At 59.6% G+C, this 55,460-nt stretch carries 58 protein-coding genes and 2 pseudogenes; 46 read left to right on the forward strand and 14 right to left on the reverse strand.

The window, feature by feature from the left end:
* The first annotated feature begins 115 nt into the window (after positions 1 to 115).
* The 21 genes from KH616_RS02105 (at position 116) to KH616_RS02205 (ending at position 23,737) form a co-directional block, all read left to right on the forward strand.
* Positions 116 to 436, forward strand: a complete 321-nt coding sequence (locus KH616_RS02105; RefSeq protein ID WP_042975973.1) for a VirB3 family type IV secretion system protein — start codon at positions 116 to 118, stop codon at positions 434 to 436.
* A complete protein-coding gene (locus KH616_RS02110; RefSeq protein ID WP_292234678.1) occupies positions 430 to 2,964 on the forward strand; it encodes a type IV secretion system protein VirB4 in 2,535 nt (844 codons plus the stop codon). Before KH616_RS02105 ends, KH616_RS02110 begins: the two co-directional genes overlap by 7 nt.
* A complete protein-coding gene (locus KH616_RS02115; protein WP_292234679.1) occupies positions 2,957 to 3,718 on the forward strand; it encodes a conjugal transfer protein in 762 nt (253 codons plus the stop codon). The genes KH616_RS02110 and KH616_RS02115 overlap by 8 nt, the downstream gene beginning before the upstream one ends.
* 27 nt (positions 3,719 to 3,745) lie before the next feature.
* Positions 3,746 to 4,531, forward strand: coding sequence for a conjugal transfer protein (locus KH616_RS02120; protein ID WP_046196825.1), 786 nt, complete (start codon positions 3,746 to 3,748; stop codon positions 4,529 to 4,531).
* A gap of 158 nt (positions 4,532 to 4,689) precedes the next feature.
* Positions 4,690 to 5,904: a type IV secretion system protein gene (locus KH616_RS02125; protein ID WP_080323294.1), complete on the forward strand. Its 1,215-nt coding sequence runs from the start codon at positions 4,690 to 4,692 to the stop codon at positions 5,902 to 5,904.
* A 37-nt stretch (positions 5,905 to 5,941) separates the two neighbouring features.
* Positions 5,942 to 6,232, forward strand: coding sequence for a hypothetical protein (locus KH616_RS02130; RefSeq protein ID WP_292234680.1), 291 nt, complete (start codon positions 5,942 to 5,944; stop codon positions 6,230 to 6,232).
* A gap of 64 nt (positions 6,233 to 6,296) precedes the next feature.
* Entirely contained in the window at positions 6,297 to 6,443 is a 147-nt protein-coding gene (locus KH616_RS02135) for a hypothetical protein (RefSeq protein WP_155836362.1), read from the forward strand.
* Positions 6,440 to 8,386 (forward strand): ATP-binding protein, encoded by a 1,947-nt coding sequence (locus tag KH616_RS02140; protein WP_292234683.1) that lies wholly within the window; start codon positions 6,440 to 6,442, stop codon positions 8,384 to 8,386. The genes KH616_RS02135 and KH616_RS02140 overlap by 4 nt, the downstream gene beginning before the upstream one ends.
* 207 nt (positions 8,387 to 8,593) lie before the next feature.
* Positions 8,594 to 9,292 (forward strand): type IV secretion system protein, encoded by a 699-nt coding sequence (locus KH616_RS02145; RefSeq protein WP_292234686.1) that lies wholly within the window; start codon positions 8,594 to 8,596, stop codon positions 9,290 to 9,292.
* A complete protein-coding gene (locus KH616_RS02150) occupies positions 9,292 to 10,059 on the forward strand; it encodes a TrbG/VirB9 family P-type conjugative transfer protein (RefSeq protein ID WP_042975967.1) in 768 nt (255 codons plus the stop codon). Before KH616_RS02145 ends, KH616_RS02150 begins: the two co-directional genes overlap by 1 nt.
* Positions 10,056 to 11,384, forward strand: a complete 1,329-nt coding sequence (locus KH616_RS02155) for a TrbI/VirB10 family protein (protein ID WP_292234690.1) — start codon at positions 10,056 to 10,058, stop codon at positions 11,382 to 11,384. The genes KH616_RS02150 and KH616_RS02155 overlap by 4 nt, the downstream gene beginning before the upstream one ends.
* Before the next feature lie 4 nt (positions 11,385 to 11,388).
* Positions 11,389 to 12,900 carry a TrbG/VirB9 family P-type conjugative transfer protein gene (locus KH616_RS02160; protein WP_292234692.1) on the forward strand — a complete coding sequence of 504 codons (1,512 nt, stop codon included), beginning with the start codon at positions 11,389 to 11,391 and terminating at the stop codon, positions 12,898 to 12,900.
* The gene (locus KH616_RS02165; RefSeq protein ID WP_292234694.1) at positions 12,897 to 13,376 is read left to right on the forward strand and encodes a TcpQ domain-containing protein; all 480 of its coding nucleotides are present in this window, start codon (positions 12,897 to 12,899) and stop codon (positions 13,374 to 13,376) included. The genes KH616_RS02160 and KH616_RS02165 overlap by 4 nt, the downstream gene beginning before the upstream one ends.
* 483 nt (positions 13,377 to 13,859) lie before the next feature.
* Complete coding sequence (locus KH616_RS02170) at positions 13,860 to 15,449, forward strand: hypothetical protein (RefSeq protein ID WP_242610643.1); 1,590 nt, start codon at positions 13,860 to 13,862, stop codon at positions 15,447 to 15,449.
* Positions 15,446 to 16,747, forward strand: coding sequence for a hypothetical protein (locus KH616_RS02175; RefSeq protein WP_021161001.1), 1,302 nt, complete (start codon positions 15,446 to 15,448; stop codon positions 16,745 to 16,747). Before KH616_RS02170 ends, KH616_RS02175 begins: the two co-directional genes overlap by 4 nt.
* Before the next feature lie 4 nt (positions 16,748 to 16,751).
* Entirely contained in the window at positions 16,752 to 17,333 is a 582-nt protein-coding gene (locus tag KH616_RS02180; protein ID WP_292234702.1) for a hypothetical protein, read from the forward strand.
* Positions 17,333 to 19,255 carry an ATPase, T2SS/T4P/T4SS family gene (locus KH616_RS02185; RefSeq protein ID WP_292234705.1) on the forward strand — a complete coding sequence of 641 codons (1,923 nt, stop codon included), beginning with the start codon at positions 17,333 to 17,335 and terminating at the stop codon, positions 19,253 to 19,255. Before KH616_RS02180 ends, KH616_RS02185 begins: the two co-directional genes overlap by 1 nt.
* A gap of 26 nt (positions 19,256 to 19,281) precedes the next feature.
* Complete coding sequence (locus tag KH616_RS02190; RefSeq protein ID WP_292234708.1) at positions 19,282 to 20,433, forward strand: hypothetical protein; 1,152 nt, start codon at positions 19,282 to 19,284, stop codon at positions 20,431 to 20,433.
* A gap of 185 nt (positions 20,434 to 20,618) precedes the next feature.
* Positions 20,619 to 21,224: a type 4 pilus major pilin gene (locus tag KH616_RS02195; protein ID WP_292234710.1), complete on the forward strand. Its 606-nt coding sequence runs from the start codon at positions 20,619 to 20,621 to the stop codon at positions 21,222 to 21,224.
* A 208-nt stretch (positions 21,225 to 21,432) separates the two neighbouring features.
* Positions 21,433 to 23,103 carry a hypothetical protein gene (locus KH616_RS02200; RefSeq protein ID WP_292234715.1) on the forward strand — a complete coding sequence of 557 codons (1,671 nt, stop codon included), beginning with the start codon at positions 21,433 to 21,435 and terminating at the stop codon, positions 23,101 to 23,103.
* A gap of 343 nt (positions 23,104 to 23,446) precedes the next feature.
* On the forward strand, positions 23,447 to 23,737 hold the full coding sequence (locus KH616_RS02205) for a hypothetical protein (protein WP_292234718.1): 291 nt from the start codon (positions 23,447 to 23,449) through the stop codon (positions 23,735 to 23,737).
* Between the two features lie 538 nt (positions 23,738 to 24,275).
* Here the strand turns inward: KH616_RS02205 and KH616_RS02210 are convergent.
* The 4 genes from KH616_RS02210 to KH616_RS02225 form a co-directional block, all read right to left on the reverse strand.
* Complete coding sequence (locus tag KH616_RS02210) at positions 24,276 to 24,701, reverse strand: lytic transglycosylase domain-containing protein (protein ID WP_051392310.1); 426 nt, start codon at positions 24,699 to 24,701, stop codon at positions 24,276 to 24,278.
* Positions 24,701 to 25,114: a hypothetical protein gene (locus KH616_RS02215; protein WP_143262272.1), complete on the reverse strand. Its 414-nt coding sequence runs from the start codon at positions 25,112 to 25,114 to the stop codon at positions 24,701 to 24,703. The genes KH616_RS02210 and KH616_RS02215 overlap by 1 nt, the downstream gene beginning before the upstream one ends.
* Positions 25,115 to 25,184: 70 nt before the next feature.
* Positions 25,185 to 25,604, reverse strand: coding sequence for a hypothetical protein (locus KH616_RS02220; protein ID WP_292234725.1), 420 nt, complete (start codon positions 25,602 to 25,604; stop codon positions 25,185 to 25,187).
* An 11-nt stretch (positions 25,605 to 25,615) separates the two neighbouring features.
* Positions 25,616 to 26,671 carry a PRTRC system protein D gene (locus KH616_RS02225; protein ID WP_046196939.1) on the reverse strand — a complete coding sequence of 352 codons (1,056 nt, stop codon included), beginning with the start codon at positions 26,669 to 26,671 and terminating at the stop codon, positions 25,616 to 25,618.
* A gap of 1,523 nt (positions 26,672 to 28,194) precedes the next feature.
* Here KH616_RS02225 and KH616_RS02230 point away from each other — a divergent pair.
* The 3 genes from KH616_RS02230 to KH616_RS02240 all read left to right on the forward strand — a co-directional run bounded on the left by KH616_RS02230 (position 28,195) and on the right by KH616_RS02240 (position 31,320).
* Positions 28,195 to 29,679, forward strand: coding sequence for a phage integrase N-terminal domain-containing protein (locus tag KH616_RS02230; protein ID WP_080323261.1), 1,485 nt, complete (start codon positions 28,195 to 28,197; stop codon positions 29,677 to 29,679).
* Positions 29,660 to 30,454: a hypothetical protein gene (locus KH616_RS02235; protein WP_046196940.1), complete on the forward strand. Its 795-nt coding sequence runs from the start codon at positions 29,660 to 29,662 to the stop codon at positions 30,452 to 30,454. Before KH616_RS02230 ends, KH616_RS02235 begins: the two co-directional genes overlap by 20 nt.
* Positions 30,455 to 30,855: 401 nt before the next feature.
* Positions 30,856 to 31,320, forward strand: a complete 465-nt coding sequence (locus KH616_RS02240) for a hypothetical protein (RefSeq protein WP_292234731.1) — start codon at positions 30,856 to 30,858, stop codon at positions 31,318 to 31,320.
* A gap of 107 nt (positions 31,321 to 31,427) precedes the next feature.
* Here the strand turns inward: KH616_RS02240 and KH616_RS02245 are convergent, their stop codons facing one another.
* Entirely contained in the window at positions 31,428 to 32,417 is a 990-nt protein-coding gene (locus tag KH616_RS02245; RefSeq protein ID WP_292234734.1) for a hypothetical protein, read from the reverse strand.
* Between the two features lie 114 nt (positions 32,418 to 32,531).
* On the opposite strand from KH616_RS02245, the gene KH616_RS02250 reads away from it, so the two are divergent.
* Both KH616_RS02250 and KH616_RS02255 read left to right on the forward strand, forming a co-directional pair.
* Positions 32,532 to 33,101, forward strand: a complete 570-nt coding sequence (locus tag KH616_RS02250; protein WP_292234737.1) for a hypothetical protein — start codon at positions 32,532 to 32,534, stop codon at positions 33,099 to 33,101.
* Positions 33,102 to 33,192: 91 nt separating this feature from the next.
* Positions 33,193 to 33,894, forward strand: coding sequence for a hypothetical protein (locus KH616_RS02255; RefSeq protein ID WP_292234739.1), 702 nt, complete (start codon positions 33,193 to 33,195; stop codon positions 33,892 to 33,894).
* Between the two features lie 131 nt (positions 33,895 to 34,025).
* Here the strand turns inward: KH616_RS02255 and KH616_RS02260 are convergent, their stop codons facing one another.
* A complete protein-coding gene (locus tag KH616_RS02260) occupies positions 34,026 to 34,388 on the reverse strand; it encodes a hypothetical protein (RefSeq protein WP_205814635.1) in 363 nt (120 codons plus the stop codon).
* Between the two features lie 14 nt (positions 34,389 to 34,402).
* Complete coding sequence (locus tag KH616_RS02265; RefSeq protein ID WP_292234747.1) at positions 34,403 to 34,621, reverse strand: hypothetical protein; 219 nt, start codon at positions 34,619 to 34,621, stop codon at positions 34,403 to 34,405.
* A 239-nt stretch (positions 34,622 to 34,860) separates the two neighbouring features.
* Between KH616_RS02265 and KH616_RS02270 the strand changes: the two genes are divergently transcribed.
* From KH616_RS02270 to KH616_RS02335, 14 genes and pseudogenes are all read left to right on the forward strand, one after another.
* Positions 34,861 to 35,445 (forward strand): hypothetical protein, encoded by a 585-nt coding sequence (locus KH616_RS02270; RefSeq protein ID WP_292234748.1) that lies wholly within the window; start codon positions 34,861 to 34,863, stop codon positions 35,443 to 35,445.
* Positions 35,446 to 35,558: 113 nt separating this feature from the next.
* Entirely contained in the window at positions 35,559 to 36,836 is a 1,278-nt protein-coding gene (locus KH616_RS02275; RefSeq protein WP_292234749.1) for a hypothetical protein, read from the forward strand.
* Positions 36,837 to 37,070: 234 nt separating this feature from the next.
* Positions 37,071 to 38,081: a hypothetical protein gene (locus KH616_RS02280; protein WP_292234751.1), complete on the forward strand. Its 1,011-nt coding sequence runs from the start codon at positions 37,071 to 37,073 to the stop codon at positions 38,079 to 38,081.
* A 5-nt stretch (positions 38,082 to 38,086) separates the two neighbouring features.
* Complete coding sequence (gene flhC, locus KH616_RS02285) at positions 38,087 to 38,659, forward strand: flagellar transcriptional regulator FlhC (RefSeq protein ID WP_292234856.1); 573 nt, start codon at positions 38,087 to 38,089, stop codon at positions 38,657 to 38,659.
* Positions 38,660 to 38,690: 31 nt separating this feature from the next.
* A complete protein-coding gene (locus KH616_RS02290; RefSeq protein ID WP_292234753.1) occupies positions 38,691 to 40,112 on the forward strand; it encodes an N-6 DNA methylase in 1,422 nt (473 codons plus the stop codon).
* 430 nt (positions 40,113 to 40,542) lie between these two features.
* The gene (locus tag KH616_RS02295) at positions 40,543 to 40,713 is read left to right on the forward strand and encodes a hypothetical protein (RefSeq protein WP_179148670.1); all 171 of its coding nucleotides are present in this window, start codon (positions 40,543 to 40,545) and stop codon (positions 40,711 to 40,713) included.
* A gap of 63 nt (positions 40,714 to 40,776) precedes the next feature.
* Complete coding sequence (locus tag KH616_RS02300; RefSeq protein ID WP_046196950.1) at positions 40,777 to 41,067, forward strand: hypothetical protein; 291 nt, start codon at positions 40,777 to 40,779, stop codon at positions 41,065 to 41,067.
* A 290-nt stretch (positions 41,068 to 41,357) separates the two neighbouring features.
* On the forward strand, positions 41,358 to 41,624 hold the full coding sequence (locus KH616_RS02305) for a hypothetical protein (protein ID WP_046196951.1): 267 nt from the start codon (positions 41,358 to 41,360) through the stop codon (positions 41,622 to 41,624).
* Between the two features lie 13 nt (positions 41,625 to 41,637).
* On the forward strand, positions 41,638 to 41,850 hold the full coding sequence (locus KH616_RS02310) for a hypothetical protein (protein WP_285518504.1): 213 nt from the start codon (positions 41,638 to 41,640) through the stop codon (positions 41,848 to 41,850).
* Positions 41,851 to 41,864: 14 nt separating this feature from the next.
* Positions 41,865 to 42,368 (forward strand): hypothetical protein, encoded by a 504-nt coding sequence (locus tag KH616_RS02315; RefSeq protein WP_292234759.1) that lies wholly within the window; start codon positions 41,865 to 41,867, stop codon positions 42,366 to 42,368.
* A 44-nt stretch (positions 42,369 to 42,412) separates the two neighbouring features.
* The gene (locus tag KH616_RS02320; RefSeq protein ID WP_080323268.1) at positions 42,413 to 42,676 is read left to right on the forward strand and encodes a hypothetical protein; all 264 of its coding nucleotides are present in this window, start codon (positions 42,413 to 42,415) and stop codon (positions 42,674 to 42,676) included.
* Between the two features lie 170 nt (positions 42,677 to 42,846).
* A pseudogene (locus KH616_RS02325) lies at positions 42,847 to 43,365 on the forward strand (transposase); the annotation flags it as partial.
* Positions 43,307 to 44,575: an IS256 family transposase gene (locus KH616_RS02330; RefSeq protein WP_080484188.1), complete on the forward strand. Its 1,269-nt coding sequence runs from the start codon at positions 43,307 to 43,309 to the stop codon at positions 44,573 to 44,575. The pseudogene KH616_RS02325 and the gene KH616_RS02330, both read left to right, overlap by 59 nt.
* A 43-nt stretch (positions 44,576 to 44,618) precedes the next feature.
* Positions 44,619 to 44,744 (forward strand): annotated as a pseudogene (locus KH616_RS02335) (transposase domain-containing protein); the annotation flags it as partial.
* A gap of 25 nt (positions 44,745 to 44,769) precedes the next feature.
* Here KH616_RS02335 and KH616_RS02340 read toward each other — a convergent pair.
* Positions 44,770 to 44,958, reverse strand: a complete 189-nt coding sequence (locus KH616_RS02340; protein ID WP_223997754.1) for a hypothetical protein — start codon at positions 44,956 to 44,958, stop codon at positions 44,770 to 44,772.
* 475 nt (positions 44,959 to 45,433) lie between these two features.
* Between KH616_RS02340 and KH616_RS02345 the strand changes: the two genes are divergently transcribed.
* Together KH616_RS02345 and KH616_RS02350 are read left to right on the forward strand one after the other, a co-directional pair.
* Positions 45,434 to 47,116, forward strand: coding sequence for a helix-turn-helix domain-containing protein (locus KH616_RS02345; RefSeq protein WP_080323269.1), 1,683 nt, complete (start codon positions 45,434 to 45,436; stop codon positions 47,114 to 47,116).
* Between the two features lie 104 nt (positions 47,117 to 47,220).
* Positions 47,221 to 47,664 (forward strand): hypothetical protein, encoded by a 444-nt coding sequence (locus KH616_RS02350; RefSeq protein WP_046196957.1) that lies wholly within the window; start codon positions 47,221 to 47,223, stop codon positions 47,662 to 47,664.
* A gap of 21 nt (positions 47,665 to 47,685) precedes the next feature.
* Here KH616_RS02350 and KH616_RS02355 read toward each other — a convergent pair whose 3' ends face one another.
* The 3 genes from KH616_RS02355 to KH616_RS02365 form a co-directional block, all read right to left on the reverse strand.
* Positions 47,686 to 48,069, reverse strand: coding sequence for a hypothetical protein (locus KH616_RS02355; protein WP_080323270.1), 384 nt, complete (start codon positions 48,067 to 48,069; stop codon positions 47,686 to 47,688).
* Positions 48,066 to 48,356, reverse strand: a complete 291-nt coding sequence (locus tag KH616_RS02360; RefSeq protein WP_046196959.1) for a hypothetical protein — start codon at positions 48,354 to 48,356, stop codon at positions 48,066 to 48,068. Before KH616_RS02360 ends, KH616_RS02355 begins: the two co-directional genes overlap by 4 nt.
* Before the next feature lie 87 nt (positions 48,357 to 48,443).
* Positions 48,444 to 48,620, reverse strand: coding sequence for a hypothetical protein (locus tag KH616_RS02365; RefSeq protein ID WP_285518508.1), 177 nt, complete (start codon positions 48,618 to 48,620; stop codon positions 48,444 to 48,446).
* A 269-nt stretch (positions 48,621 to 48,889) separates the two neighbouring features.
* On the opposite strand from KH616_RS02365, the gene KH616_RS02370 reads away from it, so the two are divergent.
* From KH616_RS02370 to KH616_RS02385, 4 genes are read left to right on the forward strand one after another with little or no spacing between them, the layout of a single operon-like run.
* Positions 48,890 to 50,011: a site-specific integrase gene (locus tag KH616_RS02370; RefSeq protein WP_226189267.1), complete on the forward strand. Its 1,122-nt coding sequence runs from the start codon at positions 48,890 to 48,892 to the stop codon at positions 50,009 to 50,011.
* Positions 50,012 to 50,019: 8 nt separating this feature from the next.
* On the forward strand, positions 50,020 to 51,921 hold the full coding sequence (locus KH616_RS02375) for a hypothetical protein (RefSeq protein ID WP_009692941.1): 1,902 nt from the start codon (positions 50,020 to 50,022) through the stop codon (positions 51,919 to 51,921).
* Entirely contained in the window at positions 51,918 to 53,870 is a 1,953-nt protein-coding gene (locus KH616_RS02380; protein WP_009692942.1) for a hypothetical protein, read from the forward strand. Before KH616_RS02375 ends, KH616_RS02380 begins: the two co-directional genes overlap by 4 nt.
* Positions 53,867 to 54,304 carry a TetR family transcriptional regulator gene (locus KH616_RS02385; protein WP_009692943.1) on the forward strand — a complete coding sequence of 146 codons (438 nt, stop codon included), beginning with the start codon at positions 53,867 to 53,869 and terminating at the stop codon, positions 54,302 to 54,304. Before KH616_RS02380 ends, KH616_RS02385 begins: the two co-directional genes overlap by 4 nt.
* Before the next feature lie 66 nt (positions 54,305 to 54,370).
* Here KH616_RS02385 and KH616_RS02390 read toward each other — a convergent pair whose 3' ends face one another.
* The 3 genes from KH616_RS02390 to KH616_RS02400 are packed head-to-tail and all read right to left on the reverse strand — an operon-like array spanning position 54,371 to position 55,457.
* Entirely contained in the window at positions 54,371 to 54,679 is a 309-nt protein-coding gene (locus KH616_RS02390) for a P-II family nitrogen regulator (RefSeq protein WP_009692944.1), read from the reverse strand.
* A 36-nt stretch (positions 54,680 to 54,715) separates the two neighbouring features.
* Positions 54,716 to 55,273, reverse strand: coding sequence for a PCYCGC motif-containing (lipo)protein (locus tag KH616_RS02395; RefSeq protein WP_012211070.1), 558 nt, complete (start codon positions 55,271 to 55,273; stop codon positions 54,716 to 54,718).
* Between the two features lie 22 nt (positions 55,274 to 55,295).
* On the reverse strand, positions 55,296 to 55,457 hold the full coding sequence (locus KH616_RS02400; protein ID WP_009692946.1) for a hypothetical protein: 162 nt from the start codon (positions 55,455 to 55,457) through the stop codon (positions 55,296 to 55,298).
* Positions 55,458 to 55,460 lie beyond the last annotated feature (3 nt).

Below are 55,460 nucleotides of genomic sequence, written 5' to 3' on the forward strand. Positions count from 1 at the left end.
CTTGCCGTGATCGTCGGCATCTCGATCGCGCTGCAGGCGGCAACGTGGCTCGGCGCGATCCAGACGGACGGCGGCGGTACGGGCAGCGGCTGCTCGGGCGCGTAAAGGGGATGAGATGGATTACGAACCTCGAACCACGGTAATCCACTCGTCCCTGATGCGTATCAAGACGATCGCCGGAGTGGAAGAGCGTCTCGCAAAAGTCCACCTGGCGATCGCGATCGCAATGTTGGGAGTGTGGCGGATCTGGCTGTACTTCCCGTTTTGCGTAGCAGTGCACCTTTTCCTGGTGTGGCTGACGAAGCGTGACGAGAACATCTTCCTGATCTACACGCAGTACAGCCGACAGTCCGACGTCTATGACCCCTGGGTCAGGATCGATCGGAAATCGAAAGTCAAACGGCCGCATGGCTTTGGGCGTGACATCTTATGTTGAGTATCAAGGCAGTCCTCGGCTCATATCTGAAATCGGTAAAGAGTTTCTCGGAACTCGTACCGTGGATGGGTATGAACGCCGCAGATATGGTGTTCAACCTCGACGGATCGATGATGGTGGTGTACGAGGTCGCGGGTATTGATGCCGAGGGCCGTCTCCCTATCGAAACGGATGGGTTCGTCGAAAACTTTGAGCGAGCTCTCAAGGGATTTGATGAACATATCCTGGTTTGGTCCATCATGGACCGCCGTCGGACGGAATACTATCCGGACGCAGATTTCCCGACGGCGATCGGCAAGTTCTTGGATCTGTCGTGGAAACAACACCTGTTCGGCCAGCGTCAGTACGAGAATCGTCACTACTTTGCAGTGGTCTACCGCAATCTCGGTGGCTCGGGCGGTTTTTTCGACAAGCTGACGAATCACATGGATCGGCACAAGGTTGGGATGTTCAAAGCCTTGAGTGCGATCCTGTTCTCGGCGACTTCGGCGAAGAAGAACGCGGCGCTTGCATTCGAGCAGTTTGACGCACACGAAACTCACTTTCGCCAGATCCTCGAAGAGTTCGAGACGACGGTGAACTCGCTTGGCTTTCGCCGACTGCAGAGCAACGAGTTGATGACCTTCATGCACCAGCGTGTGAGTCCGCCGAACGATCACCACCGTGTGGCAATCCCGGATATCCCGGTGTACCTCAATACGTACTTGCCGGACTCGACGCTTCGACGGAAGAAGAAGCACCTTGAATTCGAGGGTGACGTCACGCGCTACGTGGGCGCCATGAGCGTGAAGAACTGGCCGAACATCATCGCGCCAGGCGTGACTGATCCGCTACTGCAAATCGACGGTGAAATTACCGTCAGCCAGTGCTTCGAGTTCTGGGGCAACGAACGGGCGAAGAAGTACATCCAGGCCACGCAGGACCATTTCATGGCCAGCACCAAGCGTTGGACGACGCATTTGGTGGAACAGATGACGAAAACGGAGTCGGACAAGATCGATGCCGGCAAACTCGCGTTGGCTGAAGACGCGTCATCTGCGCTGGAAGATCTGACGGCGCTCGACCGTGCCTACGGGCACTACAACATGACCATTCTCTGCCACGGTGATACCGAAGAAGAGATGGAGCAGACGCTAAAAGACGTCGGAAGCACGATGCGCACCGCTGTCGGTGCGAAGGTGGTTCGCGAACGAATGTACGCGCTCTCGGCGTTCACGGCGACATTGCCGGGCCAATGGGCAAACATCGTCCGCTGGGGCTTCATCAACGTGGGGAATCTTGCAGATCTGGCACAACTCCGAGCGATTCGGACCGGCGAACGTCGAAATTCGCACCTGTCAGGGCAGCTGCAGCGCCCGATTCCGGCTTTGGCACTTTTGCCGACCGAGCACAACGTTCCATTCAACTACAACTTCCACCAAGGGGACTTGCCTCACTTCTTCGTGGTGGGCCCGTCGCGTTCGGGTAAGACGACGCTGCTCAATTTCCTGATTTCGCAGTTCTTCAAGTATCACCCGTGCAATGTCCTGATCTTCGATAAGGACTATTCGTGCTATGTCGCCTCGGGTCTTCAGGGTGCGAAGCATATCGACATGAACCCCAGCACGGGCAAGGCACCTCGCATGAATCCTCTGCGCGTCGTAAATGATCCGACGAAGCGGGGATGGCTGATGCGGTGGCTGCAGCTGATCGTGACTCTTCGGCAATACGAGTGGAAGACCGAAGACGAGCTCGACATGAACAAGGCGCTCAACATGCTGGCTGATCAGCCGCCGGAAAACTGGCGACTGTCGCGCCTCGCAGACTTCATGAAGGCGATTTCGAACGATCTGTACAAGGAGTTGCAGCCCTGGCTTGAGGACGGTGGCACGTACCCGCATTTCGATAGCTCGGAGGATGATTTCAAGTTGTCGTCGTTCACCGACGTTGAGATGGGAGGGTTACTCGAGGATGAGATCCTGGCCCCTGTCTTTATCGACTACGCGTTCTTCTGCATCGACGAGATGCTGGTTCTTGATCCGGAGCAAGGGATCAAGCCGACGCTGATCTACCTTGAGGAGGTTTGGTATCTCTTCAAGAACAAAAAGCTGCGTGAGCGCTTCGACAACTGGCTACGCACACTCGCTAAGAAAAACGCGATCGTCGGGATGACTACACAGTCGCTAAAAGAAATTGCTGACAGCGACATCTTCACCACGATCATCGACAACATTCAGAACCGGATCTTCCTGCCGAATCCTAGCGTGATGGCGCACTTGGACCTGTATCGCAACAAGTTCCAACTCAACGACGAGCAGATCGAGCGCATCCGGACAGCGACACGGAAGGTGCAGTATTACTTTGTGAATCCGGAGGGTATGTCGCGCATGGCAAACGTCCGTTTTCCGCCGGAGATGCTGGCCTGCCTTCGGTCGGATCAGCTCGCGATTCAGAAATACAAGGAATTCCGCGCCAAGCTGGTTCCGGATTGGGAAGAGCAGTACATCGAGGAAATGGTCCGTTTGGGAGAGGTCGCAAAAAATGAATAAAGTCGTTGCAGCTTTCCTGGCCATCCTGTGTTCGGGTTCGTGCTACGCCGGCGGTATGCCGGTGTTCACGTGCGGTTTGGTGTTCGATCCGACCAACTTCTCGCAGAACGTCATCAAAGCCGCGCAGACCGCCCAGAAAGTGATCTTGCAAGGGCAACAGTATGCGTTGCAAATGCAGCAGTACGAGATGCAAGTCAAGCAGTTGGCGGCGATCAATCCGCAGCAGCTTGCTGCGTTAGGTGGGGCCACCGTTGCCGATCTGCTGGGTGTGAACAGTTACGTGTCCAGCTTGCAGAACGTCGTTGGCGACTTGAAGAATGTGTCTGCTGCGTTGAACAACCGCTTCACGGAAGCGCAACTGTCCGGACAGACGTGGCCTCAGTATCTGGCATCTCAGCAAGCTGCGATCAAGGCCCGGCTCCAGTCGGCTCAAATTCGTGCTCAGAACGAAGCCGCGATGCTCCAAGCAGTGCAGAACGACTACGCGATGGCTGCGCAGTGGCAGGCGCGAATTCCGGCCACGATGGGAACGAATGAGGATGTACAGTTGCTGAATACCCAGATGAACCGAGTGCTCATGCAGAACTCGCAAATCATCAAGATGCTCGTCGACAAGAATGGCGCACTTAAGGCTACTAGCGAGGCCGATGAACTTGGTAGAAGGAATCAGGACGCTGCGGCACGGACGATTTTCAATGGCGCCATTCAGCAGGACAACCAGAATAGTCAGTCGTTGATCAACGGCCTGCAGTAGTTCTCACACGATTCGAAAGGAAAAGCCATGAAAAAGATTTTTGGTGCCGTGCTGTTGATGTTTGCTTCGACGTCGTCGTTTGCCCAGTACATTGTTTTCGATCCGTCGAACTACGCGCAGAACCTGATCACGGCGGCACAAACGGTCCAGTCTGTTCTCAAGACAGCACAGCAGTACTCGACGCAGATCCTGCAGTATGAGAATGAGGTAAAGCAACTCGCATCGATTGGGCCGGAGGCATTGAACACGCTGAAGAGCGTGGGCAACCTCAATCTGACGAATATCAACGGCTACATCAATTCGCTGAATTCGCTGTACGGCAACCTGTCCGGAATGTCGAACCAGATCGCTACTCAGTTCTCGGCCGCCCAGCTGAGCAACATGACGTGGGATCAGTTTATGGCGAAGCAAAAGCAGGATATCCAGAACGGCATTGGCGCTGCGCAGATTCGTGCGCAGAATGAGGTCAATACGCTTAACGCCATCCAGCAGGACTATGCGATGGCGCAGCAGTGGCAATCGCAGATCCCGACAACGTCGGGCATCCACGAGTCGATGCAGTTGATGAACCAGCAGATGAACCGGGTCGTCATGCAGAACGCGCAACTGATGCAACAGCTCCAGTCGACCAACGGTAGCGCGAAAGCGGTGGAAGAAATGAATAAGGCGATCGCAAAGCAGCGCAACAACGATGCACTTCAGTCTATCGACCAGACCATCAGCACCGACAACGGAAACATGAGCTCGCTGGTCAACGGATTGAGGAACGGTTCGCCTATCTACCGAACCTCCGGCAGCGGAGCGACGAACTGAAGGGGCCCGCCCGACGCATGGGCGGGTAAGTGGCGGTTAGGCGAATAGTTTCTAAGGAAGCCGGTATGTTCAGTGTGAGTGTGCAAATGTCATCGAAAAGATCGTCGGACGGAGCGGGGATATCTGGGCTGCTATCGGTCGTGGCGTTTATCGCGTGCATGCTATTCTCGCTCTCGGCTTTCGCGCAGAACTCTGGCTCGTCGGGGATCTCGATTTCCGCGGCGGACTCGGGTTTCGTCTCTCAGGTGACGAATGATCTGAATCAACTGGAAAGCACGATTCAGTCAAATTTCAGCAATATGAGCGGTACCCTGGCTGCAGACGGTGCCGAACTGGAGTGGGTGCTCTTCAGCGTGATGTTCGTCTGGACAGCGATCACCGGAATGCTAAAGGGCGAGTCTTTGGGCGAGGTCTTCGCGCAGATCATCATCCAGATCCTAATGCTCGGCATTGTGATGGCGTGCCTGAACTCGAGCTCGCAGAACGCTCTTACACAGACTTTCTCCCAAATTTCGAACCAGTTTGGCGCTGGTACGAATTTGTCCGGTGGCTTCAAGAGTTTTTTCACCGCGATCTCCAGTCTTTGGGCAAGTGCGGACGGAAGCTCGACGTCGTCGGGGTCGAGTGGGAGCAACTGGTTTTCGTCGCTCTTCCATACGATCGGTGATTTCGATCTCGGATCGATTCTCGCCGGTCTCGCAATTGTGATTCTGAAGTTGGCGACGACCGTGATTGTGGCCGGAGCCGCGGCGTTGTGGGCAGGGAATTACATCCTCTCGCAGATGAAGGTATATATCGGCTTGGCAGTTGCGCCCGTGATGGTGCCTTGGCTTCTGATGCCGTACACCACTTTCCTTTTCGATGGGTGGTTGAAGTACATGATTGGCGCCGGCATGATGCAGATCGTCGGCGCAATCATGATCAAAATGACCAACACCTTGATGACCACCATGACAACCGTTGCGCAGGGGGCGACGGCCACGAACGTCATTCTGTATGTGGTCCTGGTCGTACTCGCCTTGGTGATCGCCTACATGATGTCGGAGATCAACGGCATTGCGATGGGGCTGCTCCAAGGTGGTTCTCGGGTTGGTATGGGCTTTAGCGCCTGGAGTAGCGTGAAGAACTGGGGGCCGCATAGGGGCCTTGGTTCGGCCGCCCAACGCTCGGGCCAGCTCGCGGGTAAGGGTGCTCGCGCAGCCGGCCAAGGCCTGAAGTCGGCCGGCCAGGCCGCGCTCAACCGGATTCGGGGTGGCGGTGGCGGGGTCCGTGGCGGCGGTGGGAGTAGCGGGTCCAGAAACACTATGTCCTCGAGCGGAGGTGTTCGGGCAACCATGGCGCAAGCACGCGGTGGCAGTACGTCCAAGCGCTAATTTTTCGACCTGTTGATAGGCATATGAAAGGAATGGCATGAGCACCAGCGAGGCACAAGGCGACGAACGCCAGACGAAGAGGTCTTTCCGGGAAGCATTTGTGGAAACGCTTCATATGCTTCGCGCGGGGCCGGATACCGAAGAGGAATGGGATGCGAGGGAAAACCAGTTGCACGCAATGATTCGGGAGTCCGTCCCAAGTGCGATTGGTGTGACACTGGCGCGGACGCTTATTGAGCAGCCCGTCGTCTTTCTCGTGGGGATCGGTGGGCTCATCTTGTGGACAGTCCTGGAAGCGATCCCCTTCATCTACCGCCTTCTCTTCTAGTCACTCGTGGGGGCTTGTTTCCGTACCGCCTTCACGTACATTAGGGGGTAAGGAGATCGGAAACATGACCACCCTCTACCGAACCATTCTGTTTGCTGCGCTTGCCTGCTATGGCTGGTACTACAACACCAGCCTGAACGTGGACCATTCGTCACGCAGCGCCCAAGTTCACTTCGATTCGGCTCGTTCGCCGGCCCATGGAGGCGAATGATGAACGGCCGTTATCGTCAATCGAACCCTCTCGATACGCTTCTCGGCCTGGCGGTCATCGCACTTCTTGCGTTCGCGGTCCTGTCAGCGGTTGCATGGGCCTGGGAGACGTGGCAGCTGCTCACGTCGAACCAATCGACGCATGACGTGGTTCTTTACGGCCGAGTCGCGTCGGTCGTTATTGTGGTCCTCGGTCTTGCGGCCATTCGATTCTGGGCTATCGCTTACGTGGCAATTACTGTCTTTGCGTTTAGCTGGATCGCGCTGCTTTCGGGTCATGCGGATGCTGGTGAGTTCTGGGGGTTCGCAGGTTTTCTGCCGATTCTTTCGGTCTACCCGTGGCTTGCCCGGAAGTTCCCTGAGGCTGCTGATGAACGCGAGCGCGCCATGGTCGTGAACAATCCGCAGGAAACAGGCTCTACGCCGCTGCCGCATCTTCCGGTTGCGACTCCGCGAAAGACCCTTGATTCGCTCGTGGGGATGGAGGAGCTGAAGGATCGCCTCCGCGGCGCCGTGTCGGATATTTTGGCGAAGCGCTCGGAGGGCGAGGATCCGCGCAACGGTATCCTCCTACACGGTGAGCCGGGGAATGGCAAAACGGAATTTGCGGAGTGCTTGGCCGGGGAATTCAAGCTTCCGCTGATCAAGCTGCGAAACAGCGACGTGGCCAGCCGTTGGAAGAACCAGACGACGGAAAGCATCGTTCAGGCGTTTGCGGACGCGAAGGCGCACGCTCCGTGCATGCTCTTCATCGACGAAGCCGACAGTCTGCTCGTCGACCGGGCTGGGATGGCAGAGTCCGGCGGTGAGGAAGGGAAGATCACGAACGCACTGCTGACGGAGCTGGTGGACATCCGTGCGCATCGTGTCGTCGTGGTTGCTGCAACGAACTACCTCGACAAGCTCGATGCGGCCGGGATGCGGGAAGGACGCTTCGATTTCAAAATCGAAGTTCCGACGCCGGATGAACCTGCCCGTCTCGCACTTCTCGATGCCTCGCTCAAACGTTATGTGCCGTATGTGGAAATTCCGCAAGCAGCAGTGGAACGAGCAGCCAAGCGTTGGGTCGGCTATTCCAGCAAGCGCATCCAGTCGGTTGGTGAGCAAATTCGGGAAGTCAAGCGGAAGACCAATCGGAATAGCTTTGACTTCGACGATTTGATGGCTGCGATGCGAGCTCTGCAAGGTCGCGCAGGCAAGATCCCGGAGAATACGAAAGGGCTGGACGAGATCATCCTATCTGTCCCGTCGAGCAAGCGTCTGAAGGCGATCGCAACCCGTATGTCCAAAATCAGCCAGATCGAGGAAATGGGCGGCAAAGCGCCGACAGGAATCGTGTTCTATGGTCCTCCGGGAACGGGAAAGACCGAAGCGGCACGTGCTCTGGCAAAGGCTACGGGATGGGCGTTCTTGCAGACCACAGGCAGTACGCTGATGGCTGATCCCTCATCGTGGGACAAACTGATCCGCGAGGCGAAGGACATTCGTCCGGTGATCGTGTTCTTGGATGAGGCCGACGATATTCTCCGGAACCGCCAGATGTCCAACGTCTCGGCCCTGACCAACAAAGTCCTGGTCTCGATGGACGGCGCGGCTGGCAAAACACCGGATATCGTTTTCGTCGCGGCCACGAACTTCGTGGACGATATCGATGAGGCTGCAATGCGTGGCGGCCGCTTTACCGAGAAGGTACGCTTCGAGCTGCCTGATGAAGTGGGTATCGAGACATTCGTCTCCGGCTGGCTGGAAAAACGAGGCATCGAGCCGTTGAACAGTTTCGTGGCTCGTGTGGTGGATGCCCTGAAAGGAGAGTCGATTGCAAACGTCGACGCAATCCTTCAAGAAGCTGTGAACCAGTGTGCCGTGAGGATGCTGGATGGCGAGGAAGCTAGTCTCACGGTCGACGATATCGTGGAGGCCCGAGAAACGATCTCTCGCAACTGATCTGAGTCCTTTCACGATCGGGGCAGGCCCTGTTTCCACGGGCCTGCCTTTTCTTTTGGGGTTAGTCGAGGAGCAGTGTTACGGTCGCCATCAGGTATCGGAGCAGTCCACCCGGGGAAAGAACCCCTTCTTAGGCGTTCTTTTAGAATGGTTGACCACTAAGCCCCCATGTTTTACTTCCTGCTAAGAAATCTCGGAGCGGGAAGCATGCTGTTCAATCGGAAAGAAAAACCAGTCGACGTACTGATGGCGGGAAATGCCGGGCCGGTCACGGCATACGACAAGGCCAAGCGCGAATTCTTCGAAATCATCGGTACAAGCCAGGCCAACTCGGCACGATGGTTCATCATCGCCGTGGTCATGGGTTTTGGCTTGGTTGTGATGGCCGCGGACTTCTATCGCCTCTTGCCACTCAAGACCATCGTTCCGTGGATGGTGCAACCGCAGGCCGATGGTGCAGTTGCCAACGGGGGCGCTGTCGCCGCTGTGCAATTCACGCCGAATCGCAACATGCGCTCCTATTTCCTCAGGCATTGGGCAGAGAAGGCGCTCACCATCGACCAGTACACATCGCAGAAAGATCTAAAGGCCGCGCAGGCGCTTTGCCGAGGCGCGGCCGTCGGCGAGTTTGCCCAAATGATGAGGGACGACAACCCCTTCGGCAAATTGGCGCTCAACGCGCAGTACACACGCGTCGTTCACGTCAAGAGTGTTGACCCAGGCGAGAACGGCGTCGGCTTCATCTTCTTGACGACCGTGGCCGGTGGCGGTACGGGAGATCCGGATACGAAGCAATATCGGATTACGGTCCACTACGCGATCTCCCCGCCGAAGAGCGAGGAGGAAATTGCGAGCAATCCCGTCGGCCTCTACATTACCCACTTCGCCCGCGTCGAGGACTTTTAATGATGTCGTTCATTGTGAGAATTCTCGCCGCGATTCTGTTCCTCGCGGGTCCGCTGAGCGCCCACGCAGTGTTGATTGCAACTCCGCTGCCGGGTGACACTCGACTCGTCCGTTTCGACTTCGATCCGAACAACACGTATCAGATCCTCACTCGCCCCAAGGCTGTTACGGATATCCAACTGGAAGCCGGAGAGGTTGTGAAGGGCGTTGCCCTCGGCGATTCTTTCTCCTGGGACTGCGAAACAGGCGTTGCGGGCCACATTTTTATTCGGCCGAAGTACGACGATGTTGTGACGTCGGGCACGGTCGTTACAGATCGTCGCACGTACCAACTCATGCTGCGCTCGACGGAAGCGGATGTGGGCAAGTGGTACCAACGGGTTACGTGGGGATATCCCGGCACGTCGATGTTGCAACCGATCGCGACGACTGCTGCTCCCCAGGCTTCTGGTGTGGGGCCGACGGCAAGCGACCCGCTGACGCGCGGCGTCGATGTTGAACAGTTGAACTTCGACTATCGGATCAGCGGCAATGCTCCGTTCAAACCGGTCCAGGTGATCGACAACGGCACGTTTACGTGGATCCAGATGCCCGCAAACATCCAGGATTGGCCGGCAGTTTTCTGGGTTACGCCGGATAACCGTTATGCGGCACTCGATCCTGTTGTCGATGGGAAATACCTGAAGGTCACGAAGGTCATGCACAAGTTCCTGCTGAAGATCGGCAAGGAAGAAGTCGAGATCACGAACAACAAGGTCGCTCAATGACCAACAAGTCGATCATCGATCCGGAAGCCAACGACGGAGGCTTGCCCAAGAAGAACATGCACTGGAAGATTGTGCTTCTTCTTGGCGCGGTCGTCCTCGTGGCGGCTTATATCAAGTTCGGCGGAAAGAGCGTGCATCGACACGATTTCAATCCGACTCCTCCTCATGCTACCGAACTCGGTCCAGCGGCGGACCCTTCATCCATTGATAAGGACAAGGCAGCTGCGGAACAGAATGTCCAACTCGAGAAAATTCAGGAAGGCAAGCAGAAGGCCGAGGCTCTGAAGAAGCAACAGGAGCTGCTAGCTGCTCAATCGGCGAATAGCGGACGGATGGGTGTGGCGCCGGCGCAAACGCCAGGAGCCGCATCTTCTACGGTGGGTTTGCCTCCTGCTGGCGCGTTGCCTCCGCTTCCACCGACGATGGCCGCGAATGGTGCGAGGGGCGGTCGGGGAGTGGCTGATCCAGACCGCGAGTCCATGATCAGAAACTCGCCCGTCTTGGTTAAATCGAATGCCGGTCAATCGGGTTCGGCTCAGGGGAATATGCCGCCGGGTTATGTCCCGCCTCAGATGAGCGACCTGCAGCGGAGTGAGCTCGCGAGTGCGTCGGACATGAGCAATATTCTGAAACACATGCCCGGAATGCAAAGCGGCAACAACCCGGGTGCGGGAGCGACGGCGAATTCGCAATGGCTGACGGATTACAACTCGAAGCTATCGGACCACTCGGCTGAAACGGCGTATGCCCCACCGGCCAGGTACTACGTGCGCAGCAATACCCTCATTCAAGCGGTTACGACGCGAAAGGTGGATAGCGACCTCTCTGGCCCTATCGAGATGCGCGTAGTCAGCGATGTCTACGACTCGGTTACTGGCACACAGGTCATGATTCCGGCGGGTTCGTCGATCAGTGGCGGGAACAATGGGGATATCCGTCTTGGCCAGTCGCGGATTGAGGTTGCGGTGGGTCGAATCTGCCGTCCGGATGGTATTTGCGTGGACACGCCGAATTCACAAGGCGCCGATTCGGGCGGCGCAACGGGTCTGTCTGGGGACGTGAACAACCACATCCTGCAGATTTTTGCGACAGCCATCATCCCTGCTGCGATCGCATATGCTACGACGCCGAAGAACAGTGGCAATAACAACGTTTATGCGGGTAGCAGTTCACCGCTCAATGCCGCTGGCCAGATTATGGTCCAGACGTCTCAGACGGTGTTGAACCGCTACAACAACATTCCGCCGACGATTACCGTTCCTCCGGGTTCCCCTGTGAGTATCGTCCTCGGGAAAGATCTTGTGCTGCCGCCATACCATAGGTGAGATCGTGAAACTCAGTTTGAAATCCGTCGCGCAACTGCGCTTCCTCGCTATCGTGGTTTCGGGGCTGGCCATGACGGGATGTGCTACGGCGCCGCTGCCTGCAGCATCGAATCAGAACTACGACTTCGCATATCGAACCACAGGCGGTTCAGGCGTTCGTCCGAGTCAGGTGTTCGATGATGGTTCGAAGACCTATTTTCAGTTCCCTGTCGGGAAGACGGCGCCGGTGATTCAGCTCGACGATGCTGGATCTCGCAAGCTGCTCGAGCCGAATCAGGAAGGCATCTACTACACCGTGCCGTTCGTCGCGAATCGCTTTGTATTCCAACGAGGCCAGGAGACCGGGGTCGTAGAGTACGACGGTGCCAAGCCGCACGTGGTCGACCTGTCACGGGTGAATGAGCCTGGGACGGTGCCGGCATCGCACGTCGACGTGGACGGCCTGTATGCCATTACGCAGCGCAGTCGCCCGGTGTACGTGCATCAGGCAATGCAGGCGAATAGCTATGCAACGCCAGTGATTGGGGACAATGCTTCGTGGGCTACGGAACTTCCGACAGAAGACAAGTTCGACGTCCAGTTCAAGCGCGGCAGTTCGAAGCTTCTGGTTCCGAAGCGATCTGCGACGTCGGAGATTTTGTCGGCGGCGAAGAAGGCGAGCCGCGTTGTCATTATGGGGCGCGACGACGACAGCATGATGGAAACTCTGGCGGAGAATCGCGCTGGCGCGGTGCGGGACTGGCTTGTCAAAAATGGCGTTCCGCCGAGCGTGATCAATGTGACGGCTGATACCTCCGGTGCTGACGGGCTCGACGCCGAGATTCGCGTCTACAGCAAGCCGGCGCAGGTTCCGGTGAACTACGCGTCGCCAGATTCGCCGGCGTTCAAGGCGGATGCAATCAAGGCGGATCTTCAAGCGGGTCTGATCTCTCGCGAGGAAGGGGCTCGACGTCTTGCATCGCTTGCCGGTTACGGGAATTCCAGCAATGGAGATAACTCGAGCGGAAGCGGCGGAATTTCCCTTCGCTCAACCTTGGCGGTATTCGCCGAGAAGGAGCACTACCAGCTCACCTGGGGCGTGGGTGTCGCGGACAAGAAGATCACCGTTCCGCCAGTTGATCGTGAGCCGGATTTTGATGCAAAGGTTGTCGATCTGGGTAAGGCGAGTGCGGCCGCATGCAATCTCGGGGTGGACAAGGAGGCCAAATTGATCTACGCGGAGCCGGATCTCAGCGGCCTGACGAAGATCAATTGGAAGGCCGGGATCGAGACGCTCAGCGAAGCCAATTCCGTCCTGACGGTGAAGCTGCGGACCTCGCCAAAAACGATGTACGCCGTGGATCGTGCCGATAACTCGGACATCTCCGTGAAGTGGACGGATCCGACCGCATTCACGATGCCCGTACGGGAAAAGATGGCGCTCACCCTGGACGGCAAGACACTGGATCTGACTCACGTGGGCGACAGCCGTTACGTGGTCGTGCTTCAACCCACTGCCGGGACTACTGCGAAATGAAGAAATCGACTTTACTGCAGCGTGGGGCCGCTGCCGCTCTTGCCCTCGTAGTGCCGTTCGCGGCGGCGCAGGGGCATAAGAATCAAGCGTTCGTCCCCGGGGCGGCTGCCGTGGCCGCTGCTCCAGCATCCGGAGCTGCCGTCACCGTTGCCAATAATTCATCCGTCGCGACGGTAGTGGCTGGCGGTGATGCCGGGATTCCCCAAACGACGCAGGAGTTCGCGGTCCGAGCGAGCGATGAAAATTTCCGGAAACTGATCGCCCGCTGGGGGCGCGAGGCTGGGTGGAATTCTGAGTGGGATGTCGATCGGGACATCGACATCACAGGCGAGTACACGTGGCGGAACATGTCTTTTGTTGATGCCGTTCGGGCTACTTTGAAAGCCACCGAGCGTGGCGACCTTGCCGTGCACGGCTGCTATTACGCGAATAACTGGGTCCAGGTGGTGCCTCTGACGACCCCGTGCAAAAGGTAGGAGTGTGCAGTTGCAGTTGTCGGACGAGGGCGCCGTTGGCGCCCTTTCGCATTTCTGGTCACCCGGTTGCCCGCAGTGATATCTCCAGTTGTGGACACGTCATTCCGGCTGGAAAGGTGCCCGCAATAGGCGCTGTTTCTGCGTAGTTCTACCATCTCGGGCGTGTTTTACTTTCTGCTAGGAAAAGGTAAAGGTCGGGCGTCGAACCGCCACTCCCTTGCAGGAGCATCGATACCGACGTGGCCTTAATGACGCCCTGGTCGACAAGACCGACGATACCAAGGTAGACCGATGAAACGTGAGATGAAATGCCTCGTGCTTGCGCCGCTTGTAGCCGCCCTGACTCTTTCGGGATGTGTGTCTCCCACTTTGGAGAGGGAGACGAAGGGAGCATCTGAGGACAACTCGAGGATCCAGGCGGAATCACGGCAGAAACTCTTCGATCAAATCGCGAACTCGGAACAAGTCCGTGTGCGAGACGAGATGATTGATACGCCATTTCTCGCTGGGAAGGCAGTCGCGTTGAGTCGCGATGTCGTGCTCCCGCGCGCACTGCAGAAGAATGTCAATACGGACATGATGTTCCCCGGCCGGCGTGTGTCGCTTCCGGTGGCCGCGGAGCGGATTACTTTGTCGACGGGTATCCCGGTCAAAATCGACAGCGACGTCTATCTGCCGGCGTCGGCCCTACTGCCGAGAGGCCAATCGAGTGAGGACCTCAAGACTGCCGGGGTCGGACAGGGCGCGGGCGTGGCGCCGGCTGCACCTCTGCCGACGGCGGCAAAGGGAGTGCTTCCGCCGATTCCCACGACGGGGGAGGGCTTGGGTGGGTTGCAAGGATACTCGGGGTCTGCATCGATCGATACGCCGATGGACGTACAGTTCGAACCGGGTGAGATGGCATTGTCGCGCACCCTCGACCTCATCGCGACCCGGCTCGGAATCAACTGGAAATACGACGACCAGAAAGGCGTGATCCGTTTCTACCGGATGGTCACGAAGACGTGGTTGCTGCCGATCAAACCCGGATCGATGTCCTATACGACGGCGTTCAACGGGTCGACACAACAGTCGAACAATACGAACGCGCTGAATACGCAGTCGCAGCAGCAGGACTCGCCGATCAAGAGTGAAGCGACAAACATCAGCGAGGTGAATTCGGTCAAGGCGTCGATCCAGACGATCATGACCCGCGCTGGCTCGATCTCGGCGGATCCTGCGATTGGCTCGATCACACTCACGGATACAAAAGAGGCGGTCGACAAAGCAGAAGAAATCATCAAATTCCAGACGCAAATTCTGTCGAAGATGGTGCTGGTGCGGCTCCAGATGATCCAGGTGCACACAACTGACACCGGTCAGGCAGCGGTAGACTGGAACGCCGTGATGACGAAGGCCCTGCAAAGCATTCCAGGATTCCAATTGTCGTCAATTTCACCCGTTTCGCTTATCGGTCAAAACGGCGTCAACAACGCGGGGCAGTTCGGACTGAGCATTACGAGTGGTGCGTTCAAGGGTACGACGGCCATCGTTCAGGCGCTTCAGGAAATCGGGCGGGTATCGACGTCCACCGAGATCCCGCTGTCGATTCAGAACCGGCATGGCATGTACTACAACGTACGCCAGACGTTCTCGTACGTGTCCGCGACGACGCCCGCAACGTCCACCGCCGGTGGAACGGGTGGGATCCCGGGTATCACGACATCGCAGGATCAGGTCGGATTCAAACTGATGCTGTATCCGAGCGTAACCGCCCATAACTCGATCAATTTGACGGTGTCGATCGACCAGTCGACGCTGCAGTCACTGCAGACCTTCACCTCGGGATCGGGATCAAATCAGCAGTCGGTCCAACTTCCGAACACAAGCGGCGAGGGCGCTACCGTCGACGCGATTGTACGCAACGGCGGAACGCTCATTTTGACGGGCTTCGAGCAAAAGACGAATCAGTTCGATCGACGCGGTCTCGCACCGAACGTTCCGTTGATCGCTGGTGGCTCCAAGACTGCAGATTCTGAACGTGTGACCACCATCATCATTCTGTCTGCCGCTGTTCAGGACGCTGACTCATGATTATTGACGTCAACGGGAAAAAGGTTGCATTCGGACTCGCGTGGAAGCGCCTGGTTGGCGGTGGTACACCCGAGTCGATGGCGATCTCGCGGGCCCGAGAACATAAGTCGGTGCTGATCTGGACTGACGACGAAGCCCTGCAAGTCGGATTGCTGCCCGCTGCGGACCTGACCGAGAAGGACGTTGGCGCGGTCAAGGTTCCGGTGTTCGCGGCGGCAAAGATCGTTTCGCGGATCCCGGGACTCAAGAAGAACGTGCTGCTTGCGTTGAACAATCCCAACAAGACCGGGACCTTCATCCTGGTTGGGATCTACAAAGGCAAGCCGCGTGACAAATTCGACCTCGCCGACATCTCGGGCGAAATCCTTGAGCAAAAGGTCGCCGAGTATCGGGATCTGCTGAAGAACGAACCGTTCGATCTGATCGGCGACGTTCGCGGGATTGAAGGAATCTATTCCACGCCGATTGGGGTATTGGCCGAGCACGCGGACGAAGGCAGTGCAATGCACCGCCCCAAGGCCCAGCTACCCGTTCGGAAGGTGGGAATCGCGGTTGGCATTGTGCTCGCGTGCTTTCTAATCGCCAAAGTGGCATCCCCGGTGATTATGAAGAAATGGCGGGATTATCACGACCCCAAGCAACCCAATCCGCAAAAGCTGTACGACGACGTTATCGCGCAAGCGCGTTTGACACCGAGTCTCAAAGCAACGGACCTTGGCCCTTGGTATCAATGGTTCCGCGAGCTTCCGTGGGATGTCGGCGGATGGCGTTTAGCTGGCACCTCGTGCTCGTTCACGCCGTCGGCGTTAATGGTTTGCGCTGTCGACTACAAGCGTGCGTTGACGCAAGGTACGTATAAGACATTTGTCGCGGCGTTGCCTGAACAGTGGAAGCACGCCTATAAGTTTGATCAGGACGTCGCACACGTGCAGGTTACGTCACCAATCGGACTTGTTGGAAAGGTTGGCCAGTTCCTCGATCAGGCGCCAACTGAAAACGCCGTGACGATGGATTTCGGTTCTCAGCTTCAGGGTTATCAGGTGGCGGGGAAGTTCACGATCACGCCATTCGGACTGTTCGGTGCAGATGGAATCGACGCGAGTTCGTTGCAGAACACATACAAAGTCGCAACTTGGACCATGGATGGACCGGTCCGCGATTTTGAACTGCTTGGACAGTTTCCACCGTATGCGTTGGTCTCGTCTATTTCTGTAGTGGTGCAGTCTGACCCGCAGTCGACGATTGACAACTCAATGTTCAAGGCAACTGTTAAGGGCCAAGTGCTGATCAGGGGATAGGAATATGAAGGTCGTGCGTGTTTTTGCGGGTTTGATTCTCTCTTTGGCATGGTCTGCTGGACATGCAGCCGGCCCTTCGGTCAACGATTTGATCGAGGCGGAGGCAACGAAGACACTAAAGTCGCTTACTGAGAGCGACAAGAGCACTCCGACGCCGCCCGCTCTTTTGCCGACGCAACAACAGTCGCCGGCACTGCCGGCGGCACCAATCCCTGCCACGTCTGACGCTGATGCAGGCAAGCCCAAGCATCGAGATGGACTGTTTGCTCGTTTCGGTGTTGTCCCGAATCTGTCCGGGTACTTGATGTGGAACGACGTCATCTATCAGGTCACGGTAGGCAAAAAGATTAAAGGTTATACGGTCGTCGCGATTGACGCAGATGGAGCTAATTTGCGATCGCCGAAGGGAAAGATCAAGCACTTCGAATCGTTGGTCGACGAAGGTTTCGACAACGGCAATGACAAGCCTTCGCAGCAACAAGCCCAAATGACCGGCAGTCCGGGTTTCGCAGCCTCGCCGTTGCCCCCCTCTATGCCCACCATGATGCCTGGTCCCCGAGTCGGCGGAGTCAACGGAGTTCGCTAATGCTTAGTCGCTTTCTGAACAACAAATCCGATTCGAACCTTTTGCAACGAGAGTCGTCGAGAGGCGAGGTGATTGACGTCGTCGAGAACGGTGGGGGTTGGGTTCCACCTTCCTCTAAACCGACCGGTGCCGTTGTGGTGGATATTGCTGGAGATCAGCACGCTGTCGGTAGGGATGCGCGGAGAGACGAGCCGGCGCCGGTGGGTGATACGGTCGAGATCATTACAACGGTTGACGCACTTCCGCTTTTTACGCGGAAAATGTACGACGATGACCTGGTACAGATGCCTCCCTCCATGCGGCAAAACATTTGCCCAGTGGAGGTGGTGCCTCCAAACTCGGAGGGCGGCAAGAAGCACGGCGAGTACGCGATCATCCTGACCAAAGAGATGCTCAACGATGACTACGTCGATGAGCTGGTAGCGCATCTGGCCGTCAAGTGGGATCTGGTGGCGGGGGGCTACTATGTTGCGTCTGACCAGGTGCTGATTGATCTTGCGCGTGACAAGGTGATGGAGAATCGCCGTCGCAAAACGCTCAGCGTGTCCTTGGAGCAGAAGAATGCAAGCACGCTCTATCGTCAGTTCGAGTTGATGGCTGAGTTCGCGATGGCGAATGAGGTCTCGGATCTTCATATCGACATGAACCGACGTCTCGCGAAGTCGCAGGTGTCGTTCCGCATTCACGGGAAGCTGGTACACCCCCCGGAGTTCCTGATTGATACGCACACGCTGTTGGACATGGTTGCGTATCTATACAACAACAAGTCCCAAAACGGGTCTCAGAACTCTTACAACGAGAATCTTCCTCAGCAGTGCCAATTGCAGTTGAGGGTAAGGGATCGCGACTTGCTGTTTCGTTGGGCTTCAGGACGTACAGCCTTGGGAAGTGTCGTTGTTCTGCGGATGCTTTACCAGGACGACATGCAGAGTATTAAAACGCTCGAGCAACTGGGGTATTTCGAACAACAAGTCTGGATGTGGCGCAACGCGATCAGCAGACACAAGGGGGGCATCTCGGTGGCTGGCATTGTGGGCTCGGGAAAGTCCACCACAATGCAAACCAACATGGCGAACCTCCCGGATACGATGGCGAAGTACACCGTAGAGGACCCAGTTGAGTATTTGATCCCAGGTGTGCGCCAGTTCAACGTGTCGCGGTCGCTTACTGACACTCAGGAAGACTCGTTCATTGCTTGGAAGCGACAGCTGAAGCGGATGGATCCGAGCGCGGTGCTCATCGGCGAGTGCCGAGATCTGGACAGCGCCTCGATGTTCAGAGACATCGTGGAATCCGGTCATTTGGGTTTCACGACTGTCCACGCGCCTTCTCACGTCGGCAGTATCGATCGCTTTTGCTCGAGCGAGCTGGGAATCCCTCGAGAGGTGATGGCAACTCCAGGATTTATGAACTTGCTCGTCTATCAAGCACTGGTGCCGATCAACTGCGAGTGTTGTCAGGACTTTCCGGCCCGGCAACATGCCGAGGCGTCGTATCTGAACAGAATCGAGCGGCTTTTCGACCTTGACGTCGACGGCATCTACCTGACAAACAAGTCTGGTTGCCCGAAGTGCAGCAAGCCTGGTTTGGCTGAGTTGAATGGTATCGCCGGACGGAAGGTCGTTGCGGAGATGCTCGAGTTGGACACGTACATGCTGGATATGATTCGAAATCACAAGAATATGGATCTCATCCAGTACGTGAACCAACTTCGTGTGGCGAAATTTTCGGAGGAGGATTCAAGCGGGAAGTCGGCGATGGAAGTTGCGATGTACCGGTGTGCCCGAGGCCAAGTTTCACCGTACGAAATCGAGGAGAAGTTTGGCACCTTTGAGCAGTACGAGAACGAGCAGCGACGCTTTGGGCTCGGCAAGTTTGCAACGGGTGGTGAGCGATTCGGGACCGCAGAGAAACCCCACTAATCCGATTTTTTTGAGGCCTCTTGTAAATGAATTCGATATTGGAGCGGTTGTCGTTCGGTCGGGCGAGAAGCAGCGACAACCCTACGGCAGGGCGCGGGCTCTTTCTCGCTATATATGAGTTCAAGCAACGGCGCGGGGAGTTTTACTCGGACCTTGCCGGGCTTATGGCGGCGCAACCGGGGAAAAACATTCGTGAACTTCTTGAGCCGTACGTTGAGCGGTACGGCTCTATGCCGGAAGGGAAGCTTGCGGCGTACTGGTTGCAACGGATGGACGAAGATGTCGCGACATTTTCTGAAGCGCTCGTCGGAACAGTCCCGTCGGAAGATCTGACCGTGCTGGCCTTTGCTGAGCGAGCGGGGGATCTCAAAGTCGGCCTCGAACAGTTGTCGGAGAACATCCGCGGTATGGAAGAGGCGAAGAAAGTTGCGCGGACCGTGCTCTTCACTGCGGTGGCCGCTGTCGTGATCTTCCACATTTTCCTTGCCGTTGAGGGATTCGTATTGATGCCTCGCACGCTCAAGTCTATTGGGGGAATGATCCCGCCGGAACACTGGGGCCCGGTCGGGAAAATGTTTTATGGACTCGGGGTAGTTGTCCGCGGGTGGGGTTGGGCGCTGATCCTGCTGGAGGTGTTCGTCTTCGGGTGGGTGAAGTGGTCCTTTCCGAACTATGTCGGGCGATTCCGGCCGTGGCTAGATCGGCACTTCCTCCCGTATCAGTTTTATCGCGACTTTCGAGGTGCGGCTTTCCTGTCGTCGCTGGGTGCCGGGACCGTCAGGGTTGGCACGCAGGTCCAGACGGTGCCGGATGTGCTGGAAAAGATGGAGGCTGAAGCCTATCCGTGGCTGAAATGGCATATCAAGCGAATCCTGAATAATTTTGAGCACGAGCCGAATTCAAAGGGCGAGGCGTTCAACACTGGAATCGTCAACGACCGGGCGTATTACCGGATCGTCGATATCGCGGAATATAGCGATATGTCCACAATGCTTTCGAAGGTCGGAGAGATCGTCAGAAAGGCTGCGCCGGCGGAGATGGAAAAGAAAGCAACCATCGTCCGGTACCTCGTCGTCATGATCGTCATCGTGATGATGCTGGGTATGTACTTCGGCACGTTCAAGATGTCGGACGAATTCAAGGCAATTATTCAGCTCAACATGATGATGCGCGGCTAGCGGGCTTGCGGTTTCGTTGGGCATGAAAGATCCCCTGGATAGCGGTTGTTTCGAAGTTTCGCCTTGTGTGGTGGGGTGTTGTAATCAGGTCAACGTCCAGTTTGGGCGCATGCCTTGCGTGGATGAGCGCCTATTGGGTAGTTCAGTCCTGGCAAGAGAGGGTGAATGGATACTTTTTGAGGAGCATGAGAATCGTGGAAATCCGGGAAATCAACATGGCGCAGGGCGATGCGGACACTTCGGTCTATGACCAGAAGGTGCGGAAGGATAGTCGGAGGGCCGAGGCGCAACGTGGGAGCGTGCTGATCGAGTATGGCCTTTACCTGCTCGTTGCGCTCATCGCAGTTGTCGGCCTGTACGCGTATTTCAACTCGAACAGTGTCGGCGAGCAGACCAACCAACTGGGCCAGGATCTGACGTCGCTTGCGGGTAAGGTGAAATCCTCGTATTCGGGCCAGTATGCGAACGTTACGAACGGCAACCTCGACACGGGTGGCTTCTTCAAGAACCTGGTCTCGATGTCGGATAACGCGGGGGTCGTGACCACGGCCCCCGGCGGCGGTCAACTTACCGTCACCTCCGGCACCCTGAACGTTGCAGGGGATTCGGTGCAGTACAAGGTCACGAACCTGCCGGATTCGGCCTGTCAGCCCATCTTGTCGGCAATTCAACGTGGGGCTGCGAAGATCACCATCAATGCGACGGTCATCAAGTCGCCGACGGTGACGTTCAACCCGGCGAACATGACGTGCACCGGGGATGCGAACACCCTTACTTTCCTGATGAGCTGATCTGTCCGTCTCGGGGAAGTATGGCAGGGCGCCTCGCGGCGCCTTTTTTTATGAGAGGTCTATTACTCTCGGTATTGAGAACTGCCAAGAGGTGCGACCTGAAATGTGATCGTTCCGCTAGCATCGTAGGCTATACTTCCTGATGGGAAATAACGCGGCGATCGCCGACGCCCGATAGCGTTAGGGCGGTCATTGTCAAGGGGCTTCCATGGACAAGATACTGAGTTTGAACAATTTCGACCGTACCGCGGCGGCGACGGGACGTCATGGTATGTCGTTGCGCCGGAGGAAACTCGGGCAACGCGGTTCGATGCTCATTGACACTGCGCTCGCACTTACGGTTGCGACAATTGCCCTCACGGGGCAGATGGCGCAGACATCGGAAGCGATCGACGAGTCGATTGCGAAAGCAACGGGGCAGTGGGCTGTCGAATACCAAGGTGGGCTTAATGGTTACTACAGCACAAACGGTCAGGCCATTATGGCCAACCAAGGTGTTGCCGGTGTGGCCAATCCGTATGCCCCGACAATTCCAGAGCTCGTCAATCTTGGTTACTTGCCGCAGGGCTTTGGATCGAAGGCGCCGAATGGCCAAGTATTCACCTCGAACGTTACCCAGGTTTGCCCCGGTGGGAACTGTACGCTGGCTGGGTATGTGTATTCAACGAGTCCATACAAGGACGGTACTGGGGCCGTACGAAACGACCTAGCCGGGATTGCCATGCAGGCAGCGGGGGCTGATGCAGGTATGACACCCCCGGGTCAGACAGGTCAGTTGGTTGGGACGGGCAACAGCTGGCAAACACCGATGGCAGGTGTTCAGGTTGGTACGTTGGCGATGCGCGTTGGTTCCTATTCGGCAACGGATGCGATATTGAGCCAGTTTTACATGCTCAACGGGTCACGCAAGCTGACCGGTGCGATGAACGCCAACGGGAACAATATCAACAGCGTCGGGAACCTGTCAGCTCAAGGGAAAATCGCGACGAACGGTCTTAACCCGAACGACCTACCGAGTGGATGGGGTGGTGGCATCCGGACGTGGGACGTGTACGCAGGAGGGACCGTCGGAGTCGGAGCCGGTGGCGGAGCTATGCCGGTTGCCTTTATGGACCAGACCGGTACAGTTCAGGGACAGAGTGTAAACTCTACCGGGAACGTAAACGCCTCTGGGACGTTGTGGTCGAACGGCGGCGTCGTTACCAACGGGAACATGACGTTGGCGACCAGCGGTTCACAGATCACGAATCCGGGGCGCATGCACATCAACGTTGGCGAAAATCTTTACCTGCAGCCGTGGTCCGGTGGCTCGACTATTGTCGGCGGCGGCGGCGGCAGCGGCAATCTGCAGGTGACCGGTACTACGTATATGTATGGCCCGACAGTCAACCAAGGCTATACGTACCTGAACGGTGGTGGCGTTGTGAATAGTTCGCTGTCGATGGCAGCAACGGCGTGGACAGGTTGGGGCTGTTCCGGTACCGGGATTACGACCGATCCAAACGGTGACTTGTTATCGTGCAAATCAGGCGTGTGGCAGCAGGTGGGATCGTCGGGTACCACCAACTACGTCTCGATGGACATCGGCAATGGCGGTTGGTTCGGGATACCCGCAAACTCGACGCGCGTTGATGGATATATAGTCGTTTCGTGGACTGGCAGCAACGCGGGTGTAGCTCAGTTCATCGTTAGGGATACAGCGGGGAACATCCAGAATTATTTCTATGCCGGTGACTACGGCTGGAACGACGGCGGAAGTGGTTCTAAATGGTGGATTCCTGTGTCGATTCCTGTCGTTTCGAATTCGGCGTCGATTCAGATGGTGCAAATCAACGGCAGCAATTCTCTTACCTGGCACGTCGCAAGCTACACCCAGTAATCCCTTTGCCCCGGGAGATCCCCGGGGCAAAGCGGCCAATAGTCTATCCTGACACCTTCCTCCCCCCAAAAAAACAGAGATCCGCTGAAGCGCGGAATCTTCGATTGTCTAAAGCGCACCGGCTAACCTGCTCACAGCGACTGAACCTGATTCTGCGCTCGTGCGTCGTTCGGACCTCTACTCCGATTGGGATAAATGGTATCCGGTTCACGCCGGTGATTTGGGCTAAACCTGCCCGTCTTCAATCAGCCCCCTGTTGATATCACCACGCGGTAGTTTTTCGGCTCGGCATGTTGATGCCGTGCGAGCACGCGGCGCCTTCGGTGGTTGGTTAATCACCAGCATGTACGCCAAGCCCATGTCAAGCGCGTCGTCCGGCAATCCACGCTTCAACAAGTCGTCCACCTTGCGGGGCTTGACCGCACCGCTCGAACGTCGGCCGGACGTTCGTCCGCCTGAGCGCGCCCGCGTCGAATATGACCTTCGGCTGCAGGGCTTCCAGGCTGTAGCCCAGCCAATCCGCTTCATCACCCCCGATCACATTATCCAGGCGCTCAGCGCAGGCGCTGGTCACCGGCTACTCGAAGCAAGGATCTACGGCTTCCCGTTTTGGAATGCCTTGATCAGGAGTTAGACGTGTCCTTGCAGGCCGTGCGAATGGACTTCAGCCAGCTTCCGAGGGCTTCGTAGGCCGCGACCTCCGTCGAGTTTTCGTAGGTCGCAGCACGAACAGTTCGCGCCGACTGAAGCCGACCGGACTGTCAACGGCAGCTGGGCGACTTCGACGTTGACGAAATAGTCGTGACCGTCGTGCTCGACCCAAGAACCTCGTAGACCGACATGTCGAACGGACGCCGGCACGATGTCGCATCCCGTTGCAAACCCAAATTTTGAATGACGTTTTCATTGGCACGGTCGCTGCGCAATCAGCGGTAGCAGCCTTGCGTCACCATTCAGCCAGCCCATTGCATGGGCGGGGGGCGATGGCTTTGAGAGCCGGTTGGAGTTGAAAGCTGTCGGTGATGAGCCCAAGGCGTGATCCCGGCTCGTGCATGTCTGGACTGCCGAGCGGGGATCGTGAGCTGCCATGCCACATGAATCGGAGTGACGCGCCTTTCTGGTGCGACGATCTCTGGCGGGGTTCAGGACTGAACCTGCAAGAAACTTCGAGTTCAGCGAGGGGAAACCAGTCCCCACGACGCCAGAATTCCTTGGATCGCGCGAGCATATTGGTCCCGCTGTCGTGGGGTCTCTGAATGATAAGAACCGATGGCGGCCCACGTATTGCCGTACTTGACCATTTTTTGCTTTAGATGCCAAGCGGCAACATAGATGTTGACGCACTGGTCCCTCAAGGACGACGGGCTTACACCATACGCCTCGAGCTCCGGGAAGTGAATTGAGTTGATCTGCAATTCACCCACGTCAATTGAGCCGTTGGAGTTGCGGTGGACGGCTGTGGGGTCGCCTTTGGACTCGTACCACGCGATTGCCCGAAGAATGTTCGGGTTCACCGATTGATAGGTACCGGCGTCATCAAAGCAATCTGCCAGGGCGGGTTGTGCTGCGGTCAGCAGCACGAGAGCCACCCCGGCCATCAGCCCCGTAAGCCGACGGCGGATGCGAAGGCTTGTGTGCAAAGCGAGCTCCTCGAGAGGGTGTTGGATCGAATACCGCGGCCGCGCGAGTTGTCGGAGTCCGACGGGTCGATGTCGTACTTCGAGGCAACCTTGGACAGCTTGGCGTTGAGGCTGTCGAGCGTGACCAGCAGGCGGTTGAGGCGAACCAGCAGCCACGCGAGCGCCGGCGTCAGGTTCGTGCCGGACATCGCGGCCGAGTAGGTGTCGACCACATCACCGTTTTGCTCGACCAGTCCGTTTTTCACGCCTTCCATACGGAGGAACAGGTCGTAAAGATCGGCCCGGCCGTCACCGGTGCCGCGCAGTTGGGCCGGGACGCTCCGGCGATCGAATTGCGCGTATTCGCACATGTATTGGTTGGTCACGCTCATGGTTATCTCCTTGATAGGTCTTACAGGAGTCAATGTACCGACGTGCGTTTCTGTTTCTAGCCCTGTTGTGTTAATCGGGTAGCCACGCGAGCGCGGCTTGGGATTCGTCCACCACAAGCCCCCCAGCCGTTTCGGATGGGGAGGGGACGGCCGATGGCGGATCGGGTTGCGGTGCAGCTGAGACTGGGACAGCGGTTTTCCGAGCATCAACGCTTTGGGGCGCGCTCTGTCGCTCAGCGGATGATTCCGGCGTTTGATCCGCCGGAATCGTCGCCACCGCGACTGCATTTCGCGAATGAACCAGCTTGACGATATCTGCAACCGATTTGATCGGCCCGTGCAGGTCCTCAAGGTGAGCGCCGAGCTCGGCCAGGCGAAGAAGCTCGATATTTGCATCCGAGCCTTCCTCAAGGCGTTCCATATGGCGGAGAACGGCGTGATGCGCGGGAACCGTGATCCGAAGTCGCATGGCGGAAGGAGGGCGTGCCATGGTCGAGTTCCTCAGGCTGCAGCTCGGTTGCTCGCGTCTCGCGCCGCCCAGAATTCGCCGGCGTATTGGAATCCGCGGACGTTGCTATAGACCGGATCGGCATCGGTGTGGATCTGGCTGTGCGACTTGCCCAGCTCCTTCTTTACATAGTCCGCGAAGAGATGCGCGCCGCCACCGGTGATCAGGATGTTGTCGATGTCGGAAATGTTCCCGATCGACAGCAGCATTTCGCTGATTGCGTCTTCGACGATCCGAGTCACGATCGGGCGCATCGGCGTGATATCCACCTGGCGGCCATTGATATACAGCGGGGCATTCATGCGAAGAGCGTTATCGATCCGCTGCATCGTCCGCGGGTTCAGCGTGAGATCCGGTGCAATGTGCTCGGCCACGGCACTGATGACGGCCCAGACAGACTTTGGAGTTGCGCTGCAACGGCCGGTCAGGGGGCGGGCGCCCTCGGTGACGAACCAGTCGAGGGTACCGAATCCAGGGTCGATGACCAGGTTCGTCTGGTACTGCATTGATTCCAAAAGCTTACGGGGGACCGCGTAGTTATAGAAGGCGCCGCTCGGCTGCGGGAAGACTTTCACTCGGCGCACGTCTACCTTGAGGTTCTGGTCGGGCTTGATGGGATTCGGGACTTCGTGAACTCCGGTCAGGAGGCCCTTGAGTTCGTCGGCGTAGCGATCGTAAGTGGTCAACGGGAGGCCCACGACCATGTAGTCGACGGCCTGCAGCCGCATCTTTTGAAGAGCGCCGAGGAAGAGTGCGCGATAGATGCGGGTCGTTGAGTAGGCTGCGGCGACCTCGCGCTTATAAATTCCCTTCGATTCCGCGAGGGCGTCGGCGCCTACGGCATAGCTCTCGCCGTCGACCGCGACGACGATCCGATCGGCCTTGCTCATCAGGCCGCCGGTGAAATCCGATTGAGTGGCTCGCGGGGCGAGCGAAGGGAACAGACCGACCTGGGCGTCGCTGTCGATGTTGCGCTGGGAGGTGGTGTACTTGGTGTTGCCGTAGCCGACGTCGATGGCACGAACGATGGGCGGGGTTGCCTTGCTCATATAGGTTCTCCACAAGAAGTACGCAAAGCATATGGGCTAATCAGCTTCTTGACAAGAAGCTTGACCAGAAATCGGCCAGTTATCGGCCACGCGTGGGCGATAACTGGCCCATATCCGGCCAATATCCGGCCCGTTGCGTGGATTGGATGACAGAGGAGGGTTTGAAACGGCACCGGTCTGGGCCAGAAATTGGCCACTTACCGGCCAAGCGTGGCCAATTTACCGACGCTTACCGGCGACGTTGGCGAGATGATCAACGGAAACGGTGAACCGCCCTATCGTACTTCGTCTGACTTGCAAAAGGTATTGTAAAGAGAGTGTCCTGCCATGTGGCGTGAGACACATGAGCACCGGGGGTTTCGGGAATTTGTGTAAAAGGTAACGGTGTAGGGAAGCGATTTAGATTCTTGACAAGAAGCGCTGACCTATCTAATCTGCGAACCATCGACCGCACCGCACGGTGCGTTGATCGGCAGCTGGGCCGTATCTAGCCACCGACGCCCATCCCATAGGCAGCGTCGGGACCGGACGCGCAACGCGTCCAAAAGCAGGACAGTCGAGGCATTAGCCTCGCCCGAAATCCGATGAGGATCGCTCGGGCAAAACGCAACCCGTGGATCCCTCGCGGATTCACACGGCTCGCAAATCAGCGACGCCGGGCATCGCCCCGCTAGAACCTTTCATCTCGACAACGACCTCTGATTGCACGAAGGCCTCCTGCGCGAATTGCGCCGGGTTGGTCCGGCAAGCGTCACGCATTGAGCGTGCGATCTGCGTCAACGTCAGCACTGGAAGCCTCTGGCTCAACAAAAGCTCTCGCCGCTTACATTCCGTCAGGAAGCGTACGGCGAGAAGTTCTCGCAATACGGAATCGGTACACACCACCGACCCAAAATGTGTGATCGCTCCACCTGGAGCAGCCCGCCAGACGCCTGACCTACACGGGCGTTATCCACTGGCGCGAAGCGCATGCGCTTCTAGTCATTCCGATGACTCTCATTCCGCCGGACGCGGCTTCGTGCGAAACGCATGGAAGTCGACCTACTCGTTTTCGAGCGCCCTTAGAGGCGTATCGGGGGCGAGCCGGGTATCTGGCAACTTGCTCGAACCTCATCACGGGTTCGGAGGCTGCAAGGGAAGGAATGGGAGGAACCAGATTCGTTCGGGAAGCGCTTGGGGCGCTAACCGAGAGTCAGGAGGACGTCGCACCTCTTAAAAACGCGACAAAGGCTCCCCGCTTAGGACACAAGCGGGGATGGCGCGAAAGCGCATCTGTACGGCCGAGGGATCGGTTGTGCAGTTCCATAAGTTTCTAACGTACAGGCACTGCCACCCCCCGTCGCTACGGAAGGCGACAAGAAGCACCACGTAGGAATAGAAGCAAAGCCCCCCGGCCTCAAGCCCGGAGGGATTGGAGCGCCTATGCGCCGATCCCTGCGGGAATGAGACCGGGTGATGAATCGACGTGCTCACGCGCATACCGACAGAGCACACCAGGGCAACCAGGAATCAGGAGTGAAGGAATGGCGGACTTCTTCGATACGGATAGTAAAGCGGCGGATGCGCCAAGAGCGGGTACTCAGGCTTCCATTCCTCATGGGAACTGGAAGAAGCAGCTGTCCGACCTTCTCAAGCAACAGGAGAACCTGCGGACGGTTCGCGGCGACCGGCGCGCATCGGACAAGACGCTCGAAGCCCGTGGCCATATCCTCTATCAGGGATTTCAAGATCTGCGAATTCTCGGATACCGGTTCGACACGATCACCAGCTTCCGGGAGAAGCACTTGCAGGCGCTTGTGGATAAGTGGGTCGATGAGCGCAAGGCCGCGTCGACCCTACAAAACCGGATCACGACCTTCCGTATCTTCTGCAGCTGGATCGGTAAGCCGGATCTTATCGGCCCGACCGCGCGGTACGTGAAAGACCCGAAGCGGGCCACGCGCGCTCTCTCTGCGCAGACGGATAAGAGCTGGTCTGGAAACGGCGTGAACATCGACGAAAAGCTGGCCCAGATTCGCCAGGCCGATGAGCGCGCCGGACTGATGCTGCTCGCAGGCCGGACATGGGGGCTGCGACGCCTGGAGATGGTCTGTATCCGTCCATATGCGACCGTAGTAGTGGGCGGCACCACGAACATCGTCGCATTCACCGATGTGAAGGTGTCGCGTGAGGAACTGAAGGCCGCGATTGCCGCGAGCGGTTCAGGGCTTCCCATCAAGAAAGGGACGAAGGGAGGCCGGTATCGTGTGCTTCCTCTCGACACGCAGGAAAAGCTCGACGTACTCCGTCAGCTTCAAGCAGTGGTGCAGGATCGTGACGGCTTTCTGGGATGGCCGGGGGAATCGCTCAAGACCAATGCTCGCCGCCTCTCGTACATCGCCAAGAAGTTCGGGCTGACCAAGGCCGATCTGGGCGTCACGCTCCACGGCCTGCGGCACGAGGTCGCGAATAACGAATTCGAGCACCTGTCGGGTGTTCAGAGCGCGATCCGGGGTGGCAATAGTCCACTTCGCGGCGAAACGCGCGTGGCGGCTCAACTGGTGGCGCAGCTTCTCGGCCACTCCCGCGTGTCGATCATCAGTGCCTACTGCGGCAGCGTGGTCAACATGGGCGAAATCCAGAAGAACCGCGCGATCGCGGAGCTGGATGCGCTTCAGCCGCACCTTGAAGCGATCCGCGTGGCGCTCGAGCGTCACGGCTTCGTCAGCCTCTACATGGTCGGTGCTCGTGCGATGGGTAAGCGTCGCCCGCAGGACGTGGCCGTTCCGTACGAGTTCATGACATTTGGGGAGGCCGGCCAGCCCACGTATGCGCTGCGAGCGGAGCTCGAGGCGCTGCTTTCGACGCCCGTGTACGTCCGGATCATGTCCGAGGAAGGGGATGAAGCAAGTGCGACCTACCTGAACAACATGCTTCAGGTGATCGATGGCACGAACGACGGGACGGACCAGAACGCCGACGATTTCGGACTGGAAGATGGAGGCATCGATGCTGCTCTTGAGTCGTGATGGTGTCGGGGAGAACGGGCGGGAGGTTGCCTCCGAATGGGCGCGAGACGACCGGAACTGGGTTTGCCGGTCGGCCGAGGATCCGGTTCGCTGGATGCTCGGTCACGAAGCAGGCGCTGTGAAGGCCAAGCTCGTCGCGGATGGCGTGGACTATCGCCTGGTGCGCAATGGCTCGCTCCTCGATTTTCTGGCCGAAATCCTGACTGGAGCGGCCAGCGGGGTTTATGGCACCGCGGCTATGCCGATTCCGGTCAGCGATCGCTTGATGGGCGCAGCGGCTCGGGAGTTCCGCGACGAATTCGGTGTGGACCTCCCGGGTGCGTGGGGATCGCTCATGGCGTGGTGCGACGGGTTCCAGATTGGACGCATCGAAGTTTTCGGCACCGGCGGCGGCAGGACGGGCTACGTCTCGGCGGATGCGCCGCGCGGCATCGTGGCTGCGAATCGCTATCTCCGGTCCTCTGTTTCCGCCCGGGTGCTCTGGCTCGGCGCGATGGTCGGTGTCTCGTTCGGGATCGATCTCGAATCCGGGCTGACCGTGGGTGTCACGGATTCTGACCGGAGTGTGTGGATCGCCACGCGCCGGCCAGATGAAATGCTCGCGTGGCTGCTCGGCCTTGTGACGATCCGCGAGGTTGCCTTCCTCCATCCGCTGACCGAAGGCAATTGGCCTTCACATGTGGCGGACGTGCTCGCCTCTGCCGATCTTGTATCAGCCATTCCGGAGCGGCGCTTCCCAGGTCGCGCGGGCGAGCAGGATCGATTCGGACTGTAGGTAACCGGCTTCACGGTGCGGGCCCGGATGATTGGCGATGAGTGGTGGATTGTTGCGTACCACTCCGAGCGTCGCGTAAGAACTCGCTAACGAATCGCCATTTCGCGCAATCCAGTGTCTCGGAATGGCGGACTTTGGATGAATTTACGAAGTTTCGGCCTGAAAACGCTACTTCCGGTCGGCGATTTTGGATGTTTTCGGGTATTTCCCCGGGATTTTCGAGACTACACGCCTTGAATGCTGATCCCGGCCCTGCAGATTTGGTCACCATTGAATGGTGAGGAGAGGGTTGCAATGGATCTGCACTTGCTGTTTGACCTGATCCAGGGCGCCGCGAATCATCAACACTTCAACCCGGACGCACGGGTTCCCTTGAAGACCCTCGTCCCTCCGATCAGGTTATGACCCAGCAGCAACCCCCGCACGTGAAATCTCGCCCACTCGAACCCGATCCCTTCGCGTTCGAGCTCGCCGGTACCATTCTCGGGAAGCGCATCGAAACAGACCACCGCGACTACAACGCGTTGCTCGCGTGCCTGCGCGACGCCGGACGGCCGGTCGAACTGGCGTTCTATGGCCCGGATGCAGCGACTGCGCGCTCCGTGATCGATGCGGTCGCAGACGCCAACCTGCGGACGATTCCGGTTTTCCGGATACTCAGCCGCATCGCGAGCCTCAATCGACGCCAATCCGCGTCCGTGTCAGCGGATATTGCGCGGTTCGATCCGTCCAGACTGGGAGGGCGTGGTGCCGCCGGCCGCCAGCGCGATCGTGCCCGGTCAGCCGAGCAGCGTCTGTTGCTGGCGAATCGAATCCATCGCCTGACTGCGGAGCTTGAGCGCCGCGACAAGATTGGGCAGGGATAGGCGGAAAGGGCTGACGTCGGCGAGCAGGTGATGGTCAGAACCGCGGGGAGGATACCGCCCTTCAGTGCGTGAAGTGAATTGTGCGCTGCGAATCCTGACCGGATGCGTTAGAGGTGGCGGAAGAGCCGTAGCGCTTCCGCGCCAGCGAGCAGCCAGATCACGAGCGGTGCGAAGGCTCCAGCGAGCGAAGCCGCAATGAAGGGGAGACGCGGGGCTCGGCCCGAAGATGAAGCGTATGCACGAGCCCGGTCGATCGTCGCGCGGACCGTACTGCGCACCAGTTCGTCTGGTTCAGCCTGCGCATCCCAGCCGGAATACCACGCCATGTCCGAGTTGTGGATCTCGCCCACGAAAAGTGATATCTCGCTCGCGCTGGACAGCCTCGCGCGCTCGACGGCGTACTCGAGCATGTGGACGCTTCGCAACGGGATGTTGATATAAGGCTCGATGCGCGCCAGCCAGAACCAGTCCTTGTCTGGAAATACCGGACCGGCAAACCGGCCGGCCCGCCTGCGGCGACGGCAGTTCTCGACGAGGTATGCGTGCGGCGGCAGGAACCCGGCAATGCGGCGACGCTCATCTGGCGAAAGCAGGTGGAACGCAGGCGAGCCGCCGATGTACTGGAGGCGTCGCGTGCCGCCGGCGCCGAAGCGGTCGGTCAGCGTGCGGCTTTCGCGTCTCGCCTGCCGAACGACGCCGGCAAACTGCCAGGGCATCAGCGAAACCGCGATCTGCATCATGAACGCGTCGCGCGGCGGTATTTCGAGCCAGTCGTCCATCTCCACGTGAAGTCCTTCGAACAGCCGCATGAATTGGGTCTCGCCGAACCTCAGACCGGGCGCAGCCTTGATCGTCCGGTTGACGAACTCCCGGTAGTGCCGATTCGTTCCACCTCGCAGACCGTGCAGCACCCCGTACACCTGGCACCGGACGTTGCGGTAAGTGAAAGTAACGGCGTCCACATGTTCTGGCAGCGGCTGGTGGCCGCAGAGCAGGTCGTTCACGGCCACGTACTGTCCGGCCGGCGTGAATTGCGGAAGGTGTGGATCTCGGTGCATGGCGACGTGGGTTTGGTGGGAATTCTGATCTGCAGGCATATATACTTCCTGACAGGAAGCGAGAGGCGCAGGATAACCGATGTGTCCGCCAGACAGTGGATGCGTGGGGTTTTCGCCGCGTAGACGATTCCAGAAGCCAAACCTCGGAGAGCCATGCAGACATTGCCTGAAAATCCGGACAGGAACGACAGCCTGTTCTCACTGGCGCTCGATGCGTGCGTTGAGGCCGTCCTGATGCGGCTGCTCGTCACGGTCGGCGACCTCCATACGGAAGCGTTCGACCGTCATCGCCGCCGCGCTTGGGAATTTGCCGACAGGGCGGGCTATCTGTACGCCGACGAGCCCATGCCGCATCTGCTCGATGGAGACTCCGAGACGGTCGAAGGATGGGCGCAGGGAGTCGAGCGCCGGCGGAAAGAGCGACACGAGGCGGAGGAATACGCCCGGCGCCAGGCGCGAGAGACGTTGATCCGCGCAAAGAACTGGGCCGCGTTCGGGCTTCCCGCACCGGAGCAACTGCTGGTTGACCTTCAGCGCGGTGAGTCGCTCCTCATCTGCGGCCATCGGCTGTTTCCGGATGGGAACTGCGTGCGCTTCGCCGATCCTTTCGGCAATCACGGGTTCTTTTTCCTCGGCGATCCGTGGGGCATGACGGTCGCCGATATCGAGCCCTTCCTTACGGATATGGCCCACGGCGAGGAATGGCACGCTGGCTTCTACTGATCCACCGGGCGCGACAGGCTTGATCTGCCGCGCTGACCCGGTATGGTCTTTCCAGAACCACGGATTTCACGGAACAACACGGATGAATGACATGAACGGACAGGGCAACGGCGAGGAACCCGACTATCAGGCTGCGTTCAAGCGTGCGTGCGCAGACATCGGCGCGATCAATGCACTGCTCGGCTTCAACGATCATCCCGGTATCGATCGCATCCTTCGCGCGATCACCGATCTCCAGCTGGCCAGCAGGACCCGTTCGGTTCCGGAGGGGTTGACGGCCGCACTGATGCGATACGATGCTCTCATGGCATCCGTGGAAGGCTGCACAGACGGTGGCTGCGTGATCCGGGCGCCGAAGGGGATGCACACCAACGGCGGATGCCGCTGCACGCGCGCAGAGCACAAGATGCGACGTGCAATGTATGCGTCGCAAGAGCTGCGCCGCGCCGTCGCCGCGATCGCCGAGCTGCCGGCCACCAGCGCGACCTCGGTCGATGTGCGGGAAGCCTCGGGCGGAACGAGCGACGCGCAGGCGGCCCGCGCCATCGAGATTGCCGACCAGAGCATGGTCGAGCTGCTCCTTTCCCACGCGGTGCGCTCCGATGCGGTCACCCCGGCATTTGGGTTGTCGGCCGAAGACGGCACCGAAGTGGAAACGCTCGAGGAAGCCGACCCTGCCATCCAGGAGGCGTTCGAGTGGCTTGAATCGCGGGGCATGGCCGAACTCCTGGAAGAGGCCGGCGGCACGTGCATCCTGCTCAAGGGGCACTCGCTCGAGTATCTGAACCTCTGACCAGACGACCTTAGACAAGCAGCACGGCACCGAGGAATGGGGCAGGCGCAACTTTACTGGGGGCCGCGTGTCGCGGTCGATGCGCCAGCGTCAATGGCGGATGCAGCGTTTTCCGATTGACTGTCCCGGCTTCATTCGAGGGTTTCGACGATATCGAAGATGCCGTCGAACTGATGTGTCGGAAATGCCGTGCGCCACGCATGCACCTCTCGCTCCAGTTCCTCTCGCGTGGGAACGGGCTCCCGTCGTTCACCATTCTGCGCGGCGATCATCGCCCGATAGGCTTCTGCGATCGCCGGGCCGAGTCCCGGGCAATGCATCGCGGCTCCGCCCGACATGCAGATCCGCACGCCTTCGATCGCGCAACCGTGTTTCGGTGCGACCTGGACGTACCAGTCGCCATTGCCGCCGGGAAAGATGACGAGCGCGCGCTGCTCATCGTCGGGCAGATCCCGATCGTCTGTCACGTACAGGGCCTTCACGATATCGGACATGGAAACCTCTTCGGTTACGCAAGCAGCGGCTCGGGCTTGCATTTCCGGACATGAAACAGCGCGTTGGTTGCGTTGGTCATGCGACGGATGACCTGAATTTGCTCCGTTTCGGGCCGATCCGCATACGCGTTGCATGCCCTCAAGGCCTCCGAGGTGTCGGCGCTTTCGAACACAACCAGTTCGCCGAGATGCTTGCCGTCGTTGAAAAACGTCGCGATTACTTGGTGTGCCATCGTCGTCTCCGCTGGAAGGTCCCCGTTCAAATCATACCGATCATGTCCGGCATCTCAAGCCGGAGAACCATCCCCGCGAGCGCATGCCCGGCCGACTTCCTAACCGGACCAGCACCTCACCCAAGTCGCTGCACTGGCACTCGGTACGGCAGAAATAAGTGCCTGGCGGAAAACTAGTTCCTGATAGGAAGTATAGGAATAGAATGCGCCTTGTGACAGAACGATACGAGGGCGCAGGTATGCAGGATACGTCTGTAAATCCTGAACGGAACGATGCGGATGGCGGGGAGGTGGAAAGCCTCTTTTCGCTGGCACTGGACGCGCGGTGCGAGTCTGCGCTGATGTGGCTGTACGTGACATCGGGCGACGTGGGAACGCCGGCGTTCGACCGGCACCGACGTAGGGCGTATGACCTTGCCCGCCGCGCGGGGTATCACTACGCGGACGAGCCGATCCCGCATCTGCTGCGGGACGATGACGAGCTCACCCAGGCATGGGAACACGGCATCCACGACCAGCAGGTCGAGCGACGCGAAGCGCTGGCGGCCGTCGAACGCGAGGGCATCAAGAAGCTGATCGCGGCGAAGGACTGGCCTGCACTCAAACTCCCGTTTCCGGAACAGATTCTCGAAACGCTTCGTGACAGAAAGCCCGTTCACGTTGAGGGCCACTGCCTTTATTCCGAAGAGGACTACATCTACTGCGTGAACCCATACGGCATCGAACTCCTCGTGAGTCATGTCCAGGATCTCACTCCCGACGATATCGAGCACTTCCTTGCGGATATGGCGCTCGGCGAGGAATGGGGCCCGGTGCCGTATTGACGCTCAGCATCTTGAATTCCGCGCTTCGTCCGGCACGATTGGATGACACCGTGGATTCCCCGGGCTATCCGCCGCGGAGCACCCACGAGCTATTTCGCCGGACCGAACAGAAAATGAACGAACCAAAGAAGACACCTCGCAAACCTCGCCACTTGCCTGACCCGAACTTCGTTTCGACGACGGTGGATCAGTGGGGTGGAACGCTCGTGGAATGCCGCGACCTTTGGGATGGATACAGTCTGGACGATGCGGTCCTCGACAGTACGCCCCTGAAGAAGTGCCAGTGGGCGACGCTCTTTACGTACATGCACCGGCGCTTCGGTCCGCCGCATATCGGTGGCGACGATTACAAGGATCTGTCCGCCAGTTGGATGCTGACGACGCCGGACTGCGAGGTCTTCGTCCGAGTCAATCCGTCATTGAGTGGCCCGGGCTTTTCGTTTTCGCCTTATCTGGTGATGCCGCGGGATGCCACGAAGCGCGCACACCGCGCCAGTGATCTGAACTTGCCGGCCGATCGGGTGGTCGCCATCCGGAAGGCGTACCGGGCGACTCTTCTTGATCTCCTGCGCCCTGTTTGCGTCCGAGACCACCACATCAACGCGCTGGGACAACTCGGGGATAGCGCTCTCGATCAGGCTCTCGTGGAATGCGACGACGACGAGAGCAATGCCTACGAGTTGCGATTCCATCCTTCCTGCGGTTACGCCATGCCGCTGGGGCTTTTCGGAGGCAATGAGTGGCCGATCTTGTGCTCCTTGATCCGCCACCTGGGCGATGGTGACCTGGAAGCAGGGCGCGTGAAAGCGCTCCAGGTGCTACAGCGCGACGTCTATGCCGAAGCGGCGGGCGCCGGATGGCAAGTCCACCGGCTCATGCTACTCGGCGCCAGGAATCAGCGTGAGGCGGTCGCTGCCGGGCTGGGACTCGGCGCGGACGACGTTGCCCGTTTCGATGATGAATTCAGAGCGCTTCACGATCGCGAAAACCCGAACCGGTCCATCGTTGCCGAGATGACGGACGCGGCCGTCGATTCCGCATCGGATTTTTTGCATCGGCTTGGCTTGCTCGACGCGGAGCTCGAGGAGACCGTTCGCGGAATGCGGCGCGAGAAGGCTGTTTCGGAAGCGTGGGCCGAACTTGTGGTGATCGCCAACGATACCTTTCCCGACGACGTGGCGTTGCCGGCAGAACCGTACTCGATGGACGGCGAGCTTCCCGTGCAGTTGAAGGCAGCGTTCAACGGGATCGGACGTACTGACCTTGCGGACTGGGTGGACAAGACCGTGGCAAGGCCGCAGGGACTGGGGGCGCTGGCGGACATTACCTTCCACCTTTCCTCTCAGGCCAGGGAGCATCAGGACGACAAAGCCGCCGGCCTCACTGCCTGATCCCGGTAGGAACTGGCTTTTCAACCCGAATGGGATGGTCAACACTAAATGGCTGACATGGACACGAATGCGATCGCGCAAAAGCTCAAGGATCTCGACTGGTCGAGCGTGCCGGTGCGAAACCGGGAAGCAATCGAGCAAGCGATCACGGCGCTGCAGCGCGTCGATCCGAACACGCCCGTCGCCGGTACTGCGGTGGCAGCGTCGGCGGACGAGCGGGCGGCGGAGGCGGAGATGTGCGAGGCATTCGCGCGGCACATGGGCGAAATTTGGCCGACGGCGTTGGATACCAAGCGCCGTATTTGGTCGCTCGCGTGGGGCGCCTCGCGTGCCAGCGCATCCTCTGCCAATGAGAAGGGGACGGAAGGGGCAAAAGCGATCGCCTATCGTGTGCTGCGCCGAAATACCGTGAGCGGGGAATGGGTGTCGGACGGTCGGCATTGGAACGATGGCGCTCCGACTGCCACCCTGCTCGCCGAGACGGCAGCGCGCTCCGATGAATGGCGTGTCGAGATTGCATACGCCACCGCGCAGGCGGCGGAACAGGTGGCGATTCCGAAGCCGATTTATCAGGCTCGCCAGCATTCCGACGAGGAAGCTCGATGGGACGACGTGCACGAGGCCACGCATTCGGCCTGCGCAGCTCAGCCGCAGTTCTATGAAACGCGCATCGTCTACGACGCCGCCCCGCAGCAGCCCGCGCGGGCCGTCGCCAGCTTGCTCGCGGCACCGATTCCGATGCTGTTGTTCTGCCCGGAATGTGGTCTGCAACACGTCGATGCGCCCGAGCCTGCGCGCGATGGCGAGGAGGCGTGGGATAACCCGCCGCATCGGTCACATCTGTGTCGAGGCTGTGGAACCGTATGGCGACCGGCCGACGTTGCGACCGTCGGCGTGGCCAGCATTCAGACGACTGGCCAGGCGGATAACTGGGATCGCTTCGCCCGAACCGTCGCGGCCGGCGCTGTACGAACGGTAACCGTCGCCGAGGTCGAAAAGAGTTTCCTGCGCAAGCTGCTCAGCTTTGCGTGGGAACTCGACATCATGTGGCATCGCGATCGGAACGAAATCCGCCGCATCAAGCTGGACGTGCGCGACGGCGTGTCGATGGCACCACCCCTGGTCGAGCAGCGTGTCGATCTCATTCGGGAATTCGTGTCGACGGCCCGGAACGCGATTTCCTCCGGTGGCGGCGCGGGCGGGGAACTCGCGACGCCGGATCAAGCGACCGAGGCGGCGCGGTGAGTCAGATAACGCGTAGACCGAACGCCGGCGCGACCCGAAAAAGCGTGCTGGGCGAGGTTAGGGAGGTCACCCTGGCGATCGAACTGATCGAGCTCGGCGCACGGTTGCAACTGCTGGAGTCCGAGACCAGCCTGTCGCGTGATCGTCTGACCAAGCTCTACAAGGAGATCAAGGGCGAGTCGCCGCCGAAAGGCATGCTGCCGTTCTCGACCGACTGGTTCATGACGTGGCAGCCGAACATACATTCCTCGCTGTTCTACAACATCTACCTCTTCATGCTGCGGGAGGCTCGCTGCGATTCGGTCCAGGCGATGGTGAAGGGTTACCGGCTCTACCTGGAAAACATCGAGCGGGACGATGACGAAGCGGTACTGACTCTCACGCGCGCGTGGACGCTGGTGCGCTTCTTCGATTCGGGTTTGCTCACGATGGCGCCGTGCACGCGCTGCGGCGGGAAGTTCGTCATGCACGCGCACGATCCACATCACAGCTTCGTGTGCGGACTCTGCGCGCCGCCGTCGCGGGCCGGAAAAACCCGCAAGGCAGCGGTGACGGCCTGTGGCGACCACCCGGACTGATTCCAGACAAGAACCCTTCACGACCGAACTCATGCGCTATCAAACCCAATCCGCGGATTCTCAAGGCCTGCTCCTGTTCGAAGACGAAGAAGCCGCTGCGCGGCGAGCCGCGATCGACGAGCTGCACGTTAGGACCGCGATCTACACCGCCAGTCCCGTCGTTGATGACCTACTCAAGCGCCTCGGCTGGCCGGACGGAAACGGTCGTCTCGTCGATCCGAGTTGCGGCGACGGCATGTTCCTCGCACGTGCGCTCGACGCGCTGCTCGCCGCCAGGCCGTCCGGGTTCGATCCTCGAGGCCAGATCGAGGGGTGGGAGATTCACCCGGCGGCGTGCGTCGATGCGCGATCGCGCGTCGCGGCCGTTCTTGCCTTGCACGGCTGGTCGACAGCACGCGCGGCGATGCTGGCCAACGACATGGTCCACAACCGGGACTTCCTGACGGACGGGCCGACGACGCCCCAGTGGGACATCGTGGCGGGCAACCCGCCGTATCTGCGCGCCGCCAACGTGCCCGATCTGCTCCGGAACGAATACAGCCGCCACGTGCCCGACTATGCCCGGGGCGACATGCTGCACAGCTTCCTCGAGCGATGCAGCCGCACGGTGCGCCCGGCGGGCCGTATCGGGCTGGTGACGGCGGACAGGTGGATGGTCAATGCTGGTGCGAGTCGTCTGCGCGAGCGGCTTGGCCAGCGCCTGTCGCTTGCCCATGTGGAGCGTCTGAGCGCCGAGACGGCGTTCTACCGGCCCAAACAGCGCCGCGCCGGCTCGCCGCCGCGTGTGCATCCTGTGGCCGTGGTGCTCGTATCCGACGACGGCGCCGGGCAGAACCTGAGCGGCAAGCCGATACATCCGGGCGTGGATGAGTCCCGCTACGAGGGCATGCAGCTGCTCGGCGACTTCGCGGATGTGCGCATCGCGCCGTGGCTCGGTACTGAAGGGGTGTTCGTGGTCGACGCCGCAACGGCTAGCCGCCTGCCGCCCGAGTGCCTGGTGCCGGCCATCGACACGGACGATATTCAGAACGGAAAGCTCGGCACGCCGACGCGCTGGGCGATCCGCACGCTCCCCGGCGAGGAACCCGCGCCGGAAGTCATGGCGCACCTGGCGAGCCGGATGCACCTGATGGCCAAACGCGGCCAGCAGGGCAAGGTATGGATGCCGCCGGAGTCCTTTCATGCGCTCGATCTGTCGCGCGAGTCGCTGATCGTGCCGCGGATCGCGAAGACGCCGAAGGCCGTGCGCGTGCCGCCGGGCATCCTGCCAATCAATCACAATCTCAGCATCGTCGCCGGCGGCGCGGTCACGCTCGATCAGGTCGAGGAGGCGCTGGCGTCTCCGATCGCGGCTGAGTGGGCGCGGGACTATGCGCAGCGCCTTGAGGGCGGTTACCTGTCGCTTACGACGACGCTCCTGCGGCGCATGCCGATGGCGAATGTGCCGATATGACCGCGCACGGGCGCCGGAGATCGTCCTCTGGCAGGTGGCCGCTCTGATCCTTACAAGATCCTATCCTTCGAGCTCAAGATTCGGAGCGGAAAGCCGTTATATCGGGGCGGAAGTTTTGTGCTTACGCCGCGCCAAATAAGGAGGTACCCATGCTGACACGAGCATCCAAAGCACAATCATGCCGATTAGTCTCCGCCTTGGTCGCGGGGTCGCTTGCAGGCGGCCTTTCTCTTGACGGGTTGGGACTGCCATCGCCGGTCGCGAGCGCGATCGGCGGAACGGTAGCAGCGGCCGTATTCATGAGCACGCGAGTGCGGGACTTCTGGTATGCCCGATTCGGCGAGCGCCAGGCGTAGGCGTTGCATTCCACGACTGACGTGGCAACCGGAACAAGCTGATCGAACAAGGGAAAACTATGAGGCGTGGGACCATGTATCGATTGCTGGCCGGCGTCTCGATGTGCGGCTTCGTATCTTTCGCATACGGCTTCGGTATGGGACTTGAGACCGAGCCTGAAAAGCTCGTTGCTGCATTTGGCGGCGTCATTGCGTTTACTGCCGCCGTCATCAGCCTCGTAATTCACAACGAGTTGGAATGGTAGGAAATAAATCGGCACGTGAGTGCCCCGCACCGGCCGGTAGCCGGTAGGAAAAACGATCAAACCATGAAGATTTTCGTTGCCTGGACTCTCATTGCGGCGTGTGGCATCTCTACGTCTGTCGGCGCGCAGACGCTGAATCCTGCTGATCGGTATGACATCAAGAGCGCGGCTGAATGGGCTGCGCGAGACGCGACCATGAAGACAGGTGAACCTGTCGCTGGTCAAGGCGGGTACAGCGTACCGGTCACGATTGCGGACACAAAATGCAAAGTGTTCGTGCGTCCGTACACGCCGAAGTCCGACATGGAGCCGCCGCGTCGCTGGAAGGCGGACGCGGCTGTGTGTGGCAAGTGACCGGAAAAGAGGGATAGATGAATATCACTACGGTAACGGCGTTGTCGTTGGGCATCATGGGCCTGTGCTTGGTCATCGGTGGAGCGACGCGGGCGCGCCCAAAGCAAGCTTGGGTCTGGTATGTCTGCGGTGTATTTCTGATTGGCGGCGGAGTTCTTTACAGATTCTCGGAGCCGGCAGAGGGACGGCTTTGTGCGGCCGGTCAAGCTCCCAACATGTCCGCTGATGGCAAACTGCTTGTGTGCGTCCAAGACATGAATTGGAAGCGCTCTAACTGACGAGGGAAAACAATGGAAAGCACTTTTCAGGTCGGCGATGAGGTGACGTGGACCAGCCAGTCCAGCGGATATACGCGCACGAAGACGGGGACCATTGAAGAGGTCGTTCCGGTGGGTAAGCAGCCCGACCGCAAGTTCGAGCAACTGTATCGTGGCACCGGTGTAGGCATCGGCCGCGATCACGTGTCGTATGTGGTGCGAGTGCCCGGCAAGACGGCAAAGTCGGCTGGCACGCTGTACTGGCCGCGTGCAGCCTCATTGTCAAAGGTCATTAAGTGAGATTGGAAAAATGATGAAGGTAGCTGCGAACACGGAGCGTCTACCACGCTGGAAAGATTGTTTGGTCTTTGGCTTTTCTGGCCTGACGGTATTGCTTGTCTTGTTGCTCTCGAAAGGCGCGGATGCGGCACTGTGGTTCGGCGGCCGTTGGGGCGGCTTGACGGCATTGTTGCTGGTGGTGACGGCGCTCCGCCAACGTAGCGACATCGCGCACGTTGACCTGTAAGTTACAACCGAAACATGGTCCAAAAAATCAATATCCTCCTCGATCCGCCGACACAAGCTGAAATTGATGAGGCTCTCCACGCCGACAATGAGTACATCAGGGCGAACCGCTACGAAGATCGCCCCTCATTAGGTGAGCGCATCGCACATGGTCCCGGCATATTGGGGATAGAGGTATTGGTCGGCGCTGTCGTTCACGCGTTGGGCGACAAACCGCAGCAAGTAGTTTGCTCAAGCTCGCCGTGGGAGTCGTGGCCGGGAGCGCTCGATTGGGATTGGGCGCAATCCATGCTCACCGAGAGGTATGCACACAAAGTGCGCGCAATGGGCCGTGACCTTGCGCGTTGTGAGGTCACTGCGCTTGCAGACCAACTCGCTCTCGAACGAGAGGCTAAGTCGGTAGCGAAATCCGCGCGTGAGACCGTTGCAGAGGCCGGTTCAGCGTTGAAGGATGCGGGCACCATCGCTGGAAACATAGCGGATACCATCGTTTCCAATGTCTTTCGGCGAAAATGCTGAGTCGGAAACTGGATGGGCGATGAGCAAGGAGCAAGGAGAAAGCAATGAACGTATTCGTTGTTCTTGATAATGCAATGGGCGGGGATCAGTACGCTGGTGTTCATCGGGTTCGTCCCGAGGATAGGATGGGGTCCAGGGTAATTGAGGTCGAGGTAAGAGGTGCTCAGACGGACCCCCAGTTCGTCTTCATCGCCCAAACCCTGGATCCGACGATGGATGTACATCGCTTCAAGGGCGTGTACGGCGATTTTGAAACCGCCCATCGCGCGTCAGGTCATAGAGGCGCTACGCTTCGCATCGAGTTGTGAGGCAAGCGATAGCGTGAGCCTCTGATCGAGGACAAGGTAGTGGCGTCAATCATCCGAAGCGCTTGCGACATCGGGTAGCGGGAAAGAAGACATCGAGACGCGCCGCGCCGGCGCGCCGCCGCGCGTGCATTTAGTGGCCGTGGTGCTCATATCCGACTGCGCCGGGCAACCACAAGAGCCAAATTGCCGAGCAGGCGCTGAAGTACTTCCGCATGCTTTACGACGTCGAGCGCGACGTCGCGGAACTGAAGCCCGAGCACAGATGTGAGGTTCGCCAGGAGCGCGCTCGGCCGATCGCCGATGCGTTACATGAGTGGCTGCTTGCCCAGCGCAAACTGGTCTCCGAGGGATCGGCGATCGCCAAGGCGCTCGACTACAGCCTCTAGCGCTGGGAGGCGCTCACGCGTTATCTGACCGATGGGCACGTACCGATCGACAACAATTGGCTGGAAAACCAGATTCGCCCGTGGGCCTTGGGAAGAGCGAACTGGTTGTTCGCCGGTTCGCTGCGCGCCGGGAAGCGGGCCGCCGCGATCATGAGCCTGATCCGGTCGGCGCAGCTCAATGGGGACCTATCCGTGATTTCGTGGGCGGGGCATATCATGAGGTGTAAAAGTCATGGATATGCCAATGAAGAAGAAAAGGCAAACTGTAGCGCGTCAGGCAGCGGCCCGCGGGCCGCTGCCTGAACTGCCCAAGGAACTGCTGGACCAGTTGGTCAAGGGGCCGATGACGCCGGCCGAGGTTCAGGACCTGATGCTGGCGTTCAACAAGGCAGTCATCGAGCGCGCGATGGGCGCCGAGATGAATCTGCATTTGGGCTACCGACCAGGCCAGTCCAAGCCGCCCGGGCAAGCCAACGAGCGCAACGGCGCCAGCGGCAAGACGGTCATCACCGATCGGGGCCCAGTTCGGGTCGAAGTCCCCCGCGATCGCGACGGCAGCTTCGAGCCGATCCTGATTCCCAAGCACGAGCGCCGCTTCACCGGCTTCGACGAACGCATCATCGCGATGTACGCTCGCGGCATGAGTGTGCGCGAGATTCAGGCCTTTCTGGCCGAGAGTTACGGCACCGAGGTATCTCCCGATTTCATCAGCTCGGTCACCGACGAGGTGATGGCCGAAGCGCTGACTTGGCAGAGCCGCCCGCTCGAAACGATGTATCCGGTGGTGTTCTTCGATGCCCTGCGGGTCAAGATCCGTGACGATGGTGTGGTCAGCAACAAAGCCGTCTATCTGGCCCTGGGCATCCAGGCCGACGGCCAGCGCGACGTGCTGGGCCTCTGGATCGAGCAGACCGAGGGCGCCAAGTTCTGGCTCAAGGTGTTCAACGAACTCAAGACGCGTGGCTGTCAGGACATCCTGATCGCCGTGGTCGATGGCCTGAAGGGGCTGGCCGAGGCCATCAGCGCAGCCTATCCCCGCACGACCGTTCAGACCTGCATCGTGCATCTGATCCGCAACAGTCTCGAGTACGCCAGCTACAAGGACCGTAAGGCGCTCGCCGCAGCGCTGCGCCCGATCTACGCGGCCGCCAGCGAGGAGGCGGCAAGGCAGGCACTGCAAGACTTCGCTGACGGCCCTTGGGGCGCGAAGTACCCGACCATCGTGCAGTCGTGGCAGCGTGCATGGGAGCACGTCATACCGTTCTTCGTGTTTCCGCCGGAGATTCGACGAGTTGTCTACACAACGAACGCCATTGAAAGTCTGAACATGCAGTTGCGCAAGATCATCAAGACTCGTGGTCACTTCCCGAATGACGAGGCCGCGATCAAGCTGCTCTGGCTGGCGCTGCGCAACGTGCTGGCCAAGACCGTGCGGGCCGCCTTCGACTGGAAATCAGCGATGAACCAGTTTGCTATCCTGTTTGGCGAGCGATTCACGCAGGCGCGCGGATAACGCGCTGTTCAACCGCCTCGCCCACAAAAATGCGGACAGGTTCCTCAATGGCCACGATCCGTACATCTACCTGAAAGACGTGCTCACCCGACTGCCTACTCATCGCGCCGACGATATCTCGAAATTACTTCCGCATCATTGGTTATCCGTCACCGGTCAAGGGCAGTGACGGCGACCCACTTGCAGACGAGGAACTACCGGCATACCTCAAGGACCTTAAGGCCGAGGGAGTCGGCCAGCGCTGTTGCCTCCTCCGGTGTCTCGCAGCAATCAATCCAGAAGGCAGTACCGGCCACGGCGATTGCGTAGGGCGGAACATCGCTACCGCATTCGTTCTGCTTGTAGATCACCACTTCGGCACCCGCCTCGAGGAAGTCGGTCATCTCGGTACGACATTCCGGAAAAACCTTTGCAACGTGGTTAGCTTGGGCAACTGTAAGACGCATGGGGAAATAACTCACTGGGAACGGACGACACGAGAGACGAACTCGGGGACACCGACACGCTATCACATCGCGTCAGTCGGGCAAGCTGAGGAGACGCCGCGAAATACTGGCTGTCCAGATGTGTTCCCCGGGTGCTTACGCTCATTCGATCCAAAGTGGCACGTGTTCCGGTCGGTGTCAACGGCAGTCGGAACGCCACGAGCGGCCATGAGTACCAGCATGCGCCGGGTGTTTCCACTGCCGGGTGGCAATGTCTGATCGCGGCATATCCGTATCGCATTGGTTTTTGCACCTCCCTTAAGAACCGTTGCCTTTCGCCGTAAATAAGGAATATTGGGTCGCACGGCAATGGTTGCGACGGCGCGGAGCGGGCGATCCAGCCTGCTGGAAAGCACGAAAGAGAGTTGCGAACATGATGATTTTTTCTGAAACGGGGTCGCTCAATCAGCCCGAAATCGCGATCGCGAACAGAATCCGCAAAAGACGCGAAGCTTTGGGCTTATCCCGGAAATCGGTGGCGGAGTCCAGTGGCATACATCTGTCGTCAGTCACCCGCTGGGAGCGAAGGGGCGTGCCGGCTTATATGTCCCGCAGCACTGACGTGCGACGGCTTGAGCGTGCGCTGAAGGTGTCCGCCGGCTGGGTGTTCAGTACGGAACACCCAGCAGAGGGCGACGAGCCGCAGATTTCGCCAGAAGCCTCCTTGCAGGCTCGGCTGCGTACCGCGGGTGATCGCGCCCGGATGCGGCGGGAAACGCTGGGCATCGCGCGCAATCATCTCGCGTTGCGGCTTGAGGTTCGGGACGTCACGCTCAGGCAGTGGGAGAACGCCGGCGTTCCGCATTCCCTCGGTGCTGACAAGATCGACGCGTGGGAGAAGGCGCTGCAGGTCGAGCCCGGCTGGCTTATGGGCAAAGATCCGGCGGCGCCGTCGGTGTCGCTGCAGCCCCTGCAGGCGGGGCCAGCTGCAGCCAACCGTACGGCGGCGCAGGTCATCCTCGAGGCCGGGAGAATCCTCGCGCTGGCGACGCCAAAAACGGCGGAGCGCAACGCGGCTCTGTTCGCCGCGCGCTATGGCGTGAACGGCGGCGGGCGTACGCTTGCTACCGTCGCCAGTGAATACGGGATTACCGAGAGCCGTGCATGCCAGATCCTGGGCGCGATGCGCAAGCGGGCGTCGGAACTACCAGCGGAATTTGCCGGGACCTTCGATCTGCTCGACGCCACGGCAAAGCAGCACCTCCCATGCACTCCCGAGCATCTGGAAACCGCTCTGCGCCCGCAGCTCGGCGAAGGGCTGCTTATAGAAGACGCCTGGCGCTTCGCCATGGACATCTTGGAAAAGCCGCTCCTGTCTCTCGAAACGCATCTGTACGATGACTCGGCTGTGGCGCCTGTCGAAAACGAACGGACGGCCATCGTACGGCAGATGGCCCAGTCGATGATCACGGCCGTGGGTGCAGCGCACGTCGGCGTCCTTATGGGCTACGCCATAGAGCTGGGCTGGAGCATCGAGGCTGTCGGTTCCATTCGGGAAGTGATTCAGAAGGGGCAGGGATTTGAATGGCTCGACCGCAGGGAGCGCAAAAACCCTGAGTGGTTCTGGTATGGGGAATCATTGCGCAATAACCCCGTGATCGTCGCACTCCGGCGTGTTTCCTCTGTCGCCGACGCGCCGATCGTCGCCGATGTTGCGATGGGCGCCGTCGAACGCATACGGGAACTACGTTTAAGCCGGGAAGAACGTTGCGCGACGCAATACCCGGTACCGCCATGGTTTGTCACCACGGCGATCCTTGCGCGAGCCGGATTCCTCGCTGGAGCGCCAGGGCGATACCGGCCTGCCACGCCCCTTGATCCAAAGAGCGAACTGACCGAGCAGGAATATCGGCTGTATTCGGCGTTTAAACGGTACGGCCCCACAATGAGCTGGGAAACCCTTGCGGCAGATCTCGTTGATACGGGCGAAATGAACGAGATGACCCTTCGCGGTCTGCTGTCCAGGTCTCCGATCGTTGTTACGCAGTCCCTCGGCGTCTACACGCTGCGCGGCGCGAGTCCGTGTGCGGCGCCGGCTGAAAGCATGGCGGCCTGAGACGCGAGGCATCCAGAGGCACGATAAGGCGTGGGCCCGGTCTCTGGATAGCTGCTCGCGCTGATCGGGCACAATAGGCGTTCCGACCCGTCTGAGGAGCGTCCATGCCCGCCCGAATCCCACTCGATCCGAAGCTCCCTCGCGACTTCGACGATACGCCTAACGATGCTCGGACCAAGGAAGAACTGGACGCCTGGTGGGATCATCCCTTCGGCGTGACGCGACCTGACGGTAGCATCGCGGTCAGGTGCCTGGACGGGGGCGCGTGGGACCGGTCAACGTCGTACGGCATTGCCGAGGACCACGACAAGGCCTGCGCGCTCGCTGCTCAAAAGCTGGCGGAATGGTTGAAACTCCGCGAGCGCCCGGTTGTGCACCTCGACGTGAAGCCGCAACTTGTACTGATGCCGCAGAGGCCGGACGACGAGATGCGGGTTCTCCGGACGTTTGAGACGACCGAGGAAGCGAGCGTCTACATGACCGAGCACTACCCGAGGGAGTCGGCGCGGTCGGGCGAAAACGGGGAGTCGGACGGCCAGCAAGCCTGAGCGTGCCGCCCGGCCATTCGGTTACGCGCCGCCGCCTGGCCTGGCGCCGTCAGCGGCCATGCGTGCAATGTGCAGTAGTCCTTGCGCGATGACGACGTTCGCGTCGTGCGAAACGTTTGTTGCGCCGTTTTTCAGGACCGTGAGGGGCATCTGCGAGGCGATCTTCTCCCACTCGGCAAGAAGGCGTGCGGGGTCCGGGTGTGTCTTGAACAGAACGCCCAGCGCCGCGGTGAACACCGTCGCCGGGTCGGCGCCGTCGGCTTGAGGCAAATCTGTCTGAGGTAAGTCCGTCACGATACCCTCCGATATGAGCGCTGCCGATGCCAAAAGGTCAGGCTCGATGGTCGAATACCTGCAGCGTGTCGTGCCGATGATGGCAGGCGCGATCGCTGAAGCGGCGGTCAACGCGGCCCGTCGAGCGAGAGTAGCGGTGTGCCCGGCGTCCAGCGAGGCAGTTCCGTGAAGCCGAGGCCCAACAAGAACTCGCGTACCTCCGCCTCGTCCTTGAACGGCATGAAATAGCGCGCGCCTGAACTCCAGCCGGGCTGGCGGGTTTCAACGACTGGATACCGTCCATCCGTCGACATGCGACCCATGCGAAAGACCGCGCCCGGGGCCGCGCGTTTGCCGACCTCATCGTTCATTGCGATCAGCCAGCCGTCCACCACTTCCCGAACTATTACCGTCATCATCGTCCCGTCGAAAAAGTGGCGCACGCCGCCTGAACGGATTCTACCGGCTCTGTGTAGGCGGAATCGAATGCCATGCCCGGGCCGGATTCAGGCGGCGAGTCGGTGCTCGTAATAGGGGCGGTCGCGGTCTTCGAGAATTGCGTACTGCGCCGCGAGGTTCGCTGGGTCCGGGTTGAGCCAGGCGTCGACGTTCTCGGGCTTGATCGGGATGATGCAGCGGTACGAATACCTCGTTTTGTTAGTAATAAATGGGTTGACAGACATCGTCCTGTGTACTGCTATTCAATTTCTTGAAGTCGAGTAGCGGGATGGAATTCGGGGGAGATTTGGCAACCTATGGATGATCCGGAAATAGGGCGGCTGCATTGCCTCGCGGCGCGCGCGATTGCTGACGGTGCCGACGACCTCGTGATGCGCCAATGGCGCGTGCCATTCAAGCAAGCAGCGAAGATGTTGCGCGAGGCCAGCGCGTGAGGTACGTACGCGCCACTGATGAGTTTGTCTTCGCCGGACGCCCGCGGCCGGGATTCCCCTTGATCCTCGACGATTCGATGGAGCCGGCGCAACCGTTCCATGACTACCTGCTGTACCGATTGCTTGAGAGCGGAAAGGCGCTTGATCAAAAGACGTGGGAGGCGTACGGTCGCCGGCTATGGGATTTCGCTCGATTTCTACAAGCGAACGAATGGTGTTGGGACGATCCATTCATGTCGGTTGGGCAGAGCGTCGTCAGTGTTTACCGCGATTGGCAGGCCCAAGACCTCAAGCTGGACCCCGCAACCATCAACGCCCGGTTGGAATTGGTCACGGCAATGTACCGGTGGGCACATGAACGCGGGCGGATCGACCGCTTGCCCTTCACCTGTTCCGACGTCGCAGTGTACGGCATTGAGCATGACCTGACTCATATCACCGGCGGTCGGAAGAGGTCGAGCCGTCCGGCAGTGCTGCTCAACGAGTGGAACAAGGAACCTGCGTTCCTGACAGCCGATCAACTGAAGATCGTGCGGCAATCGATTCGCTCTGCAGCGCAGCGGCTGCTGTTCGACCTGATGGCGCGGGTGGGTTTGCGCTCAGTCGAGGCACGTACCTTCCCGCTGTCGTACGTGGTTGATCCACGGACCCAAAAGGCTTGGAAGCCAGGCACCTTTATCGACGTGCGCCTCGACCCACGGGACATGGAGATCAAGTTCAACAAGTCCCGCGTTGTGCACGTGCCATACAGCCTGATGGAGGACATGTACGCATATACGACATTCGAGCGCAACGGTCTTGCCGACGCGGCAGACCGCAAGGAACTGATCCTGACGATTCACGGGCAACGCTACAGCAAGGAATCCGCGGTGAAGGTCTACACCGATCTCAGCAACACGGTGGGCTTCCGGGTGCGCCCGCTCATGCTGCGCCACAGCTACGCGATTCATACCCTGCTGCTGCTTCGCAGCCGTCCCGAGATACCGATGGAGCCGCTCATGTACGTCCGCGACCGCCTCGGCCACGCGAGTGTCCAGACCACCATGGTGTATTTGCAGCAGATAGAGCGGCTGCTGGGCGCAGAGGCGCTCGCGATGATGGACGAGTTTGACCGGCTCTACGGGGTTGGCAAAGCATTGGCCACGGCGCCGCATGCATCCACAGTCGATCCTCGACACTGAGCGACGCCATGGTCAGAAAGAAGAACTACAACGTCAGCGAGAATCGCGCCGCACCGGTCGGTGTCATATCGGCATCACTCGAACGGCCGAAGCCCGGCGCCGACGACGCCTGCATCGACATGGTCGCGCTGTTGGGGCTCGAGGCACGCTTTCCTCAGAGAATCAAGACGCTCGACCTTCGTGACTGGCTGGGCCGAGGCATCGACGACTGGGTATGCTCATCGGGCTTCTGCCTCAAGGCGATGCTGCTCTCGGGTGCACGCGCGACAGCCTCCGTCACCACGTACTTCGGGCAGCTGCCTTACCTGTTCGAGTACCTCGCGGGCAGTTCGCAAACCCCGCTGCCCCAGCGACCCAAGTTGCCGTCGGACCTTTCCCCGATGCATGTCCAGCATTTCATCGGATGGTTGCAGAAGCGAGCTCAGGCTGAAGGCTGGCGACCGAGTTCGACGCGCAATACCTACAGGGGGGTCAAGGCCGTACTCGCCGAAATGTTCGCGCAGGGCTTCATCGAGGGCGAGCCTTCTCGCTTCTTCCGGCGCGGCGCGTTGCCCTGGAGCAGCGAAGACAGCCTGCAGACTAGCCTGAGTGACGCGGAGCAAGAGCGCCTGGCCAAGGCGATCAAGTCCGACCTCGTTGATGTTCACCACGGCCGCTTGCAACTGAAGCAAAGTGCCGTGCAGGGACTCAGGCTGTTGTTGGTGGCACACCGTCAAGGGCTCAACCCGACGCCCCTGCTCGAAATGTGCCGCGATGCCTTAGCGCCGGGATTTCTGCCTGGCACGATCCTAATTCGTACTGCAAAGCACCGCAGCAAGAAGATTCGTTCCAATGTTGGCCGCTCCGCTCTTGGACGGCACGCATCAAATCAACCGAACGAGCAAGCTGACGAGCAGAACCTTTGCTTCGACCTCTCCGAGGGCGCAGTCTTGCAGCAGGCCATCGCAAGCACCCGCGAACTGGTGGGTGAGGCGCCATCCGCGTTCAAGACACGGATCTGGCTGTATCGCGCTGAAGCAAGTGCAGGGTCGACAAAGAGGGGCAACATCACGTGCCTCGACAGCAAGTCCCTCAACAGGGCAATCGAAGGCGTCATCGAACGCCGCAGTCTACTGGGAGACGGCGGCCTGCCGTTGCGCGTCAACCTGAGTCGCCTGCGTAAGAGCCGCTTCGACCGTGCTCTGCGTACCGCCGACGGCGACATAGCCATCACCGCCAACCTGATGGGCAACACACCGAGGGTCGCCGGAGTGAATTACCCGTCGATGAATGAGGCGCGCAAGGCCGATGCAGCGAGCTTCATGAACGGCGACTATACCGTTTTGATGCGGGCCGAAGCACAGGCTCCGAGGGGGAATGAGATTCGGCCAGTGCAAGTGGAACCTTTCAAGGTCGGCAAAGGCAGCATAAGCGCCCCGCCAAGCCCGACGCCCGTCTCCGCATGCTCGGACTCGATCAGCGGCGAGCATGCGCCGAATGATGGCCGCAGCCACTGCGATCGCTACGTCATGTGCTTGTTCTGCTCGAGCTTCGCGATCGTCGGCACCGTGGACGAACTCTGGCGCTTGTTCAGCTTTCAGATGTTCGCGCAGGCCGAACTCGACTACCTTGACGAAGCCTTGGGTCCGGAGCGCACGACCGACGGACTGCTTGAGGACCTGCGCGACCGATACCGGGTGGTCATCCCCTACATCGACGACTTCACGCAACGCCAATTCGCGCGCAGCCGGGTCGCGCAGGCCCGCGCCAAGACCGTCTCGGGCTTGCACCCTTACTGGCAGCACCAGATGACCATGAGCCGCCGCGCACGACACCGTGCGTCAGCGCCGGATCTGCGCGTTGATGGCTCGCACGGCGATACGGCGATACCGCGGATTCGCGGAACGCAGCAGGCAGGACCCAGGGCATGAGAAGTACCTCTGCCTCGATCCTTGACACGCCCCAAACGCTATCTGGGGCTCGCGCCGTGCCGGCCACATCCTTGCCCGCCCCACGTGCCCTGCGGGCCTTCGAGTTGCTGGCGGCTCAGCCGATCAGCCTGGTCGGCATTCCGCCGGCCGAACGTGACGCTATCGTGGTGACTGCCGTGGCCGATGCCGCAGGCCACGAGCATCCAGTGAGTCGTTTCGGTGATCGGGTCTGGGACCTCGCGCCGGAGATCGAGGCGAAGAACCGCAAGGGTTCGGCCCTGAAGATCGTTTGGCCGGACGACGTACCGAAAGCACTGATCGACGATGCCAAGGCGGCACTCTATTGTGCTCAGCGACGCGGCCCCCACGGGCGAAAGTGGTCCGGCAGCTCGATAGCGGATATTGGCCGCTCGGGCGTCCTGGCTCTGAGATATCTCGCACAATTGGGGCTGGCCGACTTCAGTCAGGTACGAGCTCTGCACCTGTCTGACCACATCGCGGATTTGCGGCGTACGCTCAAGCCCGTGTCGGTGCGTGGTCGGCTGCAAATTGTCGACCTGGTCTGGACGTTCCATACGGAAGTCCTGCACCCGTTGCTCGAGCACCCGTGGGCGGGGCTCGCCCTTTGGGATGCATGTGGCGGCAATGAAGATAATCGGATGCCGTCAGGGCGGACCGGCACGACCCCCGTGATCCCGCGGTCGGTGCAGCGCATACTTTTCGCCTACTGCGAGGCCAGTCTTGCGCAGGCGGACGAGCTGTTTCAGGCTCGAGACGCGGGCGGGCTCGGGGCGCCCAAGCGCCCCGCAATGACTTCGATCCGCAATGCGGTCCTATACCTCTTGCAGATCTCCTCCGGAATGCGCAACTCGGAGAGCACCGGCGTGACCAGCGGATGTTGGCGTACCGAACAGCGCAACGGCGTGACGTATCACTGGGTGCGCACGCGCGAAGTCAAGACGACCGGCGGAACCGAGGTCGACTTTCTGGTGCCGCCGGAGGCTATTCGCGCGCTTGAGATCCTGCAGCGCTACGCCCAACCGCTCCAAGCACGGTTGGTCGGCGAGGCGCGATGGCTCGAAGACCTGATGGCGCAGGGCCCCGATCTCACCGGCCACCTGTGCAACGGCATGAAAATGGCTGAGGCCGCGCACCGCCTGAACCATGTGCGAGAGATCGGCCGGCATCTGGTTCTAGGACTGAACGTGAAAGCCTCGGATCATCTGGGAACCGGTTCGCGGGTCGAGGTGCTGAGTTCAGCATCCTGCGGGTACCAATTGAAGCAATTGGCCGCGGCCGCCGGGACAGAGTGGAACCTGGCCAACCATCAGTGCCGCCGCACCTTCGCGTACAACGTCGCGAACTCGCGGTTGGGCCGAATGGGCCTCGTCTTCCTGAAGTGGCAACTCAAACATGCGTCGATGTCGTGGACGCAGCTCTACGCTGCCAGCCCGCACCAGGATCACGCCCTATATCGCGAGTTCGAGGAGGAAATGGCCGACGCGCGGCTGGGGCTGCTGGAAAGTTGGGCGCATTCCGATGCGCTGCTCAGCGGGGGTGCCGGCAAGAAGATCATGCAGACGCGCACGCGTGCCGCACGCGACCTCAAGCAACTCCTGAGACAAACCGCCGAGTCGATCGAACTGCGCAGCACCGGACACGCGTGGTGCATCAGTGGTACGCGAGGATGTCACGGCCAGGGGGTGTACGACCCATCAATGTGCGCGGGGTGCTCGCAGGCCATCATCGACCAGGGGCAAGCATCTGCCTGGCAGATGATTCACCTGGACAACCTGCGGCTAGCTGCGATCACCGACTGCGGTCCCGCAGTGGCCGATAAGGCGCGGCGCGTGGTGGAGCGCTCGACGCAGGTGCTGCGGGATCTCGGCTGTGCGCTGCCGACCGATGACCGGGCCCGGGCGTACACTGCCGCGCTGGAGGGAGCATGAGCAGCCGTGCAGGCACCTCGCCCGACGATACGCGGCCCGGGTCGGCGCCCCGGCGCCGTAGCAGAGGGAAGACGCGCGAAGCGCTACAGCTGGCGATCCTCCGGGTCAAGACGAGGGGACTGAAATTGAGCATCTCCTCCGTCGCGGCGGAGGCTGGCGTAAGCGCCGGCCTCATTCACAATACGTACCCCGACATCGCCGAAGAGATCCGCACTCAAGTCGGCCGCGGCATTCGGCAGCAGCGCGACGCCACGGTTGCGGAGGTCAAGAAGGTAAGAGAACAGCTGAAGACCGTCCGCGCGGAGCGAGACGCTGCACTGGCTGATGTCGCGACGCTGGCGTCGATTAATGAAACACTGCGTCAGGAGATTGCAACGCTGCAGGCGGTAGCTTCTGGAAAGATCCATGTTCTGCCCCCTGTGAGGGACGTTTAAGTCGTATGCTGGGATCCCTTTGATCTCATTGCATTTTCCCGGTAACCGACAATCGCCAAACCGGTGTTACGGAGTCGCCGACCGCACTCGGAGAAACCGTTCTACCGGTACGACGGCCACGACGCCATCGCCGCCCGATTGTTCGTTCGCGACCGTCGTAATTTCCTCGACCAGCGCGTCGACGCTCTCTGCGACCGTAAAGACTTCGATCCTGATGTGTTCCGTTGTCCAGTCGTTGCCAAAGAAGTTGGGATGCGCGCCGAATCCCTTTGCCTTGGTCACCGTCATTCCATGGATGTGCAACGCACCCAATCGCTGCTCGAGCGCGGTGAGCACCTCGGGCCGCAGCACTGCGACAACGCATTTCAGTTCCATCACATCCTCCTGCTTCGAAATTGAAACGCCCGGCGGCTATCCCTTCGGCGCCCACTTTGCATCGACTGCCGCTTGAATCTTCGCTGCGTCCCGGACACCAGCTTGCGTCATCTGGTAAGCGATTTCGGCTGTGCCTTGGCAAACCGGGCACGACACCGCCATCTTGTCCTCGAAGCACTGAAGGTTCGAACGATGCTCGCCGCGGTTCTCGCATCCGCACCAGCAGTAGAGCTTGTTGAGCGTCGCGGGGATCTGGGTCGCGACCCAGTACGCGTGCCGCACAGCAATGTCGGGAAACTGCACCGGGTTCAGTACATGCGAGGCATCCGATACGCCCGATGAAATGATGCGCAGTCCATCTGGGCGCAGCATTCCGACTCGCCAGCCGGGTACCTGCTGGACCGTGTTCTCCAGCGTGACCGCAGCGCTTTTTGGACCAAAGGCCCAATGCACAAGTGAAGGCCCCCAAACCAACGCCGTCGATACCGCGAGAATCAGGGCAAGCAGAGACAGCAGATTCAACTTCACCTTGACGACACGACCGGAGCGCTCGTTGGCGGCGCTGCCAGACTGATGTCGTTTGTATCGTTTCATTTTCAATCTCCCAAACTCCCGCTCAGGTTCCGGAACGCGGATACATCGTGCTTCCACACGACAGCATGCCGTGCATCATCCCGCTATGCATCCCCCACATCGCGGCCGTGCCCAGCACCGCTAGCAGGCCGATGGCCGCGAGTAGGCCAATGATGAAATTGACGATTGGTTTCCCAGTGAACATATA

It is taken from the genome of Burkholderia sp. (assembly GCF_018375725.1).
GTDB lineage: Bacteria > Pseudomonadota > Gammaproteobacteria > Burkholderiales > Burkholderiaceae > Burkholderia.

Bases quoted from the DNA above. Each gene is read 5' to 3' on its own strand.
- KH616_RS02385 (WP_009692943.1), top strand. From the start codon at position 53,867: ATGAGCAGCCGTGCAGGCACCTCGCCCGACGATACGCGGCCCGGGTCG.
- KH616_RS02290 (WP_292234753.1), top strand. From the start codon at position 38,691: ATGCGCTATCAAACCCAATCCGCGGATTCTCAAGGCCTGCTCCTGTTC.
- KH616_RS02295 (WP_179148670.1), top strand. From the start codon at position 40,543: ATGTATCGATTGCTGGCCGGCGTCTCGATGTGCGGCTTCGTATCTTTC.
- KH616_RS02240 (WP_292234731.1), top strand. From the start codon at position 30,856: ATGACCCAGCAGCAACCCCCGCACGTGAAATCTCGCCCACTCGAACCC.
- KH616_RS02135 (WP_155836362.1), top strand. From the start codon at position 6,297: ATGACCACCCTCTACCGAACCATTCTGTTTGCTGCGCTTGCCTGCTAT.
- KH616_RS02155 (WP_292234690.1), top strand. From the start codon at position 10,056: ATGACCAACAAGTCGATCATCGATCCGGAAGCCAACGACGGAGGCTTG.
- KH616_RS02300 (WP_046196950.1), top strand. From the start codon at position 40,777: ATGAAGATTTTCGTTGCCTGGACTCTCATTGCGGCGTGTGGCATCTCT.
- KH616_RS02395 (WP_012211070.1), bottom strand. From the start codon at position 55,273: ATGAAACGATACAAACGACATCAGTCTGGCAGCGCCGCCAACGAGCGC.
- KH616_RS02180 (WP_292234702.1), top strand. From the start codon at position 16,752: ATGAAGGTCGTGCGTGTTTTTGCGGGTTTGATTCTCTCTTTGGCATGG.
- KH616_RS02145 (WP_292234686.1), top strand. From the start codon at position 8,594: ATGCTGTTCAATCGGAAAGAAAAACCAGTCGACGTACTGATGGCGGGA.
- KH616_RS02390 (WP_009692944.1), bottom strand. From the start codon at position 54,679: ATGGAACTGAAATGCGTTGTCGCAGTGCTGCGGCCCGAGGTGCTCACC.
- KH616_RS02315 (WP_292234759.1), top strand. From the start codon at position 41,865: ATGGTCCAAAAAATCAATATCCTCCTCGATCCGCCGACACAAGCTGAA.
- KH616_RS02350 (WP_046196957.1), top strand. From the start codon at position 47,221: ATGCCCGCCCGAATCCCACTCGATCCGAAGCTCCCTCGCGACTTCGAC.
- KH616_RS02360 (WP_046196959.1), bottom strand. From the start codon at position 48,356: ATGATGACGGTAATAGTTCGGGAAGTGGTGGACGGCTGGCTGATCGCA.
- KH616_RS02275 (WP_292234749.1), top strand. From the start codon at position 35,559: ATGAACGAACCAAAGAAGACACCTCGCAAACCTCGCCACTTGCCTGAC.
- KH616_RS02245 (WP_292234734.1), bottom strand. From the start codon at position 32,417: ATGCCTGCAGATCAGAATTCCCACCAAACCCACGTCGCCATGCACCGA.
- KH616_RS02235 (WP_046196940.1), top strand. From the start codon at position 29,660: ATGCTGCTCTTGAGTCGTGATGGTGTCGGGGAGAACGGGCGGGAGGTT.
- KH616_RS02225 (WP_046196939.1), bottom strand. From the start codon at position 26,671: ATGAGCAAGGCAACCCCGCCCATCGTTCGTGCCATCGACGTCGGCTAC.
- KH616_RS02265 (WP_292234747.1), bottom strand. From the start codon at position 34,621: ATGGCACACCAAGTAATCGCGACGTTTTTCAACGACGGCAAGCATCTC.
- KH616_RS02105 (WP_042975973.1), top strand. From the start codon at position 116: ATGGATTACGAACCTCGAACCACGGTAATCCACTCGTCCCTGATGCGT.
- KH616_RS02330 (WP_080484188.1), top strand. From the start codon at position 43,307: ATGAAGAAGAAAAGGCAAACTGTAGCGCGTCAGGCAGCGGCCCGCGGG.
- KH616_RS02200 (WP_292234715.1), top strand. From the start codon at position 21,433: ATGGACAAGATACTGAGTTTGAACAATTTCGACCGTACCGCGGCGGCG.
- KH616_RS02195 (WP_292234710.1), top strand. From the start codon at position 20,619: ATGAGAATCGTGGAAATCCGGGAAATCAACATGGCGCAGGGCGATGCG.
- KH616_RS02170 (WP_242610643.1), top strand. From the start codon at position 13,860: ATGATTGATACGCCATTTCTCGCTGGGAAGGCAGTCGCGTTGAGTCGC.
- KH616_RS02115 (WP_292234679.1), top strand. From the start codon at position 2,957: ATGAATAAAGTCGTTGCAGCTTTCCTGGCCATCCTGTGTTCGGGTTCG.
- KH616_RS02120 (WP_046196825.1), top strand. From the start codon at position 3,746: ATGAAAAAGATTTTTGGTGCCGTGCTGTTGATGTTTGCTTCGACGTCG.
- KH616_RS02270 (WP_292234748.1), top strand. From the start codon at position 34,861: ATGCAGGATACGTCTGTAAATCCTGAACGGAACGATGCGGATGGCGGG.
- KH616_RS02215 (WP_143262272.1), bottom strand. From the start codon at position 25,114: ATGAGCGTGACCAACCAATACATGTGCGAATACGCGCAATTCGATCGC.
- KH616_RS02110 (WP_292234678.1), top strand. From the start codon at position 430: ATGTTGAGTATCAAGGCAGTCCTCGGCTCATATCTGAAATCGGTAAAG.
- KH616_RS02165 (WP_292234694.1), top strand. From the start codon at position 12,897: ATGAAGAAATCGACTTTACTGCAGCGTGGGGCCGCTGCCGCTCTTGCC.
- KH616_RS02230 (WP_080323261.1), top strand. From the start codon at position 28,195: ATGGCGGACTTCTTCGATACGGATAGTAAAGCGGCGGATGCGCCAAGA.
- KH616_RS02260 (WP_205814635.1), bottom strand. From the start codon at position 34,388: ATGTCCGATATCGTGAAGGCCCTGTACGTGACAGACGATCGGGATCTG.
- KH616_RS02250 (WP_292234737.1), top strand. From the start codon at position 32,532: ATGCAGACATTGCCTGAAAATCCGGACAGGAACGACAGCCTGTTCTCA.
- KH616_RS02140 (WP_292234683.1), top strand. From the start codon at position 6,440: ATGATGAACGGCCGTTATCGTCAATCGAACCCTCTCGATACGCTTCTC.
- KH616_RS02400 (WP_009692946.1), bottom strand. From the start codon at position 55,457: ATGTTCACTGGGAAACCAATCGTCAATTTCATCATTGGCCTACTCGCG.
- KH616_RS02380 (WP_009692942.1), top strand. From the start codon at position 51,918: ATGAGAAGTACCTCTGCCTCGATCCTTGACACGCCCCAAACGCTATCT.
- KH616_RS02340 (WP_223997754.1), bottom strand. From the start codon at position 44,958: ATGACCGACTTCCTCGAGGCGGGTGCCGAAGTGGTGATCTACAAGCAG.
- KH616_RS02255 (WP_292234739.1), top strand. From the start codon at position 33,193: ATGAACGGACAGGGCAACGGCGAGGAACCCGACTATCAGGCTGCGTTC.
- KH616_RS02150 (WP_042975967.1), top strand. From the start codon at position 9,292: ATGATGTCGTTCATTGTGAGAATTCTCGCCGCGATTCTGTTCCTCGCG.
- KH616_RS02210 (WP_051392310.1), bottom strand. From the start codon at position 24,701: ATGGCCGGGGTGGCTCTCGTGCTGCTGACCGCAGCACAACCCGCCCTG.
- KH616_RS02185 (WP_292234705.1), top strand. From the start codon at position 17,333: ATGCTTAGTCGCTTTCTGAACAACAAATCCGATTCGAACCTTTTGCAA.
- KH616_RS02220 (WP_292234725.1), bottom strand. From the start codon at position 25,604: ATGGCACGCCCTCCTTCCGCCATGCGACTTCGGATCACGGTTCCCGCG.
- KH616_RS02125 (WP_080323294.1), top strand. From the start codon at position 4,690: ATGCTATTCTCGCTCTCGGCTTTCGCGCAGAACTCTGGCTCGTCGGGG.
- KH616_RS02305 (WP_046196951.1), top strand. From the start codon at position 41,358: ATGGAAAGCACTTTTCAGGTCGGCGATGAGGTGACGTGGACCAGCCAG.
- KH616_RS02280 (WP_292234751.1), top strand. From the start codon at position 37,071: ATGTGCGAGGCATTCGCGCGGCACATGGGCGAAATTTGGCCGACGGCG.
- KH616_RS02320 (WP_080323268.1), top strand. From the start codon at position 42,413: ATGAACGTATTCGTTGTTCTTGATAATGCAATGGGCGGGGATCAGTAC.
- KH616_RS02175 (WP_021161001.1), top strand. From the start codon at position 15,446: ATGATTATTGACGTCAACGGGAAAAAGGTTGCATTCGGACTCGCGTGG.
- KH616_RS02130 (WP_292234680.1), top strand. From the start codon at position 5,942: ATGAGCACCAGCGAGGCACAAGGCGACGAACGCCAGACGAAGAGGTCT.
- KH616_RS02375 (WP_009692941.1), top strand. From the start codon at position 50,020: ATGGTCAGAAAGAAGAACTACAACGTCAGCGAGAATCGCGCCGCACCG.
- KH616_RS02345 (WP_080323269.1), top strand. From the start codon at position 45,434: ATGATGATTTTTTCTGAAACGGGGTCGCTCAATCAGCCCGAAATCGCG.
- KH616_RS02310 (WP_285518504.1), top strand. From the start codon at position 41,638: ATGAAGGTAGCTGCGAACACGGAGCGTCTACCACGCTGGAAAGATTGT.
- KH616_RS02190 (WP_292234708.1), top strand. From the start codon at position 19,282: ATGAATTCGATATTGGAGCGGTTGTCGTTCGGTCGGGCGAGAAGCAGC.
- KH616_RS02365 (WP_285518508.1), bottom strand. From the start codon at position 48,620: ATGTCTGTCAACCCATTTATTACTAACAAAACGAGGTATTCGTACCGC.
- KH616_RS02205 (WP_292234718.1), top strand. From the start codon at position 23,447: ATGTACGCCAAGCCCATGTCAAGCGCGTCGTCCGGCAATCCACGCTTC.